Source organism: Marinifilum flexuosum, from assembly GCF_003610555.1.
Taxonomy (GTDB): Bacteria; Bacteroidota; Bacteroidia; order Bacteroidales; family Marinifilaceae; genus Marinifilum; species Marinifilum flexuosum.
Genome location: NZ_RAPQ01000012.1, coordinates 171,942 through 229,612, shown reverse-complemented (window position 1 = coordinate 229,612; position 57,671 = coordinate 171,942). Strand labels below are relative to the sequence as shown.

Genomic DNA, 57,671 nt, shown 5'->3' with positions numbered 1-57,671 from the left:
CATATTTCTTTACAATGGATAAACCTAATCCGGTTGATTTTTCTCCTCCAGTAGGTCTTGAGCTTAATACTTGAAACTTACCAAATAATTTGCCTTGATCTTCGGCTGAAATACCTGGACCTTCGTCGCTAACCAAGGATCTGATTTTATCGCCTTCTTCCCAAATTTTAATGTGAATGTTCTTGTTGTTTGGTGAAAACTTAATGGCATTGGAAACCAAATTTTCATAAACTTGCGTCATGTAATTAGGATCTACCATTGCATATGTGTCATTCACATCAAGCTGCAGATTTAATTGTTTTTGTAGCAAATGATCTTTAAAATTCAAATTCACCATTTCAATCAACTTCTTTAAATTGGTTTTTTCGAGTTGAAGATTGATTGATTTTGACTCAATTACGCCTATGTCCAGAATCTTTGAAATCATTTGATTCATTCTTTGCAGCGCTTTTAGCATGAATGAAACATTTTCAAGATCCTCTGAGTTATTCTCAGAAGCCATCTTATCCTTAAAGTATTCGGTGATTGATATTGTTGAAGTCAGAGGATTCTTTAAATCATGAGCAATGATCCCAATAAGATGGTTCTTTTCATGGTTCAATTCTGTTAGTTCCGCATTCTTAATTTGTATTTCTTCTTTTTGTCTTCTGATATCCTTGTTGGCCTTTTGTAATGTTTTACTTTGAGCTTCAATCTTTCGATACGATTGTGCATTTTCCACTGCTATACTTGCATACACTGCAATGTTTTGTAATAAAGACAAATGATAGTTTTGGTAAGCATTGGTCTTGAAGCTTTGTACTGTAATTACCCCAATTGTTTTATTTTTCACCTTAAGCGGAAGGTAAATTACAGATTTTGGAGTTCCGGATTTCTCAATAGGAATAATTTTGGTGATGTATTTGCGATACTCTTTCTGTAAATCTTTAATGAATACATCTTTTTGTTCTTTATAGCAGTAAATTGCCAACCTGGTATCGTCTTCCATTGCGAATTCAACCGAGTCCAGATTTGTTCCATCTTCTTTAATTCTTGGGAACACCAAACTATTACTTTCTTTCTGATAGATTCCAATTCCAAAAATGGCTGCATCCATTAATTCATTTACCGATTCGTATACCGTATCAATGATACTTTCAACAGATAAATTGGCGGTAATTACCTTGCCAATATCATTTAAATGAATCAGGTTAATATAGGATTTCTGAAGGTTTTGAGCTTGTTCACTAATTTCATCTTTCTGTTCTGCGAGAACTTTGTTTTGAGCCTCGATTTCGAACTTTTGCTCACGAACTTCTTTTGTTTTTTCAGTAACTAATTTTTCAAGCTCGATTCTTTTCTGTTGAATATTCCGAATTCGTGCTCTCATAATCAGGTAAACTACAAGAGCTAAAACTAAAATCTCAAGAGTAATTGCCCACCATGTCTGATACCATGGAGGTCTAATTTTAAAATGATATTCATAAGGAGATGAAGTCCATTTTCCATCACTATTTGAAGCCATTATTTTAAAAGTGTATTCTCCGGGCGGAATTCTGGAGTAGATGGCTTCACTTTTATCACTTATTGGTGACCATTCCTGATCCAGGCCTTCCAATTTCCATTTGTATTTTACTTTCTCGGGTGCTTTATAGCTTAATGCCTCAAATTTAAAGGTGAGATGATGCATATCATGTGTTAGGTTGAGATCCTGTGGCAACGGGAACCAAGGGTTAACACCACACATGCATTTGCTGTACTTTTCATCTCTCCAATTTACTTTCCGGAAGAATAATTTAATGTCAGTTAATTGAATAATTGGCGGATTTGGGTTAATAACATCTTTGGTTGGGCTAAACATCATGGCGCCATTAATCGTTCCAAACCAAAGATTTCCCTTTTTGTCGATATAGTTACAAGAACCATTGTTCTCAACTCCTACAAAACCGTCAAATTTGTTGTAGTGCCTGATGTTTTCTACTGCACTGGTATCATTGTAGTTTATTTTATCGACACCACTTTGTGCACCAACCCAAATGGTTCCATTTCTATCGGTAAGGATGGAGTATGTAATGTCAGAACTCAAACCGTCCTCAGCGGTGATGTAGCTCCATTTGTTTCCATCCCATTTGTTAATTCCACCGCTAAAAGTAGCCGCCCAAATGTTACCATTGGTATCTTCAGTAACTTGCATCACCCACTTGTAATTTAAACCATTGGTTTCATCAAAGTTGATTACGGTATCTTTATCGAACATGCTTAATCCTTGGAAGTGAGAGAACCATGCACGACCTTTTGAATCTACGAAAACATTGGTGATTTGATCGGTTTTTAAACCATGACTTTCTGTTGTGATTTGAGTTCTAAGGCCAGCTTTATTATAGTGTATCACACCAAAACCTTGGGTCGTGAACCACATTTCTCCATCTTTTTCGAGAATATCTATAATGCCTGTTCCAACTGGCAATCCATAGCGTTGCGATACTTCTCGAAATCTTGAGCCATTAAATTCGATTAAACCATTGAAGCCAGCCATTAAAATATTACCATTGGGTAGCTCGTGAAAATCGCGAATGTTTAAAAGACCAGCATGGTCAGTGGGAGTATAGGATTTTCGTTCGTTTCGTTTGTACTGAACGATTCCTTTTCCTGATATGCTGAACCAATAATTGTTTTTAGAATCTTGCATAATTGCTCGAACAATATTGCCTCCAACATCATTGGTGAAATCGATGGATAGGAATTTATTATTGCCATACTTAATCAAACCATTCCCACTTGTGGTCATCCATATATTTCCTTCCCTGTCTTCAACAATGTTGTTGATAAATGGATTAATCAAACCACGACTTGCATCAATTATTTTGCTGTACTTTTCATCAATAAGCAAAACTCCAGTTCCAAAAACACTAATCCACAAACGATTATTGGAATCCAGTGTTACTGAGCCAATATTTTGAGGCGTAACATTGTTTGGAAGATCAATTTTTTGTGGTTTCCCATCAAGCATTTTATAGAAAACAAAGCCATAATTCGGAATGAAATTTGAAAACCACAATTGATTCTTGTCATCCATTAATGCAGGAACTACAACTTGCCCTTCAAATTCAGGAAGATCATTAAGTGGCGATCTAGAAAGGACTTCATCTTTAAATTCGAATAAACCATCAATGGTAATGATATAAATGGTTCCTTCATTATCCATGAGAATGGTTCTTATCTGTGTTCTGTTTAAAACATCTTTGTGCTCCTTTATAAAATCTTTAAACTGGCCTTTTTCCCGGTAAATGAGTTGTCTGTTGTTCTGATCATTTCCCATGGCCCAAATTCGACCTTTTTTATCTTCAAAAATGGCAAAATAAACCGCATTGGGAACATTATCATTTATCCCATAGTTTTTAAACGATACACCATTAAAACTACTGATGCCAATACTTGTGCCTATCCAAAGGTTTTCTTTGGAATCTTGATGTAATGCCCTGATGTTATTATCTGCCAAGCCATGACGGCGATCGTAAGAAATGAACTCCTTACCATTGAAGCGAGAAATGCCGCCACCATTGGTACCCAGCCATAAATTGCCTTTTTTATCTTGAATTAAACTAAAAACTTCCGATTGAGGTAATCCCTCCTCGAGGGAATAGTTTTGGAAGCTATACTGTTGCGCTTTGGAATGATGATTGGGGAGTAAAATCAAACAAAGAACCATGCAAAACACCACAAAATATCTCATAATACTCCTTTAAATGTAACTAAATCTGCTAATGCCATTTAAGGTACAATTTTTTTGAAGGAATTGAAAGTGTTAATACAGTGCTACAGCCTGGTTTTTTGTTATTTATCTGTTAAGGTTTTTATTCAGATTTGGCTAATATTTTGCCATATGAATTAGAAAGTAATGATTTCACTCATTGTCGCATGAAAATGGTCCTGGTAATTTTTTAGATACATTGCTTGAGTGGTAATGCCAATTTTGAAGACAAAATCATACATTAATCGAGTGGCAACGTCCATTTGGAAATTTTTAGAGGCATTAATCGAGTGGAAAGAGGCCTTTTGAATTTAAAAATCCACATTTCTCAAATGGAAACGTGGATTTGGAATTCAAAATCGTATTTTTTCTCAACGGCAACGTAGTTTTGGAATTAAAAAGTAGCTTTACCTTACTGTAAATGCAGTTTTTAAGTTCAAAATTCATTTTTTTCAACTGGCAACGCCCCTGTAAATTTAAAAAGGCGTTTTTCCACTCGATCAACGCAGCTTTTTAAATTCAAAATCAACATTGCCACTCGTGCAATGTGCCAGGGAAATTTCTATGGGTGTATTGAACGGCAATCAATGTGTATAGAATTTCTGGAATTGGAATTCTTATTAGCTAAACATTCTTCCTTCTGTTTGCATAGTGTCTTGAATCTCCCCATTCTCCGTAGCCAATTTCTCCATCGGCCATGTTGATTCTGGCTTCCATGCAGTTTGTACAGTCATCCGCACCTTCATCAATACAAGGCTTGTTCTGATAAAGCAAATAGTTGGCTCTTTCGTTGGTTGGAGTAATATTTGGCATGATTATGTTGGCACCAATTCTTAGGGCCTTTTCTCTCCCTAATGGATCAATTGCTTGCAGAGCTGTTGCCGATGCAATGTTGATGTCTTTCATTAAAATGCGCAAAACGGCAATCATTCTAAGAGTTAATCTGAATCTATCATTCAAACTCATTAACTGATCGCGATATTCATACAATGGCGTTTCATCATGCTCGATGAATGGTCCCATTCCTACCATATCGATGTCAAATTCTTTCATGAACAACAAGTCATTGGCCAAATCTTCATAAGTCTGAAATGGAATGCCAATCATTACACCAGTACCTGTCTGATAGCCGATGTTTTGTAAAGCTTTCAGACAACTTAATCTTGTTGCATGAGCATGATTGTCATTCTTGGGATGAATTTTCTCATACAATTCACGATTGCTCGATTCAATTCTTAGTAAGTATCGGTGAGCTCCTGCATCATACCAACGTTGGTAGGTTTCTTTGCTTTGTTCACCTAACGAGATGGTAATGCCAAGCTCGTTGTTGCTAAGTTTTTTAATTTCCTTTAGCAGATTTTCAATTCTGTCAACAAATTCCTTGTCCGATCTTTCACCAGACTGAAGAACCACCGAGCCATAGTTGTTATCGTAAGCAAATTTTGCAGCTTTTAGTATCTCTTCGTCAGCAATGTCGTATCGGTCAACATTTTTGTTTCCTGCTCTAATGCCACAGTACAAACAATCCTTTTTACAGATGTTTGAGAATTCAACCAATCCTCTGAAATGAACATTTTTTCCAATGTAATTAAGCTTAACTTCAGATGATTTGGCAAACAATGCCTTCTCATCTTCTCCGGTAGATTTTAATAATTGGATTATATTTTCTTTTGTTAATGAGTCTTGCTCCAGGATCTGTTGAATACTTTTTGACATTTGATTTTGTATCTGTTGTTTCTCCGACAAAAATACTTATAAAATTCTAGCTTTTTGTACCATTGGATGCAATTTGGAATAAAATACTCTTAAATCTGAATATGATGTTGTTCGAAAACGTTTGAGTGGAAATAAGATAGCTATGCTTCTAAATAACAATATTGATAAGCGAAAAACTGAATTTTACTTACGGATTGTTTGATAAATCAGCTCAATAGGAGCAGATTATTACTATATTTGTCGGAAAATCGCAAAATTATAAACAACGAAAAAATGATAAACGAACAATTACTTAACCCCCAAAGTATAGTTGTAGTTGGTGGTTCCGACGATGTGCAAAAGCCTGGAGGAAAGGTTTTAAAGAATCTTATTGATGGAGATTTTAAAGGAGACTTGTACGTAGCTAATCCTAAATTAGATGAAGTACAAGGTGTTAAATCATTTAAAGATCCTAAGGATCTGCCTAATGTAGATCTTGCGATTTTGGCAATTGCAGCTAAATTCTGTCCTTCTACCATTAAATTTTTAGCAGAAGAAAGAAATACACGTGCATTTATTATTTTATCGGCTGGTTTTAGCGAAGAAAATGAGGAGGGAGCTAAACTAGAACAAGAAATTGTTGATACAGTAAATTCTGTTGGTGGTTCATTAATTGGCCCTAACTGTGTTGGTGTATTAAACTCAAACTACAATGGTGTTTTCACCACTCCAATTCCATCTCTAGATCCTAAAGGTTGTGATTTTATTTCAGGATCTGGTGCAACTGCGGTATTCATTATGGAGTCTGGTGTTCCTAAGGGATTGTCATTCTCTAGCGTTTATTCGGTAGGAAACTCGGCACAAATGGGTGTTGAAGAAATTTTGAAATACATGGATGAAAGCTTCGATCCAGAAACAAGTTCGAAGGTAAAGCTTTTATACATCGAAAATATTGATAAGCCTGAAATGCTATTGAAGCATGCTTCATCTTTGATCCGTAAAGGATGTAAGATTGCTGCTATTAAATCGGGTAGTTCAGAAGCTGGTAGCCGTGCTGCTTCATCGCACACGGGTGCTTTGGCTAGTTCTGATGTTGCTGTTGATGCATTGTTCAAAAAAGCTGGTATCGTTCGTTGTAGCGGTCGTGAAGAGTTGGCAACTGTTGCATCAATTTTTATGCATCCTGAATTGCAAGGCAAGAATGTTGCTGTAATCACTCACGCTGGTGGCCCTGCAGTAATGTTGACTGATTCCCTTTCAAATAATGGTTTGGATGTTCCTCATATCGAAGGTCCTAAGGCTGATGCTTTATTAGAGAAACTATATCCAGGTTCTTCTGTTGCAAATCCAATTGATTTCTTGGCAACTGGTACTGCTCAACAATTGGGTGATATCATTGATGCTTGTGAAAATGATTTTGATAACATCGATGCAATGGCTGTGATTTTCGGTAGCCCTGGATTATTCCCAGTATACGATGTATACGATCTTTTACACGAGAAAATGAAAGAGTGTAAGAAGCCAATCTATCCAATTCTTCCATCGGTAATTAATGTGAAAGATGAGATTGAGCACTTCCTGGCTAAAGGTAGAATTAACTTCCCTGATGAGGTTGTATTTGGTAACGCATTGGCTAAGGTGTACAATACACCAAAACCACAACCAGAAGAGATTGCTCTACCAGATGTTGATGTAGCAGGAATTCGTAAGATTGTTGACGAGGCTGATAACGGATATTTAAGCCCGGAACAAATTCACAACTTGTTAGACGCTGCTGGAATTGCACGTGCACAAGAAGGTGTTGCTGATACTGAAGAAGAAATCGTTGCTTTGGCTAAGAAAATAGGCTTCCCATTGGTGATGAAAGTTGTTGGGCCAGTTCACAAATCAGATGTGGGTGGTGTAACCTTGAATGTGAAAGATGAAGAAACTGTTCGTTCTGAATTCAAGAGAATGATGCAGATTAAAGATACATATGCTGTAATGTTGGCTCAAATGCTTAGCGGTACTGAGGTATTCATTGGTGCGAAGCGTGAAGAAAAATTTGGTCACATGGTATTGTGTGGTTTGGGAGGTATCTTTATCGAGGTATTAAAAGATGTAAAAGCATCTCTTGCTCCAATTTCAACTGAGGAAGCTCATGAAATGATTCAAGGATTGAATTCTTACGGAATTATCAAAGGTGTAAGAGGCCAGGAACCAGTAAATGAAAAACGTTTTGCTGAAGCGGTAACTCGTGTAGCAGCATTAATGAAAGTTGCTCCAGAAATCTTTGAAATGGACTTGAATCCACTATTGGGTAATAAGGATGCGGTTACAGCTGTTGATGCTCGTATCAGAATAGAAAAAGAATAAAACGATTTGCGATGAGAAAGTGGAAAGATCTGAATAAGAATGAAAAAATGTTGATCAGTTTTGTGATTATCCTTTTAATTGGGATAGCGATAAAATGGAAAGAAGTAAAAACTGGATTCTTTCAAGGTCTGGACAACTATACAGAGCAATCAGAAAAGTAAATACAATAGCATGGGAGTATTCTCATGCTATTTGTGTTCAATAAACAAATAACTATTAGACAATGAAAAAGCAGGATATTATCTTTTGGCTAGGATTCGTACTGTTGTTCTTGCCATTTTTTGTATCTCAAACTGTTTTCGATTTTTATATCGATTTTAATAAGGAACATGGTATGATAACCAGTTTCATTAAGTTTGCAATTTTGGCAACAATTGGTGAAGTAATCGGTTTACGTATTCGAACAGGAAATTATTATCAGAAAGGTTTTGGTGTAATTCCAAGAGCAATCGTATGGGGATTTTTAGGCTTAACCATTAAGCTTGCATTTGTAATTTTTGCAACTGGTACTCCAATTTTCTTATCATACTTGGGAGTAGAGGGGGCCGTGGAAGCGATGAATCAACCATTTTCAGGAACTAAATTGTTGGTAGCATTCAGTATTAGTGCATTTATGAATTTGATTTATGCGCCTGTAATGATGACCCTACATAAGATTACCGATACTCACATTGTTGATAATGGAGGTACTGTAGTTGGTTTACTTCGTCCAATAAAGTTTTCAAATATTTTCGTGAGTTTAAACTGGGATGTTCAGTGGAACTTTGTATTTAAAAAGACAATTCCATTTTTTTGGATTCCAGCCCATACAATTACCTTTTTATTGCCACCAGATTTTCAAGTATTATTTGCGGCGGTTTTAGGTATTGTACTAGGCGTATTGCTTGCTATTGCGAGTTTGAAAAGTGCCAAATAGTTTTAACTTTGTAGAAGAAACAAGAAACACACTAACATAAAATATTGTCCTATGAGTAAAATTGGATTGTTTTACGGACCTGAAGGCGGAAATGTGGATAAGGTCGCTAAAATTGTAGCTGAGAAGATAACTACTAAAAAAGTTGAAGTTCATTTGGTTAAAGAAACCGACGCTGAAAAATTGACGGAGTATTCAAATATTATCATGGGAATTTCAACACTTGGAAAACATACATGGTCATCTGATAATTCTGGAAATGATTGGGACGATTTTTTGCCAAAGCTGAATGGTTTAGATCTAAAAGGTAAAAAAATTGCTCTTTTTGGTTTAGGAGATCATATTGCTTACGCAGATTTCTTTGTTGATTCAATGGGAGATTTGGCAGAGGCAATTAAACCTACAGGAGCCGAAATGATTGGTCAGGTTAGTAATGAAGGCTATGAGTTTAACGAGTCGAGAGCATTTGTTGATGGCAAATTTGTTGGCCTGCCATTGGATGAAGACTTTGAGTCAGACCTTACCGAAGAAAGGGTAGAGAAATGGTTAGAAGTTATTCTTCCTGAATTTGAATAATATTTTATCGAGTATAAAAAATAAAAGAGGCTGACGGTATTCCGATCAGCCTCTTTTAATTTGTAAGATAACGAAGCTTTAATGTGACGAATTGAAACATTTAAAACGATTACTTTGTTTAGATTGCAATCAAATAAGAGTTTGATGTTTTAATTTGTTATTAAAATTCGTAAAATTGCATAAAATTAGTAAGGTGAGTAATAGTGATGCTTAAGCATTGAAAGATTTTGAGATGGATAAGCGAAAAATCTCACCAGCTATTAACCTTTACCACAAAAATAAAGTGAGATGAAAAACACCCCCATAAATAAAGAAGTTGTTGATAAACAATTAGCGTATTGCGGAATTAGTGATATGGCTGATGCAACAATTCGTGATATTGTTCGTGTTGTAAATTTAATTCAGGAGGAAAGTGGAGAGAAGTTCATTAGAATGGAGATGGGAGTTCCTGGATTAAAACCTGCAAAAGTGGGGATTGAAGCAGAGAAAAAAGCTTTAGAGGAAGGAGCTGCTTCGGCATATCCAATGTTAGAAGGTGTTAAAGCTTTAAAAGAAGAAGGTTCTCATTTCGTAAAGAATTTCATGAACATCGATGTCAAAGCTGATGGTATTGTTCCAACTGTTGGTTCAATGCAGGGTGGATATGCAGCTTTTATGGCTATAGGAAATTGTGATCCTAAAAAAGATACAATATTGTTTATCGATCCAGGTTTTCCAGTACAGAAAACACAGTTGGAGGTAATGGGACAGAAATATGAATCATTCGATGTTTACAATTACAGAGGAGAAAAGATAAGAGAAAAATTAGAAGAATTTCTTTCGAAAGGCAATATCGCTGGAATGATTTATTCAAATCCTAACAATCCGGCATGGATTTGCTTTAATGAAGAAGAACTTAAAATTATTGGTGAGCTAGCCAATAAATACGATACGATCGTGATGGAAGACTTGGCATATTTTGCCATGGATTTCCGTTCGGATTTAGGTAAGCCAGGTGTGGCTCCTTATCAGCCAAGTGTTGCAAATTATACCGATAACTATGTGTTGATGATTTCGAGCTCAAAAGCGTTTAGTTATGCTGGGCAGCGTATTGGTTTGCTTTGTATTTCAGATAAACTATATAGCCGTAAGTTCGAAAATCTTGAGAAAAGATTTGGTGGAACTGGTGAATTGGGATATACAATCATCTATAGAATTATTTATACTTTATCATCTGGAACTTCTCACTCGGCACAATATGCATTGTGTGCGATGTTGAAGGCTGCAAATGAAGGAAGTTTTGATTTTATCAATGATGTGAAAGAGTATGGCAAAAGAGCTCAAATCATGAAAAAGATGTTCCTAGAAAATGGTTTCGAGTTGGTTTATGATACTGATGTGAATGTACCACTTGCTGACGGATTCTATTTTACGGTTTCATATCCTGGAATGACAGGTGCTGAGCTAAATAAAGAGTTATTGTATTATGGAATTTCAGCAATTTGTTTGAATGAAACTGGTAGCTTGAAAGAAGGACTAAGAGCATGTGTTTCTCAAATTTCTCGTGATCAATTCAAGGATCTTGAATTCAGATTAAAAGAGTTTGAAAAACATCATCAATTAGAAAGTAAATTAAGCTAAAAAAGATATAATGTTTTAATCCTTAGTGGATTATATTATTTAGACTGATTGTAAATTCTGGTGTTTAGGTGTAAGGAATTGAAATTCAGTTGATTTAATGAGATGATAAATTGAAAGCTGAATCGTTAAGATTGCTTTTAATTTGTTACCTTTAGAGTGTAAAAACATTTAATTTTTAATTATAAATGCTATGGCAAAATTTAAAGGTGCTATTGTAGTTGATACCGAAAAATGTAAAGGATGTGGACTTTGTGTAGTGTCTTGTCCTACAGCGGTTATCGAACTGGCAAGAGGAGTAAATGGTAAAGGTTATCATTATGCTCATATGGCCAATCCAGATGCTTGTATTGGTTGTTCAAGCTGTGGCTTGGTTTGTCCTGATACTGTAATTACAGTTTACAGAGCCAAGGCTAGCTAGTACAATAAGTACTTATTACTAAAATCTGAAAAATTTATAAAAAATATTCGTAATGGGAGACGTTCGTTTAATGAAAGGAAATGAGGTAATTGCGGAAGCAGCGATTCGCTGTGGTTGCGATGGATATTTCGGATATCCAATTACTCCTCAATCCGAAATTATGGAGACCCTAATGATCCGCAGACCAGAGAATGAAACTGGCATGGTGGTTCTACAAGCTGAGAGTGAGGTTGCTGCTATTAATATGGTTTATGGTGGTGCTTCTTGCGGTAAGAAAGTAATGACTTCTTCATCTAGTCCAGGGATTAGCTTGAAAGCTGAAGGTATTACTTATTTAGCGGGAGCTGAACTTCCTGCATTAATTGTAAATATTGTACGAGGAGGCCCAGGTTTGGGAACCATTCAGCCTGCGCAGTCTGATTATTTCCAAGCTGTAAAAGGTGGTGGTCATGGTGATTATAAATTAATCGTTTTGGCACCAGCATCAGTTCAGGAAATGAACGATTTTGTTGACCTAGGGTTTGAGCTTTCATTTAAATACTTAAATCCAGCAATGATTCTATCTGATGGTGTTATCGGTCAGATGATGGAAAAGGTAGAATTATCTGATTACAAACCACGTTGGACTGATGAGGAAATTGAAAAGATTTCAGGATCATGGGCAACTAACGGTAAGAAAGCTGGTAGCGAACGTAATATTTCAACTTCTTTGGATTTGGATTCTGCAAAGCAAGAAGTGTTCAATCACAAACTTCAAGCTAAATACAGAGCAATGGAAGAGAACGATGTTCGTTTCGAAAAAATTGCTTGTGACGATGCAGATTACTTATTCGTAGCTTATGGTTCAAGTGCAAGAATTTGCCAGAAATCAGTTGAGCTTGCAAGAGAAAAAGGTATTAAAGTTGGTTTGTTACGTCCAATAACTCTATTCCCTTATCCAACAAAACAAATTCAAGAAATGTTGGGACAGGTTAAGGGTATCCTATCTGTAGAAATGAGTGCTGGTCAAATGGTTGAAGATGTTAGACTAGCAGTTGAAGGTAAAGTTCCTGTAGAACACTTCGGACGCTATGGTGGAATTATTCCAACACCAGAAGAAGTTGTGGAAGCATTGGAAGAAAAAATTTTAGGAAAATAAGTTATGACAGCAACAACTGAAATCAATAATATTATTAGCAAAGAGAACTTGGTTTACAAGAAAACCGATGTTCTTTTAGATAACGAAATGCACTATTGCCCTGGCTGTACACATGGTGTAATTCACAAGGTAATTGCTGAGGTTATCGAAGAAATGGATATTCAGGATAAGACAATTGGTGTTTCACCAGTAGGTTGTTCTGTATTAGCCTATAATTATTTAGATATTGACTGGCAACAAGCAGCTCACGGTCGTGCTCCTGCACTAGCTACAGCTACATCTCGTTTAATGCCAGATAAATATGTATTCACTTATCAAGGAGATGGTGATTTGGCATCTATTGGATGTGCTGAGATCATGCATGCTTGTAACCGTGGAGAAAATATTGTAGTTGTATTCGTAAATAATGCTATTTACGGTATGACAGGTGGTCAAATGGCACCAACAACTTTGGAAGGTCAGGTAACTGCAACATCTCCTTACGGACGTGATTGTGCAACAACAGGATTTCCAATGAAAATGAGTGAAATGGTTAGCTTGTTACCAGGTACACGCTTTGTAACTCGTCAATCAGCTGAAACTGCAGGTGCAGTAAGAAAGTTGAAAAAAGCTATTCGCAAAGGGTTTGAAAATACTAGAGAGAAAAAAGGTCTTTCTTTCATCGAAATTGTAGGAACTTGTTCTTCAGGTTGGAAATTATCTCCAACTCAATCTAATGAGTGGATGAAAGAAAATATGTTCCCTTATTATCCATTGGGTACATTAAAAGATGAATAGAACTCCATTTTAAATCAATAAAAACTGTAAAAAAAATGACAGAAGAAATTATCATTGCAGGATTTGGTGGTCAAGGTGTACTTTCAATGGGTAAAATCTTAGCTTACTCAGGTATTATGCAAGATCAGGAAGTATCATGGATGCCATCATATGGTCCTGAGATGCGTGGAGGTACTGCTAACGTGACAGTAATCTTAAGTGATGACAGAATTAGTTCACCTGTTTTGAAGAAGTTTGATACTGCGATCATTCTTAATCAACAATCGATGGATAAGTTCGAAGCTGATATTAAACCAGGAGGAACTTTACTATATGATCCAAACGGTATTACTCGTCATCCAGAGAGAAAAGACATTAATATTTTTAAGATTCCTGGAGCTGCTTTGGCTGCTGAAATGGGTAATCCTAAAACTTTTAACATGATTATTTTAGGAGGTTTCTTAAATGTGAAACCTATCGTTAAAGTTGAAAATGTTAAGAAAGGTTTGGAAAAATCTTTACCAGAACGTCACCATAAATTAATTCCATTAAATATTGAAGCAATTCAGAAAGGAATTGATAGTGTTGAAAATGTTCAAGTGCTGTAATCACAACAGACATAACATACATACAATAAGTAAAGAGGAGTTCATTGGAGCTCCTCTTTTTTATACGGTATAATTAACAAGTTTTAACTGTTTTGTTCAGTCAGAGAGGTTTAACAGTTTAATACATCGTTTTATCGAGTTAAATTTGAGTTTATCCAAAAAAATTGAAATTGGCGATATAATCATCTAATATTGTTTAGCAGTTTTAGATTCGAATTGAATCCAATTAATAATGTAAAACAATATAAAATGATGATGAAAAAGCTTCTACTACTTTCATTGCTAGTTGTATTCGGACTGGCAAGTGGCTTTTCCCAAAATGGAAAAATTGAGTTCGAAGAGTATGATTTAAACAATGGCTTGCATGTTATTTTGCAGCAAGATCATACTACACCAAACATTGTAGTTTCTGTAATGTACCATGTTGGTTCTAAGAATGAGAGTCCTGAACTTACTGGTTTTGCACACTTCTTTGAACATCTAATGTTTGAAGGAACCAAGAACATTCCTCGTCACCAATATGACAAGTATGTGTCAAGAGCAGGTGGTGAGTTGAATGCAAATACTTCTACAGACAGAACTTATTACTTTGAAATGCTTCCATCAAACCAATTGGCATTAGGCTTATGGTTAGAGTCGGAAAGAATGTTACATGCAAAAGTTGAAGAAATTGGCATTAAAACTCAAAAAGGAGTTGTAATTCAGGAGAAGAAGCAGCGATACGATAATCCTCCTTATGGTACAATCCTGCCTCAAACAATGGCTCATGCTTATGAAAAGCATCCATATCGTTGGACTCCAATTGGAGATGAAGAACATATCCGTAATGCAAAGGATGAGGATTTTATGAATTTTTACAAAGAATTTTATGTGCCGAATAATGCTGTATTGACTATCTGTGGTGATTTTGACAAAGCGGAAGCGAAAAAATTAATAAACGATTATTTCGCTGAAATCCCAAAAGGAACTAAAGAGATTTATCGTCCAAATATTCTGGAGCCTAAAAAGACAACTGAGGTTAGAGATACAGTATTTGATAATATTCAATTGCCAGCAGTTATTCAAGCTTATCATATTCCAGCTGTAGGAACTCCTGATTTTTATGCTGTTGATATGTTATCCAAATTGATGACTGATGGAAAAAGTTCTCGTCTTTACAAAGAATTGGTTGATAACCAACAAAAAGCAATTCAGTTGATGGCTTTCCCAATGCCTTATGAAGATCCAGGTTTGACTCTTGCTTTTGGTATTCCAAACATGGGTGTAGATCCTAAAGCTTTAGAGGATGAAATGGACAAACAGTTTTCTGTGGTAAGAGACGAATTGATTTCTGATAGAGAATTTCAGAAACTAAGAAATAAAATTGAGAACGAGCTTGTAAGTTCGAACGCAACGATTGCTGATCGTGCAGAAAACCTTGCTACTGCTTATACTTACTTTAAAGATACTGAAAGAGTAAATAAGGAGCTTGAAAAATACTTTGCTGTAACAAAAGAAGATATTAGAAATGTTGCCCAAAAGTATTTCGTTCCAGAGAACAGAGTTGTTTTGTATTACTTACCAAAGCAGAAATAATATTGAAGTTCTTAATTGAAATTTCCAGAATAGAAAATATATGAAAATGAAAAACTTATATAGATTTTTTGCACTTGCTGTTGTTGTTTGTTTCGTATTTACAGCTAGTGCTCAGGTTGATCGAACAAAAGCTCCTAAAGCTGGTCCGGCTCCAAAAGTACAGTTAGGTGATTACGAGAGTTTTACCCTTAAAAATGGAATGAAGGTTTTAGTGGTTGAAAACCATAAGTTACCTCAAGTTGGTTTTGCAATCTCTTTGTTAAATGATCCTATTGTTGAAGGCGACAAAGCTGGTTATTTGTCGATTATGGGACAATTACTTGATCGTGGTACAGCAACAAGATCTTCAAAGCAAATTGCTGATGAAATCGATTTTATCGGTGCTGAATTGGGTGTTTCTTCATCAGGAATTGATGCTGGAGGTTTGTCAAGATATAAGGAACAAATTCTTGAACTGATGGCCGATGTGTTGTTGAATCCAACTTTCCCACAAGAAGAATTTGATAAAATTGTAAAGCAAACTTTATCAGGTTTGGAAGCAAATAAAACAGATCCTAAGTCAATGGCAGGTAATATGAGAAGCAAAGTATTGTATCCTGCAAATCATCCTTACGGAGATGTTGTAACTGAAGAAACTGTTAAGAGTATTACCATAGAAGATTGTAAGAAGTACTATGAAGCCTATTTTAAGCCAAATAAGGCATTAATGGCAATTGTTGGTGATATTACTACCAAAGAGGCTAAAAAGTTGGTTAAAAAGTATTTTGGAGAGTGGGAAGCTGCTGTTGTTCCAAATCATTCTTATGAAATGCCTGCAAAAATTGAAAGTAAGCGTGTAGTATTGGCGAATAAAGATGCTGCTCCTCAGTCTTTGGTGAGAATCTACAACACATTTGAATTGAAGAAAGGTAATCCTGATGTAATTCCAGCATCAGTTATGAATGCAATGTTAGGTCGTGGTTTTTCTGGATTATTAACCAAAAATTTGCGTGAAGATAAAGCATATACTTATGGTGCAGGCTCTAGATTATATTCAGATAAATTGGTTGGTGGTTTTTACACTAGCTCAGAAGTTAAAGCTGAAGTAACTGATAGTGCATTAATGGAAATGGTTGTTGAGATGAATCGAATCCGAGATACGAAGTTGACACAAGATCATTTAAACATGACCAAAGCAACTATGGCTGGTGACTTTGCAAGATCTCTTGAAGATCCAGGTACTATTGCCAGATTTGCAATGGCTATAGAACGTTATAACTTGCCATCCGATTATTATGCAACTTACCTTGAAAAATTGGATAAAGTTAGTTTGGAAGATATTCAGGCAATGGCTAAAAAGTATGTAGATCCTAATCATGCGGTTTACTTGGTTGTTGGTGATAAGAAATACAAAAAGCAATTGGCAAAATTAGATTCTGATGGTGAAGTTGAAGAATTTGACTACAAAGGTGATATTGTAAAAGAAGATCTTAATGCAATTCCAGAAGGTTTAACATGCAAATCAGTAATTGATAATTATGTTGCTGCAATTGGAGGTCGTGATAAATGGGAAGCTGTAAAAGATATCAGCATTAAAGGTGAAATGAAAATGGGCCCAATGAGCATTAATGTTGAGACAGCACAGAAAAATAATAAGAAATTCTGTATGAAAATGACCATGAATGGACAGGTAATGCAGGCAATGTATTACAATGGAACTGCTGGTAGAGTAGTTGCACAAGGACAGGAAATGGTAGCAAATGAAGCACAATTGGCAGGATTTAAACAACAAGCACAAATGTGCCCTGAACTTTCTATGGAAAAGCTAGGTTATGAGATGAAGCTAGTTGGTACTGAAAAAGTTGATGGTAAAAAAGCTTATAAGGTTGAAATTAAAGATCCGCAAGGAAATTCAAGATTTGATTTCTTTAATGCAAATACAGGATTAAAAGTTAAGACCGTTGCTCAGCAACAAGGTATGAGCATGATCATGTTATACAAGGATTACAAAGAAGTTGATGGTGTGAAATATCCATTCCAAACCATTACCAAAATGGGACCACAGGAAATGCCTCTAACCATTAAAGAATTGCTTGTAAACAAAGGTGTAGATGATGCAATTTTTAACTAATAGAATTAGAAAATATATGAAGAGAGGCTACAATTGTAGCCTCTTTTTTTGTTTAAAGACTTTTGGAATAAGGGTTTAAGGTGATGTGAAATTTATTTAGAATCAAATTTTAGGAAAATAATTTAAATTTCCTTTGTAGATTAAAAATAATATCTACCTTTGCACTCCGATTCGGGAGTGTAGTGGTTAGGCACGTTGAACGAATCAACATTTCAATATGAATTGTATAAGGTTTTAGGGTTAAAGTTTCGTATTGGAAATCATTTTGGGTTAGAAAAAGGCAGGTGGGGACCTGCCTTTTTGTTTTTATTACTTTTCGTAGAAGTGCATCTCTTTTATGTAGTTGTAAGCCGCCTCTGGTATGAAATAGGGAATGTCTTTCTTTTCTTTAATTGCCTCCCTAATAAAGCTCGATGATATTTCCATAAGTGGTGCATTTACCAAATGAACAGTACCATTCAGCTCAACTTCTTTATCCTTAAAGCCCGGTCTTGGGTAAACATACAAATCATGCTTCTGCAGAATTAATTCGTAGTTTTTCCACTTTTCGAAATTTTTCAGATTATCTGAACCCATAATTAAAGAAAACTCATATTCGGAATATTTCTCTTTTAAATAAGTTAGGGTATCAATTGTATAGGAAGGTTTAGGTAAACCAAACTCAATATTCGAGGCTTTTAATTTAGAGTATGCTTCAATTGATCGATTTACCAACTCTAACCTGTGATAATCGCTAAGTAAGCTTGATTTTTGCTTAAATGGGTTTTGTGGACTTACTACAAACCAAATTTGATCCAAATCGGAGTATTCAGCCATATAATTTGCAATGGCCAAATGTCCAATATGAATTGGATTGAATGATCCAAAATATAATCCAATTTTAAGCTTCATATTATTTTTTAATGAATTCGCTTAAAGTGTTTTCAGCTTCTTGAAAAGCATCCTCAAGCTTGTCGTTAATAATCACCTTATCAAACTGATCTGCAAATCCCAATTCAAACTGGAATTTTTTCATTCTTTCAGCAATCACTTCTTCACTATCGGTATTTCTTCCTCTTAATCTTTTTTCTAACTCTTCAATTGAAGGTGGTTGAATAAAAACAGCCAAAGCATCATCTTTATAGTATTTTTTGATGTTTACACCACCAACAACATCAACATCAAAAATAACATTGTTGCCTTTATTTCTAATACGATCAATCTCACTTTTTAGAGTGCCGTAAAAACATCCTTCGTACACTTCTTCCCACTCCAAAAACTCATCATTTTCAATTTTTTGTTTGAATTCCTCTGTGCTTAAGAAGTAATAATCTTTTCCATGTACTTCTTTTCCTCTGCTGGCACGACTGGTTGCTGAAACAGAAAATTCAAGTTTAAAATCCTGTCCAAGTAAATGACGAACAATAGTTGTTTTACCTGAACCACTTGGAGCTGAAAAAATGAATAATTTTCCTGACATATTTAATTTGTATGTAGTTTTAAAATTATAAAAAAGCGCAGAGTTTTGACCCTACGCTTCTGTTGAATTTCGTTTTATATTTTACAAGACATTTAAGAGCTGCTCTTTTATCTTTTCCAGCTCGTCTTTCATCTGAATCACTATTTTTTGAATATCAGAATCGTTTGCTTTCGATCCTAATGTGTTTATCTCTCTACCAATTTCTTGAGCGATAAAACCTAATTTTTTACCGATTGACTTGCCATTGTTTGCCGTTTCGATAAAGTATTTGCAGTGGTTTTCTAAACGAACCTTTTCCTCGGTAATATCTAACTTTTCAAGATAATAGATAATTTCCTGCTCGAATCTGTTTTTATCTACATTTTGTTTTTCAACAAAATCCTTAAGGTTATCGTTAATTCTTGTTTTAACAGTTTCGATACGTTTTGCTTCGTACTGAGGAACCTCTTTCAATAGTTTTTCAATGTTTGCAATACGCTCGAATATATCCACTTGTAAAGCTTCACCTTCTTGCTTTCTAAATGAATTTAAGTCGGCAACAGCCGATTTAAATCCTGCAAAAATTTGATTCCATTCTTCTTCGTCCAGCTCTTGGTGCTCTGTTTTTAGGGCATCCGGAAGCTTAACGATGGTTTGAAGAATAGGCTCTTTATCCATAGGAATACCTAATTCTGAAGAAAGTTCGGAAAGCTGTTGATAGTAAGCTTCAACAATTGGTTTGTTTATTTTAGTTTCTTTATCGGTACCAACACTCTCTATAAATACAGACAGTTCAACTTTACCACGTTCAAGTTGATTCTTGATTTCGTTCCTAAGAACCAAATCCTTTTCTTTATATAGGTTCGGTATTCTGGTATTTATATCCAGCTGCTTGCTGTTTAGAGACTTAATTTCGATGGAAACCTTTTTGTTTTCCAATTCTAGAGTGGCTTTACCAAAGCCGGTCATCGATATTAACATATACGAAATATTTATTTCCGCAAAGGTAAGAGATTGAAGTGGAATTACAAACTAATTGGATTGTAGGAATCAAGCTTTGTGAGGAACTACCGATTTGCTTTTCCATTTTCCTGTTAAATAGTACAAATAGGACAGAAGTGCTCCCATTGACCATCCAATTGGAATAGACCACCAAATTCCTGTTTCTCCAATTTGAGAGGAAAGAAAATATGCTCCAGGAATTCTAATAATCCATAAAGAGAATAGGGTGATAAACATTGGGATTAAAGTATCTCCAGCTCCGCGTAGTACACCATTTGTTGTAAATAGAGTTGAAAACAACAGGTAAAAGGAACTTACAATGATTAAGTACTTTTCGCCAATCGCAATTACGTTGGGATCAGTGGTAAACATTTTCATGAGTTGACTTCCGAATATCACAATTATGGCAGTCATTAAAATGCAGAACAGGTTCGACATTAAAAATGTTGCCTTAAATCCTTTTCGTACCCTTTCTATTTTATTGGCTCCCAGGTTTTGCCCTACGAATGCAGCTACGGCCTGAGAAAAGTTCATTGCAGGCATCATGGCTAGAGAATCTATTCTACCAGCGGCAGTATAGGCCGCAATAACATCAGTACCAAAAGTATTTACAATTCCCAGCAAAGCCATCATTCCAATGGCAACAAAAGTGTGCTGAATTCCAGAAGGCAAACCAATCTTTAAACTCTTGATGAAAAGAGCTTTATCAAAACTGAGTTTCGATAATGAAAATTTCATGATTTTATGAGTGCGATTAAGGTATAAGATTCCGGTTACAAATGCTCCTCCTTGAGCGATTACCGTTGCCCAGGCTGCGCCTGCAATTCCCCATTTAAATACCATTACAAAAAGAACATCAAATAGGATATTAAAAAGAGATGCAAGAATTAAAAAATAGAGAGGAGTTTTAGAATCTCCTAAACCTCGTAGAACCGAACTTGTACCATTAAATCCAAAGAACAGGATCATTCCTGCCATATAAATGTTTAGATAAGTAGTTGCCTGAGGAATTAACTCCAAAGGCAATTGCAAAAGAAGAAAAAGTTCTTCGCTATAATAAATGCCAAATATTGATGCAAACAAACCTGCTACAAACAGGAATATATACATTGTATCGATGGATTTTTTTACGCTGTTAATATCCTTTGCGCCATAAAATTGCGATATAACAATAGAGAAACCGGAACCAATTCCAATAAGCAGTGCAATAAGTGTAAAAATAATCGGAAATGAGGCACCTACAGAAGCTAAGGCCTCTTTACCTAAAACTTTACCAACGATAATGCTATCAACAACATTGTAAAGTTGTTGAAATACATTTCCCAATAGCATTGGTAGTGTAAAATTAAAAATTAGTTTGCTTACGTTTCCGCTTGTAAAATCTTTCATTCAGCTTTTTTGTAGAAATACAAAGCTCTTAATTTTATCATCATTCTCAAAAAAAACAGAAATGTTTCACAGTAGTAACAATTAAGCTCGTTCACTTAATTCCAGCCAACGTAACTCTTTCTCATCAATCAGGTTGATTACTTCTTCAATTCTGCTTGCTTTTTGCATCAACTCATCGTTAGCTAATGTACCAGAGCTCATTGTAGTTTCCAACTCTTCTTTTTCGGTATTTAATGCTTCCAGGTCAACTTCTAATTGCTCAAATTCGCGCTTCTCGTTAAAAGAAAGCTTTTTAACCGAGTTGTTTGATTTTGGTTTTTCTTTTTTTGGTTTTACAGGCTTTTCAATTTTCTTAAGCTCCTTTTCCTCTTCAGCAATTGTATCACGGTATATTGTGTAGTTGCCAGGGAAGTTTCTGATTTTTCCCATTCCTTCGAAAGCAAACATCTGGTCAACCACTTTATCCATAAAGTAACGGTCGTGAGAAACAATGATTAAACAACCTTTAAAGTTCATTAGATATTCTTCTAAAACATTCAGAGTCATGATATCCAAATCATTTGTAGGCTCATCCAAAATTAGGAAGTTTGGATTTTTCATTAAAACCGTCATCAAATACAAGCGACGTTTTTCTCCACCACTTAATTTTGATACATAGTTATATTGTGTTTTTGGTGGAAATAGAAAATACTCCAAAAACTGAGATGCCGACATCACCTTGCCATTACCTAGATCAATTGACTCAGCAATATCTTTAATTACATCAATAATTCTCTCATTTTCATTAATTGTAATTCCATCCTGCTTGTAATAACCGTAAACAACTGTTTCTCCAATTTCAATTGATCCTGAATCCGGTTCAAGATTGCGGGTAATGATGTTTAGGAAAGTAGATTTTCCGGTTCCATTTTTACCCACAATTCCAATTTTCTCGCCACGCTGAAATTTATAACTGAAATCTTCAAGAATTTTTAGGTCACCAAAACTTTTGTATAAACCTTCCAGTTCCAGAATTTTCTTTCCCAGTCGAGCTGATTTGATATCCAACTCCATACCGTCTTCCTTAAAACCCGCTGCTGCTTTTTTCTTCAGTTCGTAAAAAGCATCAATGCGGTACTTTGCTTTTGTTCCGCGTGCCTGAGGCATTCTTCTCATCCACTCTTGTTCAGTTTTTAAGAGCTTTTGAGCTTTGCCAACTTCAGCATTTATATTTTCAATTCTTTCGGCTCTTTTTTCAAGATAATAGGAATAATTGCCTTTATAAGTATAAATGGAGTTCGCATCCATTTCAATGATTTCATTACAAACTCGATCTAAGAAATAACGATCGTGAGTAACCATTAGCAAGGTTCCTTTCGACTTGTTCAAATATTCCTCCAACCATTCAATCATCTCCAAGTCCAAATGATTGGTTGGCTCATCCAGAATCAAAAAGTCAGGATCTGTAATTAATACTTTTGCCAATCCAACTCTCTTTTTTTGTCCACCCGAAAGTTGTCCTATTACCTGATCGAAATTGGTAATTTTAAGTTTAGACAGAATTTGTTTGACTTTATTCTCGTAATCCCAGGCTTTGTATTGATCCATTTTCTCAAGAATCTCAGTCATTTTTTCCTGATCATTCGAGCTAATTACTTTTTCGTATTCCCTGATTACAGAAAGTACAGGATCGTCGGAGTTAAAAACTTCATTAAGAACTGTGTTGCTGTTTTCTAGATTGGGATTTTGCTGTAAGTAAGCAACTTTGATATCATTACGAAAAATTACATCTCCAAAATCTTGAGAGTCGATTCCTGCAATAATATTTAGAAGGGAAGTTTTTCCGGTACCATTTTTTGCGATCAATGCAATTTTTTGACCTTGGCCAACTCCAAAACTAATGCCTTCAAATAGTGTTAGATCTCCGTAACTTTTGCTTAGGTTTTCAACCTGTAAATATGATATCATTGTGTTATTCTCTAAAATTGTGATGCAAATTTAAGAATAAGTATCTCAATACTTACTTTTCTGTAAGCAAATAAGGTTTTTCGTAAGAGTTTATTAATTTCGTTAGCTCGCAATTGTAAAACAAAACTAACTATGCGTAAAAAAGAAAGGTTTGAAAAAATAATAGCTTGGTTTCAGGAGAACATGCCAATTGCTGAAACAGAATTAAACTATACTAATCCTTACGAGTTATTGGTTGCCGTAATTTTATCGGCGCAATGCACCGATAAAAGGGTTAACCAGATTACACCTCCATTATTTGATAAGTATCCAACAGCATTCGATTTGTCTCATGCAAGTCAGGATGATATTTTCGATTTGATCAGATCATGTTCATACCCAAATAATAAGGCAAAGCACTTGTTGGGAATGGCAAAGATGCTGGTTAAGGATTTTAAGGAAGTGGTTCCTGATGATGTAAAAGAACTACAAATGCTTCCTGGAGTTGGTAGGAAAACGGCGAATGTAATTGCATCAGTTGTTTACGATAAACCTGCAATGGCCGTGGATACTCATGTTTTTAGAGTTTCTGAAAGACTAGGTTTAACAACCAAGTCAAAAACTCCATTGGAAACAGAAAAGGTTTTGGTGAGTTATATTCCAGAAGAATTGATTGCTACCGCTCATCATTGGATAATTCTTCATGGAAGATATGTTTGTTTGGCTCGCAAACCCAAATGTAAAGCATGCGGATTGAAAGAGTATTGTAGATACTTCCAAAGAGAAGAAAAGAAAAATGCTAAGGCAAAATAGAAAGTTTAGCTAGCCCTGATTTGTAATCAGGGCTTATAGAGTAAAGGATTTTTAATCCCAATATTTTACAAGAATAACAAAAGGCTCACAGCCATTACCGCCATTCCGGCAATCAATCCATAAATAGCATTGTGATGTTCTCCATATTCTTCTGCAGTTGGTAATAGTTCATCCAATGAAATGAATACCATAATACCTGCAACACCTCCAAATAATACTCCAAAAATTGTATTGCTTAAACCTAACACAGAATAGATAAGAATAAAACCGATTAAAGCTCCAACAGGTTCGGCCAAACCAGACAGAAATGATAATAGGAATGCTTTTTTCTTACTACCAGTAGCATAATAAATTGGTACCGAAACTGCAATTCCTTCCGGAACATTGTGAATTGCAATAGCCACAGCAATTGGAATTGCAATTGTTGGGTCGGCAAGAGCTGCGGCAAATGTTGCCAGGCCTTCTGGGAAGTTATGAATTGCAATAGCTAGTGCTGAAAATATGCCCATTCTCATCAACTTCTTGTTTTTGATATTGGCCTCGTCAATGTCTTCAATCTTTTTAACCTCATGTGGGTTTTCAAAAGAAGGAATTAATTTATCAATTACTGCAATAAATAAAATACCACAGAAGAATGAAATTACCGTATACCAAGTTCCTGCAACTTCGCCATGGTCAGTAATCAAAGCATCTTTTGCCTTCTGAAAAATCTCAACAAGAGATACATAAATCATTACACCTGCTGAAAATCCCAGAGATAGAGATAAAAATTTGGTGTTGGTTCGTTTAGCAAAAAAGGCTATGGCACTTCCTATTCCTGTAGATAGACCAGCAAATAAGGTCAAGCCAAAAGCTACTAATACCGTTGTGGTAGAATATTCAAATTCCATGTATTGTTTTTTTAGTCTGTTTAATTTTTTTTGTTGGAGTAAATATAATCATTAATTGGAATAATTCTAAATAAGAATTTAAGATGTTAACATCTTGTTTTGATTGAAACCAAGTCGTAATTTTAATTCAGTTCATTATAAGTAATTTATCAATTAAAAACGAATTGTTATGGCTTACCTTATATCAGATGAATGTACCGCTTGTGGTTCATGTATTAATGAATGTCCGGTTGATGCAATATCAGAGGGGGATATTTATGTTATCGATCCAGATGCTTGTATTGACTGTGCTGCTTGTGCAGAAGTATGCCCTGTAGAGGCTATTTCAGAAGCTGATTGATTTCGTTAAATCATTGAATATTTGAGAGAAATCTGAAAAGATTTCTCTTTTTTTTTTTAATATTAAAAAAAAAGAGATAAATTAGATAGGGTAAAATGTTTGTAAATCATCTAATAAATATAGGGCTCTTTATTATGATGTTAAATCATGCCAATTTCTATAGAATATATTTGGAGTGCCAAAAACAATTTTACTAACCTAAAAACTTTTAATATGGAATTACTACTCGAAGCATCCTAAAAGGATTTAACTAAAAAAAACATGTAGATTACATTTCTTTGTAATTTAAGTATCGTTATACTATTCATCTCATGTCGACTGTTATGGACAGTAACGATTGTTATTATTATCTCTTCAAGCTCAAAACCCAAAATCACCAATAATTTATCGGAGTGTAGAAATATATTTTCGGCTCGATTTGTATATATAATATAGAATCACCGATTATAATTCGCACAAATATAGAGACTGTTTTAGGTGTGAAATAAATCACCTAAAAGTTTAGTTATGAATTCTAAGGCCAATGTAAAAGCTTTACTATGTGTCTTGAGTTGATGTATCTCAAGATTTTATGATGAAACTTATTAAAAATTTAATTGTATGAAAAGACTGATATTTACTGTTTGCATATTTATTATGTCATTACAACTAATAAATGCACAAACAAAACTGATTTCAGGTACAGTAAAAAGTTCAGATGATGGCATGGGAATGCCAGGAGTATCTGTAGTGATTAAAGGCACTACTTCAGGTACAAGTACCAATATAGATGGAGAGTACACAATCTCCGCAGAACCAACCGATTATATCGTATATAGTTTTGTGGGAATGGTTACACAGGAAATTCTTGTTGGTGATCAAACTGTTATAGATGTTACATTAAGTCCGGAAAGTATAGGGATGGATGAAGTCGTGGTTGTTGGATATGGTAAGCAAATTAAGTCAGAAATGACGGGTGCAATTACAAAAGTTAGCGCAGAAAAACTGCAAGACGTACCAGTACCAAGTTTCGAATCTGCACTTCATGGTAAAACCGCAGGGGTTTTTATCGAGAAGGCAAGTGGTAAACTAGGGGAAGCCATTAAAATGAGAGTTCGTGGGTCATCATCAATTTCAGCTGATAACCAACCATTATATGTACTTGACGGAATTCCAATTATTTCACAGGATCAGGGTATTGGGAATAACTCACCAACAAACCCATTGAATACGATCAATTTTAGTGAAATTGAATCGATTCAGATTTTAAAGGATGCATCAGCTGCTGCAATTTATGGTTCCAGAGCGGCAAATGGTGTTGTAATTTTAACAAGTAAGAAGGGTAAAGAAGGGAAAACAAAAATTAACCTTAGCTACTCAAAAGGTTTTAGTAAAGCAGCTAACAAAGTTGACTTTTTGAATGCGGCAGAATATCGTGAATTATACGGTGAAGCCGCTGTAAATGCAGGTTACTTTGCTTCAAATGAAGATGCTTTTGCTGATGGATCATGGTTCCCAGGATGGTTACGTGATGGTGGCGAAGGTGTTGATGTTGATTGGCAAGATGAGGTATTCAGAACAGGAAGTGTTGAAAACCTTGATTTGTCAGCTTCAGGTGGTAGTAAGAATACACAGTTTTACGCTTCCTTCTCAAGAAACTACAACAAGGGGATTATTATCAAGAATGATTTTACCCGTACTGGGGGTAGATTGAACTTAGATCATACTGTGAACGAGAAATTGAAAATTGGTGTTAGTGGTAGTCTTGTTAAAACAGAGTTGGATCGTGTAGCAAATGATAATGCTTTCTCAACACCAATGCAGATGGTAGCTTTAGCTCCAGTGAACCCTACTCACGATCCTGAAACAGGAGAGTTGAATACGCGTACCATTTATTATAATGGTTTGATTTCGGCAAGAGATAACTTTGTGAAACAAGAGGTTACCAGAACCATTGGGAATATGTATGCTCAATACAAAATTCTACCTGAATTGAACTTCAGAACAGAATATGGTTTAGATAACTATAGTCAGTTAGAAACCAGCTTCCAGGGTAGAGAAACCAATGATGGTGCTCCATCGGGGAATGCAAGTGTAAGAAATGTTAGATCTGTAAACCAGGTGTTCAACAACTATTTTACCTTTAATAAGGAGTTTAACCAAGATCACACCATGGAGGTTACTATGGGTATGACTTATGAAGAAACAAAAGATGACAACAGTACAGTTACAGCTATTGGGTTTCCTTCTGATGACTTCCAAACTCTAAATAGTGGTGCTGAAACAAGTTCTTTTGGTGGTGTTAAAACAGAGTTTAGCTTCTTATCATACTTTATTCGTTCAAACTACAAATTTAAAGACAGATACCTGGTTAATGGTAGTTTCCGTCGCGATGGTTCTTCCCGATTCGGTGAAGACAAGCGTTTTGGTAACTTTTTTGCAGGTTCCCTAGGTTGGATTGTTTCCAGAGAATCATTCTTGGCAGATAAGGATTGGTTAAGCTTCCTGAAACTAAGAGGTAGTTATGGTGTTGTGGGTAATGCAGGTATTTCAAACTTCGCTTCTCGCGGATTGTACCAAGGTTCTTATTACACAACTTACACTGGTATCAGACCAACTCAATTGCCAAATCCAGATTTGAAATGGGAAACAACTTCTCAATTGGATATTGGTGTGGACTTTGGTTTCTTTAATAATAGAATTAATGGTGAATTTGATGTTTACTACAAAAAGACCAAAGATTTATTATTGAATCAGCGATTGCCAGCGACTTCTGGTTTTACATCTATTACAAAGAATGTTGGAGAGCTTGAAAACAAAGGGATTGAATTTTCGATCAATACAAACAACTTAATTGGCGAGTTTAAGTGGAATACTTCATTTAATATTTCATTCAATAAGAATGAAATTACCAAGTTACCTGGCGGTGATATTGTTGCTGGTGTAAACAGAGTAATGCAAGGTGAGTCAATTGGTGTTTTCTATACTCGTAAATATGCTGGTGTTAATCCTGATAATGGTCATGCACTATATTACGTAGAAGAAGGAAGTAGCGAAACAACTGATGATTACAATGCTGCAGCTAATATGGTTGTTGGTGATCCAAACCCTGATTTCGTTGGAGGTATTACAAATAGCTTCTCATATAAAGGGTTTGATTTAGATGTTGTTATGGCATTCGTTTATGGAAATGATGTATACAACGGTGGTGGACAATACCAGTCGAACCAGGCTTCAAGCTGGAAAGACAATCAAACCAGAGATCAGTTGAACAGATGGCAACAGCCAGGTGATATTACAGACGTACCACAGGCATGGTTAGGTGGAAATCAGTATTCAGGTACAGATCCATCATCAAGATACTTGTCTGATGCTTCTTACTTACGTATTAAGAACGTGACTTTAGGTTATAATTTCCCACAAAGCGTTCTAAATACTTTGAAACTGTCTAATCTTCGAGTTTATGTAACAGCTGTAAACCTATATACATTTACCGATTATAAAGGTTGGGACCCTGAGGTGAACTTTGCAGGTGTTGGACTTGATCAAACCAACACAAATGTGATTCAAGGTAGAGATTTCTATACTGCACCACAGGCAAGAACAATCAGTTTTGGTGTTAATATAGGATTATAATTTGCTGAAGTTAAGTTTATATAAATAGAAAAATTATGAGAAAATATAAATTAATATATGTAATTGCATTTATGACTTTTCTAGGCTTATCCGCTTGTGAGGATAAATTAGAATTAGATCCATATCAAAGCATAGATGCAGAATTAACAAATACATCGGAGAAAGTAATGCTAACTGCAAATTCTGTTTATGAACGTATGCAGAATGCTGACCTTTTTGGTGCGAACATGAACTATTTCAGTGAGCTAATAGGAAGATCATCTGATGTAAGTTGGGTAGGTACCTTTAATACGAAAAGAGAAATGGGGCGTAAGCTTCTTTTGATTAACAATGCCGATGTTCGTGATGTTTGGATCGAAGCCTACTATACCATTAATATCTGTAATATTGTTTTAAGCAAATTGGATATCATTGATGACGCAGATGATAGAAACAGAGTTGAAGCAGAGATGTTGGCTACTCGAGGATGGATTTATTTTGAATTGGCCAGATTGTGGGGAAAACAATACGAAAGTGCAGGAAGTAATTCACAATTGGCAGTGCCAATCTTATTGGATCCTGTAGAAGGTGAAAGTGATGTTACTTACCCTGGCAGAAGTTCTGTTGGAGATGTTTATTCCAGAGTATTGTCTGATTTAACAGGAGCAGAAACATTATTTACTACTTACCACACAGCAACAGGTGACAGTCGAATGACTTATCTTAACGCAAATGTAGTGAAGGCAGTTTTGGCAAGAGTTTACTTGCAAATGGGTGACTATGCAAATGCTACCATCAAAGCTAATGATGTTATCCAGAGTGGTTCGTATGGTTTAGTTGATGCACCTTTAAAAGCATTCAATAATTCAAGTTACACTCCAGAAGATATTTTTGCATTGCAACAAACTGCATTAAGTAATGCTGGTGAGTCAAATGCTGGTTTAACAACACACTATGCAAGTTTAGCTGGTAATGGTCGTGGCGACATGGAAATGACTTCTGATTTTCTTGATTTATTTGAAGTAGGTGATTTAAGAGGTGGATTGACTACAGATCTAGCTGGCTCAGCTTTAATTACAGACGTGAGTACCATGTACTATATTGGTGTTGGACAATCTTCAAATAATGGTGGTATTAACACTGCCAAATATGGCGATGGTAAGAAGAATACTCCACTGATCCGTTTTGCAGAGATGTATCTAATTCGAGCAGAAGGTAACTTCGAAGAAGGAACTTCTTTAGGTGATACACCACTAAACGATATCAATAGAGTGAGAGCACGTTCAAATGCATCTGCATATACAACTGTTGATCAAAACAGTATCAGACAGGAAAGATATTTTGAGTTGTGTTGGGAAGGTTTCCGTTTACACGATTTAAGACGTTGGAAAGTGAACGTTTATAATCCAGATGACGATACTGAATCAATTGCTTATGATGCAGATCGCTTGGTTCTACCTGTACCAGAAAGAGAGTTAGAGGTTAACGACAACCTTGTGCAGAACTCTGGTTATTAATATACATCTATAAAATGAATTGGCTGTCTCATGAATTGAGACAGCCTTTTTTTTGCTTTCGAATATGGTATCATGAAAATGCCGATTGAAGAATGAATTCTTATGAATTGGCTGTAGCTTTAAAGTCTTGCAAACAATACTTTAATTATGGAAGTCTGGAGAGATTGCTTTGAAGTTGTAATGGCAGTAAACTTTGTTATCGATGGTGTTCTTGCCTTGGAAGAAGCAGGATTCGAAGATGCAGAAAAAAATTCTCTGATTGCTGAGGCTCGATTCATGAGGGCATTGATCTACTTTAATATGGACGACTGGTTTTCGGCACCAATTCAGCAAGGAAAAGGATCAAAAGACTGTCTTCCAATTGTAGATTTTATTTTTACCGGAGCACAATGGAATTTGAAATTCTAAGGTCAAGTTTGAGTGAAGTTCATTCGTTTATTGCAGCAGATTTAGACTTTGCAATTGCTAATTTGAGTGGAACGGATCGTACCATGGCCACAAAAGGAGCTGCACAAGCCCTTAAGGCGCGATTACATCTATACAGAGGAGAATGGTCTGAAGCAGCTTCTTTGGCAAATTCGGTGATCGGAGATTCTAATTTTCAGCTGGTAGCAGATTACTCCTTTTTCCAAAATGAAGGATCAAAGGAGCATATATTTACATTGGTGAATACTGCCGCTGATGGACAATATAGTGGTGAAGGATTTTCAGGTTTGTTTAATCCTTCTCCTGAAGGACGTGGAGATGCTCCATTCTCAGATTATTTAATCAGTACATTCGATATGGATAACGATCTTCGTTTTACGACACTTACCGAGCAAGGGGCCGATGCCCAAAATACCATATCATTCTTTACTACAAAGTACGTTGATGGTATTACCAATGCCGATAATGCCCCGGTAATAAGAATTACTGAAATGTATCTGACAAGGGTAGAAGCAAACTTTAGAGCAGGATCATCAACGGGAGCTGCTCCCCTGGATGATATCAATATGCTAAGAACACGAGCTGGCTTGTCCTCTTTTTACCCAAAATTCAGGATATTAATCGAAATAAAAAGGGGCTCAAGCGAGCCCCTCATTTTATATTTAGAATCCATTCAATTCCATGGTTACAGTTGGAATTAGCAATAAAAGTCCTAACAAGAGCAAGATTGCCATAAATCCGCCAATCCATTTTACCCATTTGTCGTATGGAATTTTTGCAACGCCAAGAACGCCGATTAATACGCCCGAAGTTGGAGTAATCATGTTGGTAAAACCATCACCAAACTGGAATGCCATTACTGTTGCCTGGCGCGATACTCCAATTAAATCGGAGAACTGAGACATCATAGGCATGGTTAAGGCTGCTTTCGCAGATCCTGATGGGATAATTACATTAATAATATTTTGGATCAGGTACATGATTGAAACAGAAGCCATCTTCCCAAAATCGTTCATCGATTGTGAAATGTAATAAAGGATAGAATCGATTACGTTTCCTTCTTCCAGTACAATTAGAATACCACCCGCTAAACCTACAATCATTGCAGCAGAAAGAATATCTCTCGATCCTTCAAGGAATAAGTTTGTGATTTCGTTGGCAGTGTTGTTGAATGCTATACCCGAGAAAATACCCATGGCAAAGAATAAGGTAGCAATCTCCATGATATACCATCCATATCCCATTACACCAACAATTAGGTAAATGATTGTGAAAAGTAAAAGGTTTAGAATGTAGAAATGTACCGATTTACGAAGAGATATAAGACCTAGAATTGCAAATAAACCTGTCACAATTGGAAGTACATAGGTAGTCATTTCCGAATTACCAACTTTCAAAGTACTCATAGGATAATGGAAAGAGAATACCACCATGGTAATTAAGAGAATGAAATAGGTTACCCATGCTGATTTTGGAGTATAGAATTCCAACTCTTCCATATCTGTATCGGTATGTTTTCTCCAGTAAGCATCATCGGTGTAAACCAAAGATGCTTGTGGGTTTTTGCGAATTTTAGCAGCATATCTTAAAATGAACGCAAATCCAATTACATTAATTACTACCCAGCAAAATAACCTGTATTCAATACCTGAGAATAAAGGCAGGTTGGATAAGCCTTGCGCAATACCAATGGTAAAAGGATTTAGAAGTGCTCCTGCAAAACCAAGTCCGGCAGCTACAAAACAGATACAAACCCCAACAATGGAATCATATCCCATTTTAATGGACATCGGAACAAAAATGATTACAAAGGCAATGGTTTCCTCACTCATCCCAAATGTGGCACCAAAGGCACTAAACACCAGCATGATTAAGGTCAGTATAATATTGTTGACCCCAATTTTCCGTATGGTTTTATTCTTCTCGAGTTTTTGAGTGAATTTCAAGAAGGAATAGATTCCTACATCAATAGATTTACTCGCATTCATAATCCAGAATGCACCACCAATTACCAAAATAAACATGATAATGTCGGCCTTGTCAACAAATCCTTTAAAGAAAGAAGAGAAAATTTCCCAACTTTGCCCTTGGCTTTCTATTTGATGATATGAACCCTGAACAATAACTTCACGATCAGTTCCATTTACATTTACTGTTGTTCTTTCAAACTCTCCTCCTGGAATTATCCAGGTTAATATTGCAGATAATACAACTATTGCAAATACAATTACATAAGTGTGTGGTATCTTTTTAAACATATAGGTTGATTTAGATTGTGTTTTGGTTTTTACCCCTTAAAATTGAATGCGTAAAAATAGAAAAATATGTACAGAATCAGCGATATAAAATAATTTTAAAGAGCAGATCGAAAAGGTTTGCAATTTGTTCAGAATTAGATAATATTTGCATGTTAAAGTGAATGAGTGGATTTGAATTGAAACTGTGAAACCTTCAGTATTAATTCTTCTCTTCAAATTGTTCATTATGAATTGCTAATTATTAATCGATATAGATATGAAGTTGTTAATAAGTAATATAAAAACTCTTGTTCAGGTTGAGGAAATTCCACGTAAATGGGTTGCCGGAACTGATATGGCAAATTTGAATTGCATTGATAATGCTTATTTGCTTATTGAAGATGAAAAGATCTCTGATTTTGGCAAGATGGAGAATATGCCCAATTACGATGAAATGGAAGGATTCGATCATGTAGAGGAGATCGATGCTACAGGTCGCATGGTATTTCCATCGTTCTGTGATTCACACACACATTTGGTGTATGCAGGCAGTCGCGAGATTGAATATACTGATAAGATTAAAGGTCTTTCTTACGAAGAGATTGCCAAGCGTGGTGGCGGAATCTTGAATTCGGCTAAACGTATGCACGATGCTACCGAAGATGAGTTATACGAAGCTGCAATGGAGCGTATTCACGAAATCATAAGCATGGGAACCGGTGCAGTTGAAATCAAGAGTGGATATGGTTTGACAGTTGAAGATGAGTTGAAAATGCTTCGAGTAATCAAGCGAATTAAAGAGACAACTCCGCTAACCGTTAAATCGAGCTTTTTGGGTGCACATGCTGTGCCTGCTGAATACAGAGGTCGTCAGGGAGAGTATGTTGATTTGGTAATCAACGAAATGATTCCTATGGTTGCAGCAGAAGAATTGGCAGATTACATTGATGTGTTTTGCGATGAGGGATTCTTTACCGTTGAAGAGACTGATCGTATTTTGAACGCAGGGATGAAGTATGGTATGCGTCCTAAAATCCATGCCAATGAGTTGGATTACTCAGGAGGTATTCAGGTAGGAGTGAAATACAATGCTTTATCGGTTGATCACCTTGAGTTTGTTGGTGAGGAAGAAATCAAGTGTTTGAAAGATTCTGAAACCATGCCAACTGTATTACCAGGTGCAGCTTTCTTTTTGAATATGGTTTGTTCACCTGTACGCGATATGATGAATGCAGGATTACCAGTAGCTTTGGCTTCTGACTTTAACCCAGGTTCATCGCCATCAGGAAATATGAAATTCATTATGTCTTTGGCGTGTATCAATTACAAAATGTTGCCACAGGAAGCCATTAATGCTACTACCATTAACTCGGCTTACGCAATGGGTGTTCAGGAAGAGTTGGGAAGTATCGCTCGAGGAAAAATTGCCAATATTTTTATCACTAAAGAGATTCCTTCGGTTGAATTTATGCCATATGCTTATGGAAGCAATTTAATTGATGCGGTGATTTTGAGAGGACAAAGATTGTAAAAACTACACTTTATATTAAAAGAAACCTGTCAGCATGCTGACAGGTTTTGTTTTTAATAGCATCCAATTATTTTCTAATATCAAAGGTGATATATTCGGTGTCTGCTGGAATATTAACAGCATATTCAGCTTCGCAAAACTTGCTCAAGTAAGCATCGGAAAGTGAACTTCCCAAAGCTTTTAAACGATTCCAATCCTTACAAGCATCTTGGGTATTTCCCATTTTTTGATGTACCAACGATCTTTGGAAAATTAATGGTTCGCTGTATGGCTTATATACCATTGCTCGATTTAACAATCTTAAAGCTCTTTTGTTTTTGTTCTTGATGATATGACTTTTCATGCCTCTTTTAAACAAGCGTTGTGCTACATATAAATGATCGGAATTTTCAATTCTAAAAGCAATTGCAACTTCCTTGGTCATAGCAACAGGAATAGCATTATTATAACCTGGTTTCCACATTCCATCAGTTTTCTTTAAAACTCGTAAAACTTCATCGTCAATTTCTTCTGATATACTATTAATAACTTGAAAATCATCTAAACTTCCGTTTGGTAATACTGTGAATTGAATAATTTCTGTACCTTCTCGTAATCTTTTCTCTGACTCTTCAGGATATCTTATTTTGTCTGTGAAAAAATCATTTAGAGTAGTATAGTTCCTCATTTTTATTAACTCAACTGCTTCGCTCCCAATAAAAGTTGGTGGAGTTACATTAACACCTTCTAAAGTGTTTGTTCTTAGATCTTGCCCAAATGTAAAAAGGCCAAGAAATAGTAATACTGCTAAAAATACTGTTGTTTTCATGGCTTTAATTTTTTCGATTTTTTAACTTAAAGTTTACTTTTTTAGATAATGTAAAGTAACGACATAATGCTCTGAGGTACTTAGCAGTATGGTTGCAATTTCTTGCAATTAAAAAGGTGCACAGGTTGAATTGTTACAAGGAGGTTGCACTACACAAAAACTTGTAATTTAGTGGTTTATTACAACTATAAGTGTCTTTTAATTGTTGTGTTAATTCTTGGAGGAAAGTACTGTTTTATTATTTGGAAGGTTTAATTTTCGTAATAAATCATTGTAACGAGAATCGCGTCTGATATATTCTCCACAAGGATTAAAAACAATGTAGCTTGTTGGGTAGATTTTATTGGCACAAGCTTCATCAATTAGCTCAAAAGCTTTGTCGATAAAACCCAGATAAGATGCCATTATGCCCATGTGATATGGGTTTTGCTCATTAGGATTTTTGTTTAGTTTGTTCCATAAAGCCACAGCCTTGTCTTTTTGACCTGCTTTTACATAAGCATAGCCCAAAATGGTGTTCCAATGACAATTATTAGCAGGAAGTTTTTCGAAATAATCAATGGCTTTTTGATACTCCTTTCGTTGTATGCAGACCCATCCCAGGGTGGCAAGTCCATAAGGAACATTCTCTTTTAATTTTAAAGCTTTATTTGCCCATTTTTCAGCCTTATCGTATTGCTTGTCGTGATAATATAACAATCCAAGCCAAGAGGCATAAGCAGGAGAGAAAGGCTCAAATATTGTAGCTTGTCGGCCATGATGAATAGCCTTTTTTTTATCGCCGAATAAGACATGATACCAGGCAAAGTGAGCATGAATAACCGAATTGTTAGGGTTGTTCCTAATCGCATTCTCAAAAGTCTCTTTGGCTTTTGGCCAGTTCCAGGCTTTATACAAGTAAAGTAAAGCTAAAGCATTATAGGCTTCATCAATGGTTGGATCTAGTTTTAATGCTTTATTGGCTGAGGATAAAGCCAAACGAAAGGCATCTTTCGAATTTAATTCTCCGTGACCTCTAAAACCATAGCCAATAGCCAAACCAGCATAAGCCAATGGATCTCCTGGATCATTTTTAATTGCCCCATGTAAATATTGAATTCCCTTTTCGAAAGCCTTATGTGTTCCTTGGTTTAAATAATGCATGCCTTGCAGATAGGCTTTATAAGCTTCAGGATTTACCTTGCGAGTTTTTGATAGCTTAATTTTCTCTTTATCGGATAGTTCTAATTCTATTTCATCAGCAATGTCTTTTATCACTGAAGTTTGAATAGCAAATACATTTTTAATTTCATCCTTGTACTCTTTGGCTAACAGGTGTCGTTCCTCTGGGAAAACATCAATTAACTGAATTAAGATGCGGATGCTATCGTCAACATTAATTACCGATCCTTCAACAATGCAATTTACGTCCAACTCATTGGCAATATCACTTAATAGCTTTTGATCATCACGATACCTTAGTGTTGATGTTCGTGAAATTACGCGAAGGGAGGAAAATTGCCCGAGTTTGCCGATGAGTGCATCGTGCATGCCATCAACAAAGTAATTGTTATCAACACTACCAGTTAGGTTGTGTAAAGGAAGAACTGCTATTGATGATTCTTTTGAATTAAAGAGTCCAGAGATGTAGGCACCTGCAAAAAAGATGATGCATAGAATTAAAACAGGCAAAATGAATATACCATACCTATTGTGTTTTTCTGGTTTTATTCTCGAAAAGAACTTTGATTGACCTGTGGAGCTAACTTTAATTCCTTTTTTTATATCGCCTGGTGAAACTTTGTAACTCGATTTAAATACTTTGTTAAAATAGCTTGGATTTCGGAATCCAACCTGGTATGCTATTTCGGAAACTGTGGCTACATTGTTTTCGAGCATGGTTTTAGCGTGTGCTAACCTGATCTCTTTAATTAATTCGCTTGCAGATTTGCCACAGGTTTTGGTCAACTTTCTATGAAGCATAGATCTGCTAAGACCTACGTTTTGGGCCAATTCGTTTACCGAAAAATCCTCGTCAGCAAGATTTGCTTCAATGTTTTGGTGGATTTTTCTAAGAAACTGATCATCAATAGAAGACAGGTCTTTCATGCTGTGTAGATAATCATCCCTTAACTAAATTATTATAAAAATATTAGTTATCAGCCTTAGTTGCAAAGATACGAAATTATGATCATATTTTATGAGGGATTTTAATTAAAAAAATGTGGAAATCAGATAAATATTTTGGTTTAAATTTGAATTATATATTGATGTAAATTAGAGGAGGATTACACTACAAAATGATATCATTAATCCTTTTTGTTTCAATACAAAAATTACTCGCGAATTCTTTAATTGATAAGATTTGTATGCTTTGGCATTTGGGAAGGTTTAAATCATATTATTTCTTTCCATCCCCAGCTTGGGGAAGCTTGCTTTAATTTTAGAGAGGCATTCCCCAGTCGTATGTTAAATTCAAATAAATAATTTAACAAAAAAGGATAAATGCTTAAATTTAAAATAATTCATTTTAATTAAAAGTGAGATAATATTAATCCTAAATAAAACATTAGAAAAAAAAGAAGCAATTTACACTCCATTCTAATTTGAAATGGATGTTCCCAAGCTGGGGAAGCTTTGCTTCTATGCAAATATGGGTGCTTTTTGTTTGGGACAGGGAAAAACAAGTTTGGTATAGCTAATAAGAGTACAGGATACTTGAAACTACTTTAAAATTGATAATTAGAACTAATTATGAGTAAGAATATAATGATTTCATCTATTGATTTGTCGCATTTACACAATTTAGAGTTCTGCTCGTTTACAGAACATATTTTGGAAGCTCTAATGAAAGTAAATCAGGATCTTGATTTTCAAAAAGAATCGGATTTACTTCGAAGTGGGGTGGAACAATTCGATATCATTTTGAAGAAGAAAAAACTAAGTGCTTGCACAAAAAACGTAAATGAACTGGACAAAAAAAGATGTGCTTCTTTTACGGGATTGCTGCAATGTGTTCGTGGGTACACAAAACATTACAATGAGGATATTAAACAAGCTGCCGAAATTATTTGGGTAAGCATCGAATCGATGGGCAAACAGATTGTGTATCGAAATTATCAAGTAAAATCTGCTACCTTTTATTCGCTAACATTGGCTTGGTAAAATAAACCTGGATTTACCGAGGCGTTTGAAACTTTAGCCATGAGTGATTGGGTAAAGCATCTGGATGAAGAGAACAAGGCATTTGAAGCAGCTTATATGGAACGAATAACTGCGCAGGCAACTGCACCAAAAACCAAAATGATTGATTTAAGAGCCGAGTTAATTAAGGTGTACCGAACAGTTGTAAAAAAACTGGAAGCCTATTGCCTTTTTGAAAACGATGAGGTGATAGAATTATGCAAGCATTTAAACAAGTTGATTGCTGCCTACAATAAGGAATTGAACAGGAGAAAAAATAAAACTAAGAAAAAGGAATAGTTGTACTACTATTCTAGATTAGCTGTAAGTGTTGTGTTATAACTTTAATCTGTTAGATAGCATTTTACTTTGTTGTATTTTTATGTTTTAAAAAATAAAATGTACATTTGGAAAGTATATGATCAGTTAATATTACCTGTATGAATAAAATTGCCTTGTGTATTTGTTTTTGCTTGCTTGTTGTGGTAGGTAAAACATCTTTAGCTCAATCTGATATTGAGTTGAAATACGAAAGAAAAAGTGATAATAGTGTTGATTTTACCTATTCCAAAAAGGTTTATGGAACCTACTATTTGCTAATTAAATTTGATGATTTAACTAATGCCATGCAAACAAGTTATGGATCGCATGTAAGTGGACGTACAGGTCGTTTTTTTACTCTGAAACCAAAAAATCCGGCTAATGGCATAGGATTTTCTTATACTTACATTTATCAGAGGGGAAAGGTGAACCCTAAAGTTAAAGATGATATGGTTTATATGTTGCCTTTTAAACCAGCCACAAAAGTAAAAGTGCGTAAGGCAGAATACATGGGACTTACCTTTGGAAATGGTTCTCCTGATGATTTTAATGCATTTGTGTTTAATGTTGAAAAAGAGGAACCTGTTGTTGCTGCACGAAAAGGATTGGTAGTGCAAGTTGAAGATAAACATATAGCTGATACCACGCGAAAATACAGTTTTGTGAGTTCTACGAATAGAGTTCTTATAGAGCATAAAGATGGCACTTTAGCTGAATACTCTGGATTTAAATCAGGAACCATAAATGTAAAAGAAGGGGATATGGTAAACCCAATGGATCCAATAGGAATTGTGGGAAGGTTCGACTCTAATAAAAATTGCAGGCTGACATTAATGGTGTATTACCTTAAAACAAAAAAATTGTTTGATTCTAAGAAAGAAGAAAATAAACACAATCAATACGGATATGTGAATCCAATTTTTTGTTACAAAGGAGGTAAATCTTTGTTGCTTCCAAATAATTACTATTCGTCAGATTGCAATGATGAGTTAATAACTCAAGAATTTAGCAGACGAGAAAAAAAGAAATATGTAAGTAAATTATAAAAAGAAGAGCGATGAAATTTCATCGCTTTTCTTTTATTTCTATAATCCCAGCAGCATGCTATCCGGATCTTTTCCATCGAACAACATCTTGTGTGGGTTTTCAATCATTTCTTTAATTTTAACCAGAAAGCCTACCGAATCCTTACCATCAATCACACGGTGATCGTAGGAAAGGGCTATGTACATCATCGGGCGAATTTCCACCTTGCCGTTAACAGCAACTGGTCGCTCAACAATATTGTGCATTCCTAAAATTCCCGATTGCGGAGGGTTTATAATTGGAGTACTCAAAAGAGATCCAAACACACCACCATTGGTAATGGTAAAGGTTCCGCCCGTCATTTCATCAAGGCTAATTTTACCTGCACGAGCTTTGGTTGCCAGTTCCATTAGTTTCTTTTCGATATCAGCCAATCCTAAGGATTCTGCATTTCTGATAACAGGAACCATCAATCCTTTTGGTGTTTGCACGGCAATGGCAACATCGGCAAAATCAGGCGTTACAATTTCTTCGCCATCAATCATCGAGTTCACCATAGGGTGAGCCTTTAAAGCTTCGGTAACTGCTTTGGTAAAGAATGACATGAAACCCAATTTGATATCATGAGTATCAACGAATTTTTTCTGATATTTCTTTCTCAGTTCCATTACGGCACTCATGTCAACCTCGTTAAAAGTGGTTAGCATGGCAGTTTCGTTCTTCACCGATACCAAACGAGCACTCAATTTCTTACGAAGATTAGTCATTTTGGTGCGCTTCTCTTCACGCGAAATTTCCTTAGGAGCAGCAGCAACTGTTGCAGGTTGATTGTTGGTATGATCAACAACCGCCTGAATGTCCTTTTTCGATAATCTTTGCAAGCCTGCAATCACATCATCAACCGAAAGCTGATTCTCTTCCATCAGTTTTTTGGCCACAGGAGAAATTTTTACATCCTTGTAATTCTCCGATTCGATATTGGCTGTAGGAGCTGAACTTGCAGGTTCTTTTGCTTCAACAACTTCTTCTTTTGGAGCTGCGGCCTTTGGACTTGGAGCCTCGCCTGCAAAACTGGTATCAATTTTACAAGCCACCGAACCAACTTCTACGGTATCGCCTTCTTGCGCAAGAATTTCAATTTTTCCGCCTTCGTCGGCAACTAAAGTTAGCGTTGCTTTGTCAGATTCAATCTCAGCAATGTCTTGATCTTTTTCTACAATATCGCCATCGGCAACAAACCAATTGGCTATTTCAACTTCTGAAATGGATTCTCCAGGACTTGGTATTTTTATTTCAATCATTTGTTATTTCGTTATTGTGTGATTTTGTTATTGTGTGAATGAGGAAATATGGAATTCTTTACACAAACTTTTTCCTTGGTTATTACATTAGAAGTTTGCTCTTCTTCTCCTCAAAGTACTCATGTGTCTGCAGAATTTCTTCATGCGAACTTCCCTCAACACATTGTAACCCGCAATACTTCAATTTTCTATCGCAGTCACATTTTCTAAATACTTTGTTGATGATCTCGCTTTGTCCAAGCATATGGATTTTGGCCAATCCTGTTGCCGGACTACCACTAGCCTGACGAGCTACAGGAACCAATTTGACCTCTTTGTTGCGGAAGTTATAATTCATAAATGTCCAAGCTCCCATATTCTCAGGTTCTTCCTGAACCCATAAATGAAGGATAGCGTTCGGATATCTTTCCAAAACTTTATCAACTTGCTGATGTGGGAAAGGATACAATTGTTCCATTCTTACCAAAGCAATATCCTGGGCATTTAGCTTTTCTTTCTGAGCCAATAAATCAAAGTATACTTTTCCTGTACAGAACACAACTCTTCTTACTTCTTCCGAGATTACGTTCTTGTCATCAATAACCTCCTGAAATTTACCTTTTGCCATTTCGTCCATGCTGGAAACACAAGCTGGGTGACGAAGCAAACTTTTAGGAGAGAAGCAAATCAAAGGTACTCTGATATCTCTTTTTACCTGTCGGCGCAACATGTGGAACAAATTGGCTGGAGTAGTTGGGTTGGAGATTTGCATGTTGTTGTGCGCACAAAGTGTTAGGAAACGTTCCATTCTTGCACTTGAGTGCTCGGCACCCTGTCCTTCGTATCCATGCGGCAAATACATCACCAAGCCATTCTTAATTCCCCACTTGTCTTCGGCAGCACTAATGTACTGATCGATTACCGCCTGCGCTACATTGTGGAAATCGCCAAACTGCGCTTCCCAAATGGTCAATCCAGAAGGATGCGCCAAAGCATATCCATATTCATAACCCAATACACCATATTCGCTTAATGATGAATTGTAAACATGGAATGGAGCCTGATCTTCAGAAAGATTTTTAAGTGGGAAATATTTCTTATCGGAATCCTCAATCACCAAGGCTGCATGTCGGTGCGAGAAGGTGCCACGCTCAGAATCCTGACCACTAATTCGAACTGAATTTCCTTCGGTCAACAAACTTGAGTAAGCCAACATTTCACCCATTGCCCAGTCAAGCTGATCGTTTTCCACCATTTTCTTTCTATCGCCCATTAACTTTCCAATCTTCTTGAAGAATTTTAAGTCTCCAGGTAGAGAAGTAAAGTTATCCGCTAATGATAGCAGTGTTTTTTTATTTACACCAGTTTCAGGAGAAGATTCAAAATCAGATTCAACTGAATATCGAATGCCTTTGTAATAATTATCCAGGAATGGTTGAATAATAACCTTATCGAATGTTTTCGAAAGTTCAAATTTATCATCCAACAGTTTGTTGTAATCCGAATTGATCGTCTTCACTTCAGGTTGAGAGTAAACACCTTTCTGAATTAAATAATCCGCATAAATGTCTCTAGGGTTTTTATGCTTGGCAATCTCCTTGTATAATATTGGCTGGGTAAAACGAGGTTCATCACCTTCGTTATGCCCATATTTTCTGTACGATAGAATATCAATGAAGACATCAGTATTAAATTCCTGACGGTATTCCATTGCCATTTTAATGGTAAAAATCAATGCTTCAACATCATCACCATTCACATGAAAAACAGGACAGCGAGTTACCTTGGCTACATCGGTACAGTATGTACTCGATCTTGCATCCAGGTAATTGGTTGTAAATCCAACCTGGTTGTTAATCACCAAATGGATGGTACCACCTGTTTTGTATCCCTTCAGTTGAGACATTTGAATGATTTCGTATACAATTCCCTGGCCGGCAATTGCCGCATCACCATGTATCACAACAGGAACCAATCGATCTTGGTTGCCTTCGTAATCATTGTCAATTTTTGATCGTGAAATTCCTTGTACTACAGCACCTACTGTTTCCAGGTGAGATGGATTTGGAGCCAAATGCAATTTTACCTCGCTGCCATCGTCCGTTTTTACAGTATTGCCATACCCCAGGTGATATTTTACATCGCCCAGCGCAATGTCTTCTTCATATTCTTCACCAACGAATTCCTTGAAAATATTTTCGTAAGGTTTCTCAAGAATATTGGCCAGAACATTTAGTCGGCCTCGGTGAGCCATACCAAAGATGAACTCCTGAACTCCTAACTCGGCACCACGTTCAATCATGGCATCCAAAGCAGGGATTAGTGTTTCTGCACCTTCCAATGAGAATCTTTTTTGTCCCACAAACTTCTTGTGAATGTAATTCTCGAAGCCAACTGCCATTCTTAAATGGTAGTAGATGTGCTTGCGTTGTTCATCGGTAAACTGTGGAGTATTCTTCGAACTCTCCATTTTCTTTTGCAGCCATCGCAACATTTGCGGATGACGAACAAAAACATATTCAGCACCTACAGATTTACAATAAGTATCTTGCAGGTGGGCTACAATATCTTTTAATTTTGCTACGCCAATACCAATTTCTTTCCCGGCATGAAATGGAGTTTCCAAGTCAGATTCTGCCAGATCGAAATTTTCAATATCCAGAGTAGGAAAGTATTTTCTTCTGGTTCTAACCGGATTGGTTTTGGTAAATAAATGCCCCCTTTGGCGATAAGCCTGAATCAAGTTCATTACATTGAATTCCTTGCTCATTGATTCGCTGGCCGGCAAGCTTTCGCTACTTTCTTGTTTTATCGGAAAATTAGCCGATGCGAAATCGAATCCCTGGAAAAACGTTCTCCATGTTTCTTCCACCGAATAGGGATCTTTCTTATAGGATTGGTATAGCTCGTCTATATAGTCGATTTCACTATTACCCAAAAAACTGAATTTATCCATAGATTTGTTTGTTGTACTTGTCTGATTTTTGTTGTCGCTTAAACAAATGTATTAATTTTGAAATGGAACAAGTAAGGATAAACACGAATAAAAGACCAAAAGGTCATCTTTTTTTCTAATGAGCTTATAGACATTTTCTATGAGCTGATATTGTTTAACATTTGCAGAAAAAATACAGAGCTATTTTTTCGTTTGTTGCATTTTCCAATTAATTTAGTTTTGCATTCAAAAACATGAATATTTAATAGTATGACATTTCTTCGCACGATATTAACAGTGCTGGTATTTCTACATTTTTTAAGCTGTGATAATTTACAAAAAAAAACGCAGTTTGAATTCCGTAAAGGCGACCTAATTTTTCAGGATTTGAATACCGATTCCATTTCAGAAGCCATAGAATCGGTTACAGGAGGAGAGAAGAAGCTGAATTTTTCTCATGTTGGCATTGTAGATGTTGATTCAAAAGGGAATATTTATGTGCTGGAAGCCATATCGAAAGGGGTATCTTTAACCCAATTGGATAGTTTTTTGCTAAGGAGCAATAAAGTTGCCATTGGTAGATTAAATACCAAGTTGAATACCAGAATTGATGCAGCCATGACTTATGGGAAAGCCTTATTGAATTTTCCCTATGATAATATTTATGTAATGGGTGATTCGACCTATTATTGTTCCGAGTTGATTTATGAAATGTTTGTAAATACTGGCGATTCAACAGAAGTATTTCAATTGAATCCCATGACATTTAAGGACAATGAATCAGGTGAGTATTTGCCGTTTTGGGTAGAATACTACAAGAATCTGGGCGTAGATATCCCGGAAGGAAAACCTGGATTAAATCCCAATGGAATGTTTCAATCGCAAAATATTGAAATTGTGTTGCCATATGGAAATCATCAATTTAACTAATCTCTTACACTATATATGAACTCATTCTTACAACAAATAACCAAAGAGCTTTACTCAAAATATACCAATGAATTATCCGATTGTATTTTGGTTTTTCCGAACCGAAGAGCTGGCTTGTTCTTTTCAAAATATCTGAACGAATTGGTGGAAAAACCTCTTTGGGCACCAAGAGTATTTACCATTAGTGAGTTTTTCCGTTCTCTGTCCGATTTGCAGATAGAAGACAATTTGGGATTGCTATTTCGTCTGTATAAAATCTATGTGAAAAGAATGAAGGTAAGCGAAAGCTTCGATGAATTCTATCACTGGGGAGAGATGTTGTTGGGCGATTTTGATGATTTGGACAAGTACAGGGTAAATGCCGAGCATTTGTTTCAAAATCTGGCCGACGAGAAAGAGATTGAGAACCTGTTCGACTATTTAACGGATGAACAGCTTGAGGCAATACAGGCATTTTGGAGCAGCTTTAAACCAGAGAAATATTCTGAGCATCAAAAAGAGTTCGTGAATTTGTGGGAGAATCTGTTTGGGATTTATACCGATTTGAGAGAGGAGCTGAAATCGGAAAAGCTGGCCTACGAAGGAATGGCTTCGAGGAATTTGATAGATGGATTAGAATCAGGAGGAATTCAAATCGATGCCAAAAAGGTAATTTTTGTTGGATTTAATGCATTAAACAAATGCGAGATTGATTTGTTCGAGTTCCTGAAGAAGAAAGAGCTTGCCGAATTCTATTGGGATTACGATGAATCATACCTGAAGAATCCATATCATGAAGCAGGCCTGTTTTTGCGAGACAATATCAGAAGATTTCCTGCTCCTAAAACTGAATTGAGCTTTTCGAATATCAAGGAGAACAAAGCCAAGGTGGAGTTTGTGTCTCTGTCATCAGAAGTTGGGCAGGCCAAATATGCGCACTCTGTAGTGCAAGCTTTTTGCAAGGATGAGGATGTAGCGCCGGAGGAAACAGCCATTGTTTTGGCCGATGAGGAACTATTGCTGCCTGTTTTGCATTCCATTCCCGAGGTGGTAGAGAATGTAAATGTTACCATGGGATATCCTGCTAAGAATACGCCGGTTGCCAGTTTGTTGCGCTTGGTAATCGACATGCAAAAGAGCTCCAGAAAAGTTGCAGGAGAGATAGAGTTTCATCACAAAGAGGTGTTGGCGTTGCTGAATCATCAGTATTTGAATTCTGTAAATCCTGAATTGGCTCATGAGCTTACCCAAAATATTCTTACTACCAACAAAATAAAGGTTCCGCAAAAGCTTTTAACAGGCGATGAGGTAATCGAAAAGCTGTTTACACCAGTAAAGGATGTGAATCAGTTTGCCATGTACCTATTGAATTTGCTGCAGAATGTTTACCAAAGATTGGAAACCAAAGAGGAAGAAAAATCATTGGTCGACAAGATTGAACAGGAGTACATTTACCACCTGTTTTTGGCAATTAAGCGATTGAAAGCATTGTTGGATCAGCATGAAATAGAGGTAAAGCAAGATACTTTCTATAAGATTTTGGAGAAAATGATTCAAACTTTGAGCATTCCGTTTGAAGGAGAACCTTTGGCGGGATTGCAGGTAATGGGGATTTTGGAAACGCGTTTGCTGGATTTTAAAAAGTTGGTGGTTCTTTCGATGAACGAAGGGAAGTTGCCAAAAACAGGAACCGCAAATTCATTCATTCCATATCACCTGAGAAAGGGATTTGGAATGCCAACCATTGATCATCAGGATGCCATTTTTGCCTACTATTTTTACCGATTGATACAGCGTGCCGATGACATCAAACTGCTATACAGTACTCAAAGTGATGGAATCAGAACAGGGGAGATGAGCCGATTTTTGTATCAATTGAAATATGAATCGGATTTTGATATTGAAGAATCGAGTCCGGGATATGATATCTCGTTAAAAGAGGCCAAACCCATAATCGTTGAGAAGAATGAGCGAATTTTAAATCGCCTGGCGGAGTATTGCGGAGATCAATTCAGGAGTTTTTCTCCTTCGGCTTTGAATACTTACCTGGCTTGCCCATTGAGTTTTTACTTTAAATACATTGCAGGATTAAAGGAACCCGATCAGGTATTGGAAGAGATTGATCCGCCTACTTTCGGGAACCTGTTTCACAATACGCTGGAAGATTTGTACAAGCCATTTGTTGGCAAAATATTGGAAAGGGAAGATCTGGAAATCATCAGGAAAGACAAAGACCTGATTGAAACGAAACTGAAGACCGCTTTTCGCGATACTTATTTTAAAACGCCCAAGAATAAAGAGGTTCAGATATCAGGAAGGAACTTGTTGATTTTTGATATCCTGAAAAAGTACATCGATAGGATATTGATCCTGGATCAGCAGTTTGCGCCATTCCAGATTCTGTCGCTTGAAGATGAATATAGAATTCAGGTGCCGATATCGGGAGATCGAAAGGTAAACATTAAGGGATTGATTGACCGTGTTGACAGGGCAAATGGTACCATTCGAATCCTGGACTACAAAACGGGTAAGGCAGATTTGTTCTTTAAGGACATAGAATCCTTATTCGAGAAAGAGGGAAAGAACAGAAACAAAGCAGCTTTTCAAACCTTATTGTATTGCTTGTTTTACGAGGACAAAACGAAAGCTGCTGAGGCAATTTCGCCTGGTGTGTATAGTCTGAAAGAATTCTTTAACAACAAGTTTGCATGCATGTTGGCCCGAAAAGAAGGTCGTGCCAAACCTGAAACTGTTGATGATTACCGAGTATATAAGGAAGAATTTACGAAAGCTTTGCAGGAAATGTTCGAGGAGATATTTGATCCAAAGATTCCATTTGACCAGGTGGAAAATCAGGATGCTTGCAGGACTTGTTTGTATGCGGAGATTTGTCATAGATAAAGAATGATTTTTCTGCTCTAGCCGCAGGGGCTCTTCCTTTCTCCATTGATGAGAAAGGAAGCAAAGAATCTAGGGCGCGTAAGCCCAAACTACATATACTCGAAAACTTTAAGTGCGGCGGGGTGATCTTCGAACAAGTTCTCAGCTTCCCCGTCTTACTATAACTTTTCTTCGTATAAGCAGCTTGTCCTTCCAATGCCCGAAAAGCAGGACTGAATGGTGCAGTAGGTTTAATAACAAATGTATATTTATAAGAATGATGAAAAATAAATTCGCAATATTATCAATAGTTCTAAGTGGAATAAGCATTTGTTGTACCTTAAAGGTAAATTATGACCTTTGGAATCGATATGTATCTCTTACTAGTGGCAAGACGAAAGCTTTGTATGGATTGACAGAGTTATTGGAATATGGATATCAATACGATTATTCTATTTTTGGTGTATTGTCCTTGGTATTGCTTATCATATCAATACGAAAATCCGAGAAGAGATCATTAATTATCTTGGGTGCATTATTGGCAATTTTTTCGATAGTTGTGGTCTATTTGAGATTGTGGAAGTTATTTATTTAAGTTGATTATTAAGAATGAAATATTCAGTTTTAACCTTATTGCTATTGTTTTTTGTACTTCCTCTTTCTTCGCAGAAGAAATACAGTATCAAATCGCGAAGGGCCATACACTTTTACGAAGAGGCTGGGCAGTATTATCGAAACAGGGACAATCAGAAAGCTTTGGAAAGTTTAAGCAAAGCCTTGGAGGTGAACGACAAATTTATTGAAGCTTATCTTTTTCAGGCAGATGTATATTATACTTTAAAGGACAGTAAGGCTGAAATTGAAGCCTATCAGAAGGCAATAAAAATAGATGGATCTTATTTTCCACGGGTGCATTTTAACCTGGGGAATGCATACCTAAAGCAAGGAGAGTATCAAAAGGCCAAAGGAAAATTTCAAGACTTTTTATCCTTCTCAAAAATCTCATCGAGGAATAAGGCAAAGGCGCAAAAACTGATTAAGAATTGTGATTTTGCGATGAATATGATTGCGAATCCAGTGGATTTTAAGCCCATAAATATTGGGGATGCGATCAATACCAAATATGATGAATACTGGCCCAGCTTAACTGCCGATGAGGAAGTGTTGGTGTTTACCCGATTGAGTCCGGCCGAAAAATCTTCGGAAGTGAAATTGGAGATGCAAGAGGATTTTTGGATATCCTTAAAGGAGGAAGAAGCTTGGAGACCGGCCAAAGGATTATCGGAAATCATTAATACCACAAGCAACGAAGGGGCACAATCCATTACTGCCGATGGAAGATTCATGTATTTTACTGCATGTGGCAGAAAGGATGGGCTAGGCAGATGCGACCTGTACTATTCGGTTCGAGAGGGAGACAGATGGTCGAAGCCTCGAAATTTAGGACCTACCATAAACTCGGCAGCATGGGAGGCGCAACCAAGCATTTCAGCTGATGGAAGAGTACTTTATTTTGTGAGTAATCGCAAGAGTGGCAAAGGGAAAATGGACATTTGGCGATCGGAGCTGATGGAAAACTTAGCCGATGGCAGACAAAGGTGGTCGAAACCTGTAAATATGGATTTTAACACGGCAAACAATGAGATGTCGCCTTTTATTCATGCCAGCAACCAGTATTTGGTAATTGCCTCGGATGGACTACCGGGAATGGGATCTTACGATCTTTATAAACTAACTCTTCTGGAAGATGGAAAGTGGTCTAAGCCAGAGAACCTGGGATATCCGATAAACACGCATGGAGAGGAATTGGGATTGGTGATTAATGCAAAAAGCGATAAGGCCTACTTTGCATCCAACAGGATGGAAGGAAAAGGAAAGGATATTTTTGTGTTTGATTTGCCCAGAGAACATCAACCGCCAATGGTTTCGTGGCTGAAAGGAAAGATCTACGATGTGGATACAAAGGAAAATCTGTATGCCTCTTTGCAATTGATCGATTTGAGTACGAAAGATACCGTTGCCCGAATTCACTCGGATCGGGTAAATGGGAAATACCTGCTGTGTTTGCCTGCAGGAAAAGAGTATCTATTTGCCGCAGAGAGTGAGGGATATTTGTATTATTCAGATCATTTTTCGCTATTGGAGAATCAGGAAAAGAATCAGCCGCAAGAATTGAATATTGGTCTTCAGAAACTCGTAACTGGTAGTGAAATCGTACTTCGAAATGTGTTTTTCGATACCGATTCGTGGGAGATTCTACCAAAATCGGAGAGTGAATTGTCAATCCTGTTCAAGCTGATGAATCAGAATCAGGATTTGATTGTTGAGATATCGGGACATACCGACAATACCGGATCGGAAGAACACAACCTGAGCTTATCGGAAAACAGGGCAAAAGCAGTATGCGATTACCTAATTGCCAAAGGAATTAAAAAAGAGCGCTTGCTGTACAAAGGATTTGGATCGAGCAAGGCAATAGCCGACAACGAGACCGAAGAAGGCAAGGCCTTGAACCGACGAACAGAGTTTAGGGTGGTGAATAAATGATTTACCTCATTCTATCTTTCTCCTGAAGGAGAAAGGAACCTAGTTTCGGGAATCACATGTTAATAAATGGCAAATAGAGCTCGAAAGGCTCAAAGCAATAGCAAAGGGCATCGCCCTTTGGGTGTTGGTGTTTGTTATATAAGCCCTGCATGGGCGTAAGTATAAAGAATGCACTCCGATAGGATTTGAGACAAAAATGAGCTCTCGACAAAATGTAAAGGCAGTTTTGGCTTAAAAAAATGCTCTCGATGATATGTAATGGCAAATTTGCCACAAAAAAGATCTCTCGACGATTGGTAAAGCCAGTTTTGTGATAAAAATGAACTCTCGTCAATCTGTAATGACAAAAACTATAACATAGATCTAATTTTGGTAATGCTATAATTGTATGTAAGATATTAAGGATAATGTTTTTCTTGTGGAGGATTGTTTTGTACTTTCAGTGGCTAAAACAAATAATGCAGATGTTTCTTATAATAAAGTAATTTTGCGATTATTAAACTTGTATTGTAAAATATCATTTAAACAAGAGAGAATTATGAATATGTCAGGGATAGAGACAAAAGCAATGAGCTATATTTTATGGGCTTATGTGTTAATGGCAGTGGTTGGGATTGGAACATTTGCCTTTTCGAATTCGGAAGCTGTTTTAATAGATGGAGTATTTAATTTCATATCGGCATTTTCGATGATTATAGGAATCAAGATCTCAAAACTTGTCGCAAAGAAGCCTACTAAATCTCTACCATTTGGATTTGCAATGTACGAAACACTGTATACACTTTTTAAAGGGCTTTTGATTTTTGGAGTTCTTGTTTTGGCAGGAGTTTCAAATAGTTTTAAGATATACGACTATATTGTTACAGGAAGTGTAGAGCAAGTGAATGGAGGATCTATTATTTATTATTCTATTTTGATGGTAATAATTTGTTCTCTTGTATATCTATACATTGCGGCACAGTGTAAAAAAGTCAATAATCAGAGTATAATGTTACAAACCGAAAAAATTGCTGTATTTCAAAATGCAATTATTTCGGGAGCTATTGGTGTAGTGTTTTTACTTGTAGGTTTCCTTGAAAACACTTCATTGGCATTCATTGTTCCAATTGCCGATTCAATAATTGTTCTCGTTTTATGTGTTTTTCTTTTTAACGATCCCGTAAAAATTCTGAAAAATGCTTTTAATGAATTAATAATAAAAGATATTCACAATGCAATGCGTGAAAAAATTACCCCAAAGGTATTGCCGATACTACCCCTTGGTTACAGTTTAAATCATGTATCTATAAACAGACTTGGACGTACTTACTACTTTCTCTTTTTAATAAATCCATCGAAAGTAAATTTATCACTTACTGAGATTGAGAATATTCAGGATTCAATTAAAAACATTGTAAAAAGTGAGGCTCCTTTTAGTTTTACAGATGTTATTTTTTCAAGTAAGAGCGTTGATGATTGGGAGGATTAGTATGTCTGTATTGAAGCTCAATTTGTAATAATGATTCATTGGACACCGATGTTTCGAGCCTGCCGCTCGTATCTATTGCTCAGCATAAACTGGGACTATCCGGGAAAAAATTGATTAAAACCCAAGGCAAAGGGAACAATTTGGCACCAGCTTATTCTATTGCTATAATTGAGTGTAAAATATTAAGGAGAACACTTTTCTTCGGAATTATTGTTTTGTACTTTCAGTGGCACAAAAAGAAAGATTATAGGTAGTAATGAATAAGATATTGAGGTTTATTATTTCAGGTGTAGTTGCATTAGGAATATATTATGTAGGATTTTATATATATGAAATGGTCCGGTTTAGCCATAATGCAAGTTGGGAAAGATATAAAGAATATACTTGGATATTAGATGATTCAATCCAAAAAGATTTAAACACAGGTGTCAGTAGGATTGGTAATAGTGATACTTGGAACTTTTTTAGATTCAGAGATGTGCATATGGTCACTGCGTGGGAGTTTACAAATCTTCAAATTGAAGATTTGGGTTGTATTTCAATTCATAAAAATGAATTTATACCCAAAGATGATATAAAATATGGGGAAACTTTTGATCCGAATAGCTCACCTAAAACCACTTGTAAATATGGTTTTGATTTAGCACATAGAATAAATGTAAAAATAGATAATCAATCTGAAGTCCAACGAATGATTGAAGCTGATAACTATAAAGGATTCATTGGTAGAATTAATAAATTGTCATTGAGTAATAAGTATGATGAATCACAAATTATATTTGATTTCGAAAAATCAGGAATGCTTTCGATGTTTTTATTTTATAAAAAAAAGGATGAATTTTATGTGATTATTTATTATTCCAGAGGAGATTTTGATGAAGAAATAATTGACAAATTGAACCTGGTTTAGCGGATTTTATTGGGAACAAAATAACACTCTAACAAAAATGATATACCTAGACTATAACGCCACCACACCGGTAGCAAAAGAGGTTGCCAAAGCCATGCAGCCTTATTTATTCGAATATTTTGGAAATCCATCAAGTTCGCATTGGTATGGACAGCAAACCAAAAAGGCAGTGGTGCAGGCTCGTGAGCGTATGGCGAAACTGTTGAACAGCAAGACTGAGGAGATTGTGTTTACCAGTGGAGGCAGCGAATCGAACAATTATGCATTAAAGGGATATGCTTTCCAGAACAAAGATAGGGGCAGACATATTATCACAACACAAATAGAACATCCTGCCATTATAGAGGTTTGTAAATTCCTGGAAAAGGAGGGATTTGAGGTGAGCTATTTACCAGTTGACGAAACAGGAAGGTTAAGACTTAAGGATGTGGAAGAAGCCATTCGTCCTGATACAATCTTAATATCGGTAATGTATGCCAATAACGAGGTGGGAACTTTGCAGCCACTGAAAGAAATATCCGCTTTAGCGAAAAAGCACAATATTGCAGTACATAGCGATTGTGCCCAGGCAGTTGGTAAAGTACCTGTGGATGTGAAAGAATTGGGTGTTGATTTGCTTACAGTAGCAGGGCATAAGTTCTATGGTCCCAAGGGGATTGGGGCTTTGTATGTTCGTGAAGGCATAGAGCTGCAAAAGCTAATTCATGGTGCCGATCATGAAATGAATCGCAGAGCCGGAACAGAGAACATTCTGGAAGTTGTAGGTTTGGGCAAAGCAGCCGAATTGGCAATGATTGATCCTGAAAGTAGAATGAAAAGAGAGAGAAATTTAATTTGCCTATTGCGAGAAGGTTTGGAGCCATTAGGGGATTTTAGAATCAATGGAAACACTAAATTCTCTTTGCCAAATACCTTGAGTATCTCTTTTAAGAACCTGAGAGCAGCAGATATTCTTGCCAATATGCCAAATATTGCGGCTTCGGCAGGAGCTGCCTGTCATTCCGATGCCGTAAAAATTTCAACAACGCTTGATGCCATGAATGTTCCATTCGAATATGCCATGGGAACACTACGCTTGTCGGTTGGGAAATATACCAGCGAGGAGGAGATTGGTAGTGCGATTGAGGAGATAAGTGCGGCGGTAAGATTATTAAGGAAATAAAATTTACGCAAAGGACGTAAAGAATAAGTTGGAAAAAAGAACGCAAAGATGAACAATTCACCTTTGCGTTTTTTCTTTATCTGTCTTTGCGTGAAACTTCTAATTCATAAAAGCCAAAGCTGAATCCATTAGCTCATTCATTTTCGAAATGGTATTCTGTTTTACAATTGAATTAAGATATCGCTCTTTTCCTGATTTCTTATAGAGTTTCTCTTTGGAGAACCAATCAGAAGGGTAAGAAATGACTGAAGCGGTTCCTTGTTTTCCATATACAGGCAAGGAAAGGTAATACACATCTTTAATTTCAATTTGCAACTGGTTGTTTTGTTCTTTCAAACTTAGAGTGTAGTACATCCTGGTTTGAAAAGTTGATGGGGTCTGGCTCAAGTATATCAGACTATTTCCTTTAAGCCTGGCTTCTCCCGATTTTTCATTGAGCATTTCCAACTCAACAGCTTCGGTTGAAAGAACCCAATTCTTAAGTTGATTGTAATTGTCAGGAGATACTTGAACGCATGCTGTCAACTTTAATGCGGTTTGATCATCAATGCTAAGTTCTTTTTCCGCATGATTTTGGGCAATCGAAATAATTACTGTGGATAGTAATATTAAAGTGCAGAATATCTTTTTCATGGTGATTGTTTTTAAGGGTTAACATTTACAATGGGTAGTCTTAAAGTAGTCATTTTGCAAGACAAATCAAAATGGAACCCATCGGATAAAGCTCGTTATTGCTTGATTCTTCTTGATTTATAGCTTAATAGCTTTTGTGGAGGGTGAATGATATTATGCTCAATTTGTCAAACTTGGCAAACTTGACACTTGTTTTTTTAAGGGGAGTAAAATAAATTTACTTCTGAATCAGGGAAAAACACCCTGATTATAGTTTCGCATATTGCACTTGGTTCGATCCTAGATTCAAGTTTTTAATATGATTTTAGTTGTAAGTAATTGAGAAGGGGCAATGCCCCTTTTTCTATTGGCCCTCTTTTTGCATTCAAAAAATTTACAAATTCAGTTTTTTTAGTGATCAATCATTCTCTTTATTCATGGGCGTTTTATAATTTTGTTATACCTCGTGGTGAACTGGATTAACGATTTTTTTATGCTTTATATATTTTCTCCGAAAAGGATATTAGTACTACTTTCTTTCTATTTGCTTGCTTTCTCTTTAGCGGCTCAAAACTATGTGCAAGATCAGTACCTGTTGGTCGATCAGTTGAATAGGTCTAATCAATGGGCAGATTCCATCTTTTCCACAATGAGTGAGGATGAAAAAATCTCCCAACTGTTCATGATTGCTGCTTATTCCAACAAGAACAAAAAGGAAATGGAACGCATTGCTGCATTAGTAGATAAGTATCAGATTGGTGGAATTATCTTTTTTCATGGGGAACCAGGCAAGCAGGCCGAACTGAGCAATTGGTATCAAAGTTTATCGAAAGTTCCAATGTGGCTTGGTATGGATGCCGAGAATGGTTTGGGAATGAGGTTGAAGCAAACCATTAGTTACCCTCGACAGCTAATGTTAGGTGCTGTTCAGGATAATGAGTTGATATACAGATTGGGAAAACAGATTGGAAAGGAGTGCAAGCGATTGGGTGTACATGTGAATTTTGCACCGGTGATGGATGTGAATAATAATCCTGCCAATCCGGTAATTAACAGCAGATCTTTTGGTGAAGATCGATACAATGTGGCCAATAAATCCTATGCTTTTGCCAATGGAATGCAAAGCTCTGGTGTAATTGCAGTTGGAAAACACTTTCCAGGTCATGGCGATACGGATACCGATTCACATGTTGACCTTCCGATCCTGAATCACAATCGTGCAAGATTGGATTCCATTGAACTTTATCCCTTTAAAAAAGTGATTGCACAGGGATTGGGTGGTGTGATGATTTCACATTTGAACGTTCCTGCTTTGGATCCGGATCAGAAGGTGGCAACTTTATCGCGACCTATTGTTTCAGATTTGCTAAAAGAGGAGTTGGGCTTTAAAGGTTTGGTTTTTACCGATGCCTTAAACATGAAGGGAGTTCGCAAATACTACGACAAAGGAAAAGTTGATGTTAAGGCTTTAAAGGCTGGGAATGATGTTTTGCTGTTTACCGAGGATGTAGAAATTTCGTTGAAGGAAATTAAAGCAGCAATCGAAAAAAGAGAATTAAGCTGGGACGAAATCAATGAGAAATGTAAGAAAATTCTGAAGGCCAAGTATTGGTTAGGACTTCACAATTATAAGCCAGTTGACACTGAAAGACTTTGGTCTGGCCTAAATACACAGGAAGGATTTATATTGCGCAGACAGTTGGCCGAACAGTCCATCACACTCTTGAAGAATGATAGAAACCTATTGCCATTAAAACGACTGGATACCTTAAGGGTGGCCTCCATTGCCATGGGCGCTTCTATTCGAAATAGATACCAGGAGTATTTGGGAAGATATACCGATATGGATTTTTTCCAGATTGAAAAGGATGCTACCAAAGAGCATTTCGAGATTTTAAAAGAGAAACTCGACAAATACAATCTGTTAATCGTGAGTATGCACGATACGGATCAACGACCTTCCAGAAACTTTGGAATTACTGACCAAAGCGTGCAACTCTTGTCAGAAATATCTGCCAACAAAAAAGTAATTTTCGACCTGTTTGGTAATCCATATGCTTTGGATCGATATCGAAATTTAAATGATTTGGATGCCATTTTGGTTTCCTACCAGGATAGCAGGGAGTCGCAAATGGCTTCAGCCCAGGTTGTTTTTGGAGGTTTGGCTGCAAAAGGAAAGCTTCCGGTTACGATCAATGATGATTTTCCGGTAGGTACAGGAATTGAAACAGTTCATAACCGTTTGGGATATTCATTGCCTGAGCAGGTTGGACTGAGTACTTTAAAATTGAATGTAATTGATTCGATTGCAGAAGATGCCATCAAACAAAAGGCAACTCCAGGATGCCAGATTTTGATTGCTCGTTCTGGTAAAGTTGTATTCAATAAGTCCTATGGGCACCATACTTACGCAAGGAAAAGACCGGTTCGAAATCCTGATATTTACGATTTGGCTTCTCTAACCAAAATTACAGCAACCTTGCCGGCATTAATGCAAATGACCGATGAAGGTTGGATTGATGTTGATGCCAATATTGGCAAATACTATTCAAAGGCCAAGGAATCAAACAAAGATAGCCTGATTTTAAGAAAGATTCTGGCACATGAAGCTCGTTTGTTAAGCTGGAAACCATTTCATTGGGAAGCTGTTGATTCTGCAAGTTTTAAGGATAAACTTTTTAGCAGAAGGTACTCCAAAAGGTACAGCTTAAAGCTCGATAGGAATCTTTACATTGACAGAAATTACAAATTCAAGAAAGGAATTTTGTCCAAAGTGAAGTCGGATGCCTATCCGATTGAGGTAGCCAAAAATCTTTACATCAACAAGAATTACAAGGACACCATACTGAAAGGAATTTTAGATTCTGATTATCGCGAAAAGAATGGTTACAAGTACAGTGATTTGGGCTTTATCCTGATGGGAGAAATGATACAGGAAAGATCGGGAGAGCCTGTAGATAGCTATGTGAGTCGTCACTTCTATCGCCAGTTGGGAGCGGGAACTTTGGGCTACCATCCCCAAAAAAGGTTTAGCTTGAATCGAATTGTACCAAC

Annotated in this window: 41 protein-coding genes and 1 pseudogene (2 of these 42 cut by a window edge); 28 read left to right on the top strand and 14 right to left on the bottom strand. The window is 36.4% G+C overall.

Features of this window, described 5'->3' with window-relative positions:
* Both BXY64_RS19085 and hydE read right to left on the bottom strand, forming a co-directional pair.
* Nucleotides 1-3,712: the 5' portion of a sensor histidine kinase gene (locus tag BXY64_RS19085; RefSeq protein ID WP_120241571.1), read on the bottom strand. The gene continues 86 nt to the left of window position 1, outside the view; the window shows 3,712 of its 3,798 coding nt (coding positions 1-3,712); it begins with the start codon at nt 3,710-3,712; its stop codon lies beyond the left edge, outside the window.
* Nucleotides 3,713-4,354: 642 nt separating this feature from the next.
* A complete protein-coding gene (hydE, locus tag BXY64_RS19080) occupies nt 4,355-5,446 on the bottom strand; it encodes a [FeFe] hydrogenase H-cluster radical SAM maturase HydE (protein WP_120241570.1) in 1,092 nt (363 codons plus the stop codon).
* 273 nt (nt 5,447-5,719) lie between these two features.
* Here hydE and BXY64_RS19075 point away from each other — a divergent pair, with 273 nt between their 5' ends.
* The 11 genes from BXY64_RS19075 (at nt 5,720) to BXY64_RS19030 (ending at nt 17,494) form a co-directional block, all read left to right on the top strand.
* Nucleotides 5,720-7,780: an acetate--CoA ligase family protein gene (locus BXY64_RS19075; RefSeq protein WP_120241662.1), complete on the top strand. Its 2,061-nt coding sequence runs from the start codon at nt 5,720-5,722 to the stop codon at nt 7,778-7,780.
* Between the two features lie 11 nt (nt 7,781-7,791).
* Complete coding sequence (locus BXY64_RS21405) at nt 7,792-7,941, top strand: hypothetical protein (RefSeq protein ID WP_170150710.1); 150 nt, start codon at nt 7,792-7,794, stop codon at nt 7,939-7,941.
* Between the two features lie 62 nt (nt 7,942-8,003).
* Nucleotides 8,004-8,696, top strand: a complete 693-nt coding sequence (locus BXY64_RS19070; RefSeq protein WP_120241569.1) for an Mpv17/PMP22 family protein — start codon at nt 8,004-8,006, stop codon at nt 8,694-8,696.
* 51 nt (nt 8,697-8,747) lie between these two features.
* On the top strand, nt 8,748-9,269 hold the full coding sequence (locus tag BXY64_RS19065; RefSeq protein ID WP_120241568.1) for a flavodoxin: 522 nt from the start codon (nt 8,748-8,750) through the stop codon (nt 9,267-9,269).
* 288 nt (nt 9,270-9,557) lie between these two features.
* On the top strand, nt 9,558-10,889 hold the full coding sequence (locus BXY64_RS19060; protein WP_120241567.1) for an aminotransferase class I/II-fold pyridoxal phosphate-dependent enzyme: 1,332 nt from the start codon (nt 9,558-9,560) through the stop codon (nt 10,887-10,889).
* 190 nt (nt 10,890-11,079) lie between these two features.
* Nucleotides 11,080-11,307, top strand: a complete 228-nt coding sequence (locus BXY64_RS19055) for a 4Fe-4S dicluster domain-containing protein (protein WP_054716272.1) — start codon at nt 11,080-11,082, stop codon at nt 11,305-11,307.
* A gap of 52 nt (nt 11,308-11,359) precedes the next feature.
* Nucleotides 11,360-12,445 (top strand): 3-methyl-2-oxobutanoate dehydrogenase subunit VorB, encoded by a 1,086-nt coding sequence (locus BXY64_RS19050; protein WP_120241566.1) that lies wholly within the window; start codon nt 11,360-11,362, stop codon nt 12,443-12,445.
* Nucleotides 12,446-12,448: 3 nt separating this feature from the next.
* A complete protein-coding gene (locus tag BXY64_RS19045) occupies nt 12,449-13,222 on the top strand; it encodes a thiamine pyrophosphate-dependent enzyme (protein WP_120241565.1) in 774 nt (257 codons plus the stop codon).
* Nucleotides 13,223-13,257: 35 nt separating this feature from the next.
* Nucleotides 13,258-13,809, top strand: a complete 552-nt coding sequence (locus BXY64_RS19040) for a 2-oxoacid:acceptor oxidoreductase family protein (RefSeq protein ID WP_120241564.1) — start codon at nt 13,258-13,260, stop codon at nt 13,807-13,809.
* 249 nt (nt 13,810-14,058) lie between these two features.
* Nucleotides 14,059-15,384, top strand: coding sequence for a M16 family metallopeptidase (locus BXY64_RS19035; protein WP_245996709.1), 1,326 nt, complete (start codon nt 14,059-14,061; stop codon nt 15,382-15,384).
* A gap of 46 nt (nt 15,385-15,430) precedes the next feature.
* Nucleotides 15,431-17,494 (top strand): insulinase family protein, encoded by a 2,064-nt coding sequence (locus BXY64_RS19030; RefSeq protein ID WP_170150709.1) that lies wholly within the window; start codon nt 15,431-15,433, stop codon nt 17,492-17,494.
* Between the two features lie 309 nt (nt 17,495-17,803).
* On the opposite strand, the gene nadD is transcribed toward BXY64_RS19030, so the two are convergent.
* The 5 genes from nadD to BXY64_RS19005 form a co-directional block, all read right to left on the bottom strand.
* Entirely contained in the window at nt 17,804-18,385 is a 582-nt protein-coding gene (nadD, locus tag BXY64_RS19025; protein WP_120241562.1) for a nicotinate (nicotinamide) nucleotide adenylyltransferase, read from the bottom strand.
* A gap of 1 nt (nt 18,386) precedes the next feature.
* Complete coding sequence (gene gmk, locus BXY64_RS19020) at nt 18,387-18,953, bottom strand: guanylate kinase (protein WP_120241561.1); 567 nt, start codon at nt 18,951-18,953, stop codon at nt 18,387-18,389.
* A gap of 81 nt (nt 18,954-19,034) precedes the next feature.
* Nucleotides 19,035-19,913 (bottom strand): YicC/YloC family endoribonuclease, encoded by an 879-nt coding sequence (locus tag BXY64_RS19015; protein WP_211334553.1) that lies wholly within the window; start codon nt 19,911-19,913, stop codon nt 19,035-19,037.
* Nucleotides 19,914-19,982: 69 nt separating this feature from the next.
* The gene (locus BXY64_RS19010) at nt 19,983-21,323 is read right to left on the bottom strand and encodes an MATE family efflux transporter (RefSeq protein WP_120241559.1); all 1,341 of its coding nucleotides are present in this window, start codon (nt 21,321-21,323) and stop codon (nt 19,983-19,985) included.
* An 81-nt stretch (nt 21,324-21,404) separates the two neighbouring features.
* Nucleotides 21,405-23,270, bottom strand: a complete 1,866-nt coding sequence (locus tag BXY64_RS19005; RefSeq protein WP_120241558.1) for an ABC-F family ATP-binding cassette domain-containing protein — start codon at nt 23,268-23,270, stop codon at nt 21,405-21,407.
* A gap of 132 nt (nt 23,271-23,402) precedes the next feature.
* Here BXY64_RS19005 and nth point away from each other — a divergent pair, with 132 nt between their 5' ends.
* Nucleotides 23,403-24,062 (top strand): endonuclease III, encoded by a 660-nt coding sequence (gene nth, locus BXY64_RS19000; protein WP_120241557.1) that lies wholly within the window; start codon nt 23,403-23,405, stop codon nt 24,060-24,062.
* A gap of 65 nt (nt 24,063-24,127) precedes the next feature.
* Here nth and zupT read toward each other — a convergent pair whose 3' ends face one another.
* Nucleotides 24,128-24,952, bottom strand: coding sequence for a zinc transporter ZupT (gene zupT, locus BXY64_RS18995; protein WP_120241556.1), 825 nt, complete (start codon nt 24,950-24,952; stop codon nt 24,128-24,130).
* A gap of 169 nt (nt 24,953-25,121) precedes the next feature.
* Here zupT and BXY64_RS18990 point away from each other — a divergent pair, with 169 nt between their 5' ends.
* The 5 genes from BXY64_RS18990 to BXY64_RS18970 all read left to right on the top strand — a co-directional run bounded on the left by BXY64_RS18990 (nt 25,122) and on the right by BXY64_RS18970 (nt 31,530).
* Nucleotides 25,122-25,292: a DUF362 domain-containing protein gene (locus BXY64_RS18990; RefSeq protein WP_120241555.1), complete on the top strand. Its 171-nt coding sequence runs from the start codon at nt 25,122-25,124 to the stop codon at nt 25,290-25,292.
* A 600-nt stretch (nt 25,293-25,892) separates the two neighbouring features.
* The gene (locus BXY64_RS18985) at nt 25,893-28,907 is read left to right on the top strand and encodes a SusC/RagA family TonB-linked outer membrane protein (RefSeq protein WP_120241554.1); all 3,015 of its coding nucleotides are present in this window, start codon (nt 25,893-25,895) and stop codon (nt 28,905-28,907) included.
* Between the two features lie 35 nt (nt 28,908-28,942).
* Nucleotides 28,943-30,403: a RagB/SusD family nutrient uptake outer membrane protein gene (locus BXY64_RS18980; RefSeq protein ID WP_120241553.1), complete on the top strand. Its 1,461-nt coding sequence runs from the start codon at nt 28,943-28,945 to the stop codon at nt 30,401-30,403.
* 147 nt (nt 30,404-30,550) lie between these two features.
* Entirely contained in the window at nt 30,551-30,811 is a 261-nt protein-coding gene (locus tag BXY64_RS18975) for a RagB/SusD family nutrient uptake outer membrane protein (RefSeq protein WP_120241552.1), read from the top strand.
* On the top strand, nt 30,793-31,530 hold the full coding sequence (locus tag BXY64_RS18970) for a RagB/SusD family nutrient uptake outer membrane protein (RefSeq protein WP_120241551.1): 738 nt from the start codon (nt 30,793-30,795) through the stop codon (nt 31,528-31,530). Before BXY64_RS18975 ends, BXY64_RS18970 begins: the two co-directional genes overlap by 19 nt.
* On the opposite strand, the gene BXY64_RS18965 is transcribed toward BXY64_RS18970, so the two are convergent.
* A complete protein-coding gene (locus BXY64_RS18965) occupies nt 31,492-33,087 on the bottom strand; it encodes a YfcC family protein (protein ID WP_120241550.1) in 1,596 nt (531 codons plus the stop codon). The genes BXY64_RS18970 and BXY64_RS18965 overlap by 39 nt on opposite strands.
* A 256-nt stretch (nt 33,088-33,343) precedes the next feature.
* Between BXY64_RS18965 and hutI the strand changes: the two genes are divergently transcribed.
* The gene (hutI, locus tag BXY64_RS18960) at nt 33,344-34,597 is read left to right on the top strand and encodes an imidazolonepropionase (protein WP_120241549.1); all 1,254 of its coding nucleotides are present in this window, start codon (nt 33,344-33,346) and stop codon (nt 34,595-34,597) included.
* A gap of 67 nt (nt 34,598-34,664) precedes the next feature.
* Here the strand turns inward: hutI and BXY64_RS18955 are convergent, their stop codons facing one another.
* Together BXY64_RS18955 and BXY64_RS18950 are read right to left on the bottom strand one after the other, a co-directional pair.
* A complete protein-coding gene (locus BXY64_RS18955; protein ID WP_120241548.1) occupies nt 34,665-35,405 on the bottom strand; it encodes an energy transducer TonB in 741 nt (246 codons plus the stop codon).
* Between the two features lie 210 nt (nt 35,406-35,615).
* Nucleotides 35,616-37,493, bottom strand: a complete 1,878-nt coding sequence (locus BXY64_RS18950; RefSeq protein ID WP_120241547.1) for a helix-turn-helix domain-containing protein — start codon at nt 37,491-37,493, stop codon at nt 35,616-35,618.
* 645 nt (nt 37,494-38,138) lie between these two features.
* On the opposite strand from BXY64_RS18950, the pseudogene BXY64_RS21575 reads away from it, so the two are divergent.
* Both BXY64_RS21575 and BXY64_RS18935 read left to right on the top strand, forming a co-directional pair.
* Nucleotides 38,139-38,867 (top strand): annotated as a pseudogene (locus BXY64_RS21575) (DUF6261 family protein).
* A 140-nt stretch (nt 38,868-39,007) separates the two neighbouring features.
* Complete coding sequence (locus BXY64_RS18935; protein WP_120241544.1) at nt 39,008-39,934, top strand: M23 family metallopeptidase; 927 nt, start codon at nt 39,008-39,010, stop codon at nt 39,932-39,934.
* Nucleotides 39,935-39,973: 39 nt separating this feature from the next.
* Here BXY64_RS18935 and odhB read toward each other — a convergent pair whose 3' ends face one another.
* Nucleotides 39,974-41,215 carry a 2-oxoglutarate dehydrogenase complex dihydrolipoyllysine-residue succinyltransferase gene (odhB, locus tag BXY64_RS18930; RefSeq protein WP_120241543.1) on the bottom strand — a complete coding sequence of 414 codons (1,242 nt, stop codon included), beginning with the start codon at nt 41,213-41,215 and terminating at the stop codon, nt 39,974-39,976.
* 82 nt (nt 41,216-41,297) lie between these two features.
* On the bottom strand, nt 41,298-44,150 hold the full coding sequence (locus BXY64_RS18925; RefSeq protein WP_120241542.1) for a 2-oxoglutarate dehydrogenase E1 component: 2,853 nt from the start codon (nt 44,148-44,150) through the stop codon (nt 41,298-41,300).
* 249 nt (nt 44,151-44,399) lie between these two features.
* On the opposite strand from BXY64_RS18925, the gene BXY64_RS18920 reads away from it, so the two are divergent.
* The 7 genes from BXY64_RS18920 (at nt 44,400) to BXY64_RS18885 (ending at nt 54,005) form a co-directional block, all read left to right on the top strand.
* A complete protein-coding gene (locus BXY64_RS18920; RefSeq protein WP_120241541.1) occupies nt 44,400-45,059 on the top strand; it encodes a YiiX/YebB-like N1pC/P60 family cysteine hydrolase in 660 nt (219 codons plus the stop codon).
* 15 nt (nt 45,060-45,074) lie between these two features.
* On the top strand, nt 45,075-47,939 hold the full coding sequence (locus BXY64_RS18915) for a PD-(D/E)XK nuclease family protein (RefSeq protein WP_120241540.1): 2,865 nt from the start codon (nt 45,075-45,077) through the stop codon (nt 47,937-47,939).
* Between the two features lie 259 nt (nt 47,940-48,198).
* Nucleotides 48,199-48,513, top strand: coding sequence for a hypothetical protein (locus tag BXY64_RS18910; RefSeq protein WP_147376046.1), 315 nt, complete (start codon nt 48,199-48,201; stop codon nt 48,511-48,513).
* A gap of 14 nt (nt 48,514-48,527) precedes the next feature.
* Nucleotides 48,528-50,465 (top strand): OmpA family protein, encoded by a 1,938-nt coding sequence (locus BXY64_RS18905; protein WP_120241538.1) that lies wholly within the window; start codon nt 48,528-48,530, stop codon nt 50,463-50,465.
* 568 nt (nt 50,466-51,033) lie between these two features.
* Nucleotides 51,034-51,933 carry a cation transporter gene (locus tag BXY64_RS18900; protein ID WP_170150708.1) on the top strand — a complete coding sequence of 300 codons (900 nt, stop codon included), beginning with the start codon at nt 51,034-51,036 and terminating at the stop codon, nt 51,931-51,933.
* 256 nt (nt 51,934-52,189) lie between these two features.
* Nucleotides 52,190-52,843 carry a hypothetical protein gene (locus BXY64_RS18890; protein WP_120241535.1) on the top strand — a complete coding sequence of 218 codons (654 nt, stop codon included), beginning with the start codon at nt 52,190-52,192 and terminating at the stop codon, nt 52,841-52,843.
* Between the two features lie 37 nt (nt 52,844-52,880).
* A complete protein-coding gene (locus tag BXY64_RS18885; RefSeq protein WP_120241534.1) occupies nt 52,881-54,005 on the top strand; it encodes a cysteine desulfurase family protein in 1,125 nt (374 codons plus the stop codon).
* Nucleotides 54,006-54,104: 99 nt separating this feature from the next.
* Here the strand turns inward: BXY64_RS18885 and BXY64_RS18880 are convergent, their stop codons facing one another.
* Nucleotides 54,105-54,638: a hypothetical protein gene (locus BXY64_RS18880; RefSeq protein WP_120241533.1), complete on the bottom strand. Its 534-nt coding sequence runs from the start codon at nt 54,636-54,638 to the stop codon at nt 54,105-54,107.
* A 472-nt stretch (nt 54,639-55,110) separates the two neighbouring features.
* Here BXY64_RS18880 and BXY64_RS18875 point away from each other — a divergent pair, with 472 nt between their 5' ends.
* Nucleotides 55,111-57,671, top strand: partial view of a glycoside hydrolase family 3 N-terminal domain-containing protein gene (locus BXY64_RS18875; RefSeq protein ID WP_120241532.1) — the 5' portion only. The gene runs 550 nt beyond the window's last position; only the first 2,561 of its 3,111 coding nucleotides appear in the window; its start codon is at nt 55,111-55,113; its stop codon lies off the right edge, out of view.

Bases quoted from the DNA above. Each gene is read 5' to 3' on its own strand.
- BXY64_RS19060 (WP_120241567.1), top strand. From the start codon at position 9,558: ATGAAAAACACCCCCATAAATAAAGAAGTTGTTGATAAACAATTAGCG.
- BXY64_RS18915 (WP_120241540.1), top strand. From the start codon at position 45,075: ATGAACTCATTCTTACAACAAATAACCAAAGAGCTTTACTCAAAATAT.
- BXY64_RS18925 (WP_120241542.1), bottom strand. From the start codon at position 44,150: ATGGATAAATTCAGTTTTTTGGGTAATAGTGAAATCGACTATATAGAC.
- BXY64_RS18880 (WP_120241533.1), bottom strand. From the start codon at position 54,638: ATGAAAAAGATATTCTGCACTTTAATATTACTATCCACAGTAATTATT.
- BXY64_RS19010 (WP_120241559.1), bottom strand. From the start codon at position 21,323: ATGAAAGATTTTACAAGCGGAAACGTAAGCAAACTAATTTTTAATTTT.
- BXY64_RS21405 (WP_170150710.1), top strand. From the start codon at position 7,792: ATGAGAAAGTGGAAAGATCTGAATAAGAATGAAAAAATGTTGATCAGT.
- nth (WP_120241557.1), top strand. From the start codon at position 23,403: ATGCGTAAAAAAGAAAGGTTTGAAAAAATAATAGCTTGGTTTCAGGAG.
- BXY64_RS18935 (WP_120241544.1), top strand. From the start codon at position 39,008: ATGAATAAAATTGCCTTGTGTATTTGTTTTTGCTTGCTTGTTGTGGTA.
- BXY64_RS18990 (WP_120241555.1), top strand. From the start codon at position 25,122: ATGGCTTACCTTATATCAGATGAATGTACCGCTTGTGGTTCATGTATT.
- BXY64_RS18955 (WP_120241548.1), bottom strand. From the start codon at position 35,405: ATGAAAACAACAGTATTTTTAGCAGTATTACTATTTCTTGGCCTTTTT.
- BXY64_RS19075 (WP_120241662.1), top strand. From the start codon at position 5,720: ATGATAAACGAACAATTACTTAACCCCCAAAGTATAGTTGTAGTTGGT.
- BXY64_RS18970 (WP_120241551.1), top strand. From the start codon at position 30,793: ATGGAATTTGAAATTCTAAGGTCAAGTTTGAGTGAAGTTCATTCGTTT.
- BXY64_RS18910 (WP_147376046.1), top strand. From the start codon at position 48,199: ATGAAAAATAAATTCGCAATATTATCAATAGTTCTAAGTGGAATAAGC.
- BXY64_RS19070 (WP_120241569.1), top strand. From the start codon at position 8,004: ATGAAAAAGCAGGATATTATCTTTTGGCTAGGATTCGTACTGTTGTTC.
- zupT (WP_120241556.1), bottom strand. From the start codon at position 24,952: ATGGAATTTGAATATTCTACCACAACGGTATTAGTAGCTTTTGGCTTG.
- BXY64_RS18890 (WP_120241535.1), top strand. From the start codon at position 52,190: ATGAATAAGATATTGAGGTTTATTATTTCAGGTGTAGTTGCATTAGGA.
- BXY64_RS19050 (WP_120241566.1), top strand. From the start codon at position 11,360: ATGGGAGACGTTCGTTTAATGAAAGGAAATGAGGTAATTGCGGAAGCA.
- BXY64_RS18950 (WP_120241547.1), bottom strand. From the start codon at position 37,493: ATGAAAGACCTGTCTTCTATTGATGATCAGTTTCTTAGAAAAATCCAC.
- BXY64_RS19040 (WP_120241564.1), top strand. From the start codon at position 13,258: ATGACAGAAGAAATTATCATTGCAGGATTTGGTGGTCAAGGTGTACTT.
- BXY64_RS18980 (WP_120241553.1), top strand. From the start codon at position 28,943: ATGAGAAAATATAAATTAATATATGTAATTGCATTTATGACTTTTCTA.
- nadD (WP_120241562.1), bottom strand. From the start codon at position 18,385: ATGAAGCTTAAAATTGGATTATATTTTGGATCATTCAATCCAATTCAT.
- hydE (WP_120241570.1), bottom strand. From the start codon at position 5,446: ATGTCAAAAAGTATTCAACAGATCCTGGAGCAAGACTCATTAACAAAA.
- BXY64_RS18905 (WP_120241538.1), top strand. From the start codon at position 48,528: ATGAAATATTCAGTTTTAACCTTATTGCTATTGTTTTTTGTACTTCCT.
- BXY64_RS18975 (WP_120241552.1), top strand. From the start codon at position 30,551: ATGGAAGTCTGGAGAGATTGCTTTGAAGTTGTAATGGCAGTAAACTTT.
- BXY64_RS19015 (WP_211334553.1), bottom strand. From the start codon at position 19,913: ATGTTAATATCGATGACCGGCTTTGGTAAAGCCACTCTAGAATTGGAA.
- BXY64_RS18920 (WP_120241541.1), top strand. From the start codon at position 44,400: ATGACATTTCTTCGCACGATATTAACAGTGCTGGTATTTCTACATTTT.
- BXY64_RS18900 (WP_170150708.1), top strand. From the start codon at position 51,034: ATGAGCTATATTTTATGGGCTTATGTGTTAATGGCAGTGGTTGGGATT.
- odhB (WP_120241543.1), bottom strand. From the start codon at position 41,215: ATGATTGAAATAAAAATACCAAGTCCTGGAGAATCCATTTCAGAAGTT.
- BXY64_RS19055 (WP_054716272.1), top strand. From the start codon at position 11,080: ATGGCAAAATTTAAAGGTGCTATTGTAGTTGATACCGAAAAATGTAAA.
- BXY64_RS18965 (WP_120241550.1), bottom strand. From the start codon at position 33,087: ATGTTTAAAAAGATACCACACACTTATGTAATTGTATTTGCAATAGTT.
- BXY64_RS19035 (WP_245996709.1), top strand. From the start codon at position 14,059: ATGATGATGAAAAAGCTTCTACTACTTTCATTGCTAGTTGTATTCGGA.
- gmk (WP_120241561.1), bottom strand. From the start codon at position 18,953: ATGTCAGGAAAATTATTCATTTTTTCAGCTCCAAGTGGTTCAGGTAAA.
- hutI (WP_120241549.1), top strand. From the start codon at position 33,344: ATGAAGTTGTTAATAAGTAATATAAAAACTCTTGTTCAGGTTGAGGAA.
- BXY64_RS18985 (WP_120241554.1), top strand. From the start codon at position 25,893: ATGAAAAGACTGATATTTACTGTTTGCATATTTATTATGTCATTACAA.
- BXY64_RS18885 (WP_120241534.1), top strand. From the start codon at position 52,881: ATGATATACCTAGACTATAACGCCACCACACCGGTAGCAAAAGAGGTT.
- BXY64_RS19045 (WP_120241565.1), top strand. From the start codon at position 12,449: ATGACAGCAACAACTGAAATCAATAATATTATTAGCAAAGAGAACTTG.
- BXY64_RS19065 (WP_120241568.1), top strand. From the start codon at position 8,748: ATGAGTAAAATTGGATTGTTTTACGGACCTGAAGGCGGAAATGTGGAT.
- BXY64_RS19030 (WP_170150709.1), top strand. From the start codon at position 15,431: ATGAAAAACTTATATAGATTTTTTGCACTTGCTGTTGTTGTTTGTTTC.
- BXY64_RS19005 (WP_120241558.1), bottom strand. From the start codon at position 23,270: ATGATATCATATTTACAGGTTGAAAACCTAAGCAAAAGTTACGGAGAT.